This window comes from Formivibrio citricus (assembly GCF_900115065.1).
In the GTDB taxonomy this organism is placed as follows: domain Bacteria; phylum Pseudomonadota; class Gammaproteobacteria; order Burkholderiales; family Chitinibacteraceae; genus Formivibrio; species Formivibrio citricus.
In genome coordinates, this window is the sequence record NZ_FOVE01000017.1 from 1 (window position 1) to 57,671 (window position 57,671).

General features: G+C 58.5%; 44 protein-coding genes, 1 tRNA gene and 2 rRNA genes (1 of these 47 running past the window's edge). 25 read left to right on the forward strand and 22 right to left on the reverse strand.

What is annotated here, in order from left to right:
• Positions 1-95: ribosomal RNA gene (locus BMZ36_RS11110) — 23S ribosomal RNA — on the forward strand; the annotation flags it as partial.
• Positions 96-187: 92 nt separating this feature from the next.
• Positions 188-301 (forward strand): 5S ribosomal RNA (gene rrf, locus BMZ36_RS11115).
• Positions 302-410: 109 nt separating this feature from the next.
• Here the strand turns inward: rrf and mltA are convergent.
• The 5 genes from mltA to BMZ36_RS11140 form a co-directional block, all read right to left on the reverse strand.
• Entirely contained in the window at positions 411-1,535 is a 1,125-nt protein-coding gene (mltA, locus tag BMZ36_RS11120) for a murein transglycosylase A (RefSeq protein WP_091196261.1), read from the reverse strand.
• Positions 1,532-1,789: a PhaM family polyhydroxyalkanoate granule multifunctional regulatory protein gene (locus tag BMZ36_RS11125; RefSeq protein ID WP_091196265.1), complete on the reverse strand. Its 258-nt coding sequence runs from the start codon at positions 1,787-1,789 to the stop codon at positions 1,532-1,534. Before BMZ36_RS11125 ends, mltA begins: the two co-directional genes overlap by 4 nt.
• 210 nt (positions 1,790-1,999) lie before the next feature.
• On the reverse strand, positions 2,000-3,595 hold the full coding sequence (locus BMZ36_RS11130; protein ID WP_091196268.1) for a peptide chain release factor 3: 1,596 nt from the start codon (positions 3,593-3,595) through the stop codon (positions 2,000-2,002).
• A gap of 43 nt (positions 3,596-3,638) precedes the next feature.
• Complete coding sequence (locus BMZ36_RS11135; protein WP_091196272.1) at positions 3,639-6,554, reverse strand: PAS domain S-box protein; 2,916 nt, start codon at positions 6,552-6,554, stop codon at positions 3,639-3,641.
• Complete coding sequence (locus BMZ36_RS11140) at positions 6,551-8,455, reverse strand: ATP-binding cassette domain-containing protein (protein ID WP_091196276.1); 1,905 nt, start codon at positions 8,453-8,455, stop codon at positions 6,551-6,553. Before BMZ36_RS11140 ends, BMZ36_RS11135 begins: the two co-directional genes overlap by 4 nt.
• A gap of 192 nt (positions 8,456-8,647) precedes the next feature.
• Here BMZ36_RS11140 and BMZ36_RS11145 point away from each other — a divergent pair, with 192 nt between their 5' ends.
• Complete coding sequence (locus BMZ36_RS11145; RefSeq protein ID WP_091196279.1) at positions 8,648-10,072, forward strand: MltF family protein; 1,425 nt, start codon at positions 8,648-8,650, stop codon at positions 10,070-10,072.
• A 12-nt stretch (positions 10,073-10,084) separates the two neighbouring features.
• On the opposite strand, the gene BMZ36_RS11150 is transcribed toward BMZ36_RS11145, so the two are convergent.
• The 6 genes from BMZ36_RS11150 to ppsR form a co-directional block, all read right to left on the reverse strand.
• Positions 10,085-12,652 (reverse strand): [protein-PII] uridylyltransferase, encoded by a 2,568-nt coding sequence (locus BMZ36_RS11150; RefSeq protein WP_091196283.1) that lies wholly within the window; start codon positions 12,650-12,652, stop codon positions 10,085-10,087.
• A 13-nt stretch (positions 12,653-12,665) separates the two neighbouring features.
• Complete coding sequence (gene map, locus BMZ36_RS11155; RefSeq protein WP_091196285.1) at positions 12,666-13,475, reverse strand: type I methionyl aminopeptidase; 810 nt, start codon at positions 13,473-13,475, stop codon at positions 12,666-12,668.
• Between the two features lie 62 nt (positions 13,476-13,537).
• A complete protein-coding gene (minE, locus tag BMZ36_RS11160; RefSeq protein ID WP_091196288.1) occupies positions 13,538-13,798 on the reverse strand; it encodes a cell division topological specificity factor MinE in 261 nt (86 codons plus the stop codon).
• Positions 13,799-13,801: 3 nt separating this feature from the next.
• Positions 13,802-14,611, reverse strand: a complete 810-nt coding sequence (minD, locus tag BMZ36_RS11165) for a septum site-determining protein MinD (protein WP_091196293.1) — start codon at positions 14,609-14,611, stop codon at positions 13,802-13,804.
• A 20-nt stretch (positions 14,612-14,631) separates the two neighbouring features.
• Entirely contained in the window at positions 14,632-15,354 is a 723-nt protein-coding gene (gene minC / locus BMZ36_RS11170; RefSeq protein WP_091196297.1) for a septum site-determining protein MinC, read from the reverse strand.
• Between the two features lie 97 nt (positions 15,355-15,451).
• Positions 15,452-16,276, reverse strand: coding sequence for a posphoenolpyruvate synthetase regulatory kinase/phosphorylase PpsR (ppsR, locus tag BMZ36_RS11175; RefSeq protein WP_091196301.1), 825 nt, complete (start codon positions 16,274-16,276; stop codon positions 15,452-15,454).
• A 361-nt stretch (positions 16,277-16,637) separates the two neighbouring features.
• Here ppsR and ppsA point away from each other — a divergent pair, with 361 nt between their 5' ends.
• The 4 genes from ppsA (at position 16,638) to BMZ36_RS11195 (ending at position 21,812) form a co-directional block, all read left to right on the forward strand.
• Positions 16,638-19,013 (forward strand): phosphoenolpyruvate synthase, encoded by a 2,376-nt coding sequence (gene ppsA / locus BMZ36_RS11180; RefSeq protein WP_091196456.1) that lies wholly within the window; start codon positions 16,638-16,640, stop codon positions 19,011-19,013.
• Between the two features lie 178 nt (positions 19,014-19,191).
• Positions 19,192-20,169 (forward strand): cache domain-containing protein, encoded by a 978-nt coding sequence (locus tag BMZ36_RS11185; RefSeq protein WP_091196306.1) that lies wholly within the window; start codon positions 19,192-19,194, stop codon positions 20,167-20,169.
• 75 nt (positions 20,170-20,244) lie between these two features.
• The gene (locus BMZ36_RS11190; RefSeq protein WP_177187866.1) at positions 20,245-21,213 is read left to right on the forward strand and encodes a cache domain-containing protein; all 969 of its coding nucleotides are present in this window, start codon (positions 20,245-20,247) and stop codon (positions 21,211-21,213) included.
• A 71-nt stretch (positions 21,214-21,284) separates the two neighbouring features.
• Positions 21,285-21,812, forward strand: a complete 528-nt coding sequence (locus BMZ36_RS11195) for a hypothetical protein (protein ID WP_091196314.1) — start codon at positions 21,285-21,287, stop codon at positions 21,810-21,812.
• Between the two features lie 235 nt (positions 21,813-22,047).
• Here BMZ36_RS11195 and cadR read toward each other — a convergent pair whose 3' ends face one another.
• Positions 22,048-22,476 (reverse strand): Cd(II)/Pb(II)-responsive transcriptional regulator, encoded by a 429-nt coding sequence (gene cadR, locus BMZ36_RS11200; protein WP_091196460.1) that lies wholly within the window; start codon positions 22,474-22,476, stop codon positions 22,048-22,050.
• Between the two features lie 282 nt (positions 22,477-22,758).
• On the opposite strand from cadR, the gene BMZ36_RS11205 reads away from it, so the two are divergent.
• Positions 22,759-24,618, forward strand: coding sequence for a heavy metal translocating P-type ATPase (locus tag BMZ36_RS11205; RefSeq protein WP_245747908.1), 1,860 nt, complete (start codon positions 22,759-22,761; stop codon positions 24,616-24,618).
• A gap of 50 nt (positions 24,619-24,668) precedes the next feature.
• Here the strand turns inward: BMZ36_RS11205 and acuI are convergent, their stop codons facing one another.
• Together acuI and acuR are read right to left on the reverse strand one after the other, a co-directional pair.
• A complete protein-coding gene (acuI, locus tag BMZ36_RS11210; RefSeq protein WP_091196323.1) occupies positions 24,669-25,652 on the reverse strand; it encodes an acrylyl-CoA reductase (NADPH) in 984 nt (327 codons plus the stop codon).
• 50 nt (positions 25,653-25,702) lie between these two features.
• Entirely contained in the window at positions 25,703-26,344 is a 642-nt protein-coding gene (gene acuR, locus BMZ36_RS11215) for an acrylate utilization transcriptional regulator AcuR (protein WP_091196326.1), read from the reverse strand.
• 138 nt (positions 26,345-26,482) lie between these two features.
• Here acuR and BMZ36_RS11220 point away from each other — a divergent pair, with 138 nt between their 5' ends.
• Complete coding sequence (locus tag BMZ36_RS11220) at positions 26,483-26,947, forward strand: pyridoxamine 5'-phosphate oxidase family protein (RefSeq protein ID WP_091196463.1); 465 nt, start codon at positions 26,483-26,485, stop codon at positions 26,945-26,947.
• 86 nt (positions 26,948-27,033) lie between these two features.
• On the opposite strand, the gene BMZ36_RS11225 is transcribed toward BMZ36_RS11220, so the two are convergent.
• The 4 genes from BMZ36_RS11225 to BMZ36_RS11240 form a co-directional block, all read right to left on the reverse strand.
• Positions 27,034-27,543, reverse strand: coding sequence for a YkgJ family cysteine cluster protein (locus tag BMZ36_RS11225; RefSeq protein WP_091196465.1), 510 nt, complete (start codon positions 27,541-27,543; stop codon positions 27,034-27,036).
• A 174-nt stretch (positions 27,544-27,717) separates the two neighbouring features.
• Positions 27,718-27,807 (reverse strand) — tRNA-Ser (locus tag BMZ36_RS11230).
• A gap of 79 nt (positions 27,808-27,886) precedes the next feature.
• The gene (locus BMZ36_RS11235; RefSeq protein WP_091196330.1) at positions 27,887-29,458 is read right to left on the reverse strand and encodes a cyclic-di-GMP receptor FimW-related protein; all 1,572 of its coding nucleotides are present in this window, start codon (positions 29,456-29,458) and stop codon (positions 27,887-27,889) included.
• Positions 29,459-29,510: 52 nt separating this feature from the next.
• Positions 29,511-30,713 carry a pyridoxal phosphate-dependent aminotransferase gene (locus tag BMZ36_RS11240; protein WP_245747909.1) on the reverse strand — a complete coding sequence of 401 codons (1,203 nt, stop codon included), beginning with the start codon at positions 30,711-30,713 and terminating at the stop codon, positions 29,511-29,513.
• A 63-nt stretch (positions 30,714-30,776) separates the two neighbouring features.
• Here BMZ36_RS11240 and BMZ36_RS11245 point away from each other — a divergent pair, with 63 nt between their 5' ends.
• The 5 genes from BMZ36_RS11245 to BMZ36_RS11265 all read left to right on the forward strand — a co-directional run bounded on the left by BMZ36_RS11245 (position 30,777) and on the right by BMZ36_RS11265 (position 36,392).
• A complete protein-coding gene (locus BMZ36_RS11245) occupies positions 30,777-32,381 on the forward strand; it encodes an ABC-F family ATPase (protein ID WP_091196338.1) in 1,605 nt (534 codons plus the stop codon).
• Between the two features lie 86 nt (positions 32,382-32,467).
• Entirely contained in the window at positions 32,468-33,535 is a 1,068-nt protein-coding gene (locus BMZ36_RS11250; RefSeq protein WP_218142711.1) for a potassium channel family protein, read from the forward strand.
• A 5-nt stretch (positions 33,536-33,540) separates the two neighbouring features.
• Complete coding sequence (locus BMZ36_RS11255) at positions 33,541-34,902, forward strand: phosphomannomutase/phosphoglucomutase (RefSeq protein WP_091196342.1); 1,362 nt, start codon at positions 33,541-33,543, stop codon at positions 34,900-34,902.
• Positions 34,899-35,744, forward strand: coding sequence for a carboxylating nicotinate-nucleotide diphosphorylase (nadC, locus tag BMZ36_RS11260; protein ID WP_091196345.1), 846 nt, complete (start codon positions 34,899-34,901; stop codon positions 35,742-35,744). Before BMZ36_RS11255 ends, nadC begins: the two co-directional genes overlap by 4 nt.
• A gap of 9 nt (positions 35,745-35,753) precedes the next feature.
• Entirely contained in the window at positions 35,754-36,392 is a 639-nt protein-coding gene (locus BMZ36_RS11265) for a hypothetical protein (RefSeq protein ID WP_091196348.1), read from the forward strand.
• A 66-nt stretch (positions 36,393-36,458) separates the two neighbouring features.
• Here the strand turns inward: BMZ36_RS11265 and BMZ36_RS11270 are convergent, their stop codons facing one another.
• Both BMZ36_RS11270 and murJ read right to left on the reverse strand, forming a co-directional pair.
• A complete protein-coding gene (locus BMZ36_RS11270) occupies positions 36,459-37,766 on the reverse strand; it encodes an aminotransferase class I/II-fold pyridoxal phosphate-dependent enzyme (protein WP_091196351.1) in 1,308 nt (435 codons plus the stop codon).
• A gap of 74 nt (positions 37,767-37,840) precedes the next feature.
• Entirely contained in the window at positions 37,841-39,382 is a 1,542-nt protein-coding gene (gene murJ, locus BMZ36_RS11275) for a murein biosynthesis integral membrane protein MurJ (RefSeq protein WP_091196473.1), read from the reverse strand.
• A gap of 153 nt (positions 39,383-39,535) precedes the next feature.
• Here murJ and rpsT point away from each other — a divergent pair, with 153 nt between their 5' ends.
• A complete protein-coding gene (rpsT, locus tag BMZ36_RS11280; protein ID WP_091196355.1) occupies positions 39,536-39,802 on the forward strand; it encodes a 30S ribosomal protein S20 in 267 nt (88 codons plus the stop codon).
• Positions 39,803-39,870: 68 nt separating this feature from the next.
• Here rpsT and BMZ36_RS11285 read toward each other — a convergent pair whose 3' ends face one another.
• Together BMZ36_RS11285 and pbpG are read right to left on the reverse strand one after the other, a co-directional pair.
• Positions 39,871-40,197, reverse strand: coding sequence for an ArsR/SmtB family transcription factor (locus tag BMZ36_RS11285; RefSeq protein ID WP_091196359.1), 327 nt, complete (start codon positions 40,195-40,197; stop codon positions 39,871-39,873).
• A gap of 96 nt (positions 40,198-40,293) precedes the next feature.
• Positions 40,294-41,310 (reverse strand): D-alanyl-D-alanine endopeptidase, encoded by a 1,017-nt coding sequence (gene pbpG, locus BMZ36_RS11290; RefSeq protein WP_091196363.1) that lies wholly within the window; start codon positions 41,308-41,310, stop codon positions 40,294-40,296.
• Positions 41,311-41,555: 245 nt separating this feature from the next.
• Here pbpG and BMZ36_RS11295 point away from each other — a divergent pair, with 245 nt between their 5' ends.
• The 10 genes from BMZ36_RS11295 to hydE form a co-directional block, all read left to right on the forward strand.
• Positions 41,556-43,286 carry a PHA/PHB synthase family protein gene (locus BMZ36_RS11295; RefSeq protein WP_245747910.1) on the forward strand — a complete coding sequence of 577 codons (1,731 nt, stop codon included), beginning with the start codon at positions 41,556-41,558 and terminating at the stop codon, positions 43,284-43,286.
• Between the two features lie 114 nt (positions 43,287-43,400).
• Positions 43,401-44,582: an acetyl-CoA C-acetyltransferase gene (locus tag BMZ36_RS11300; RefSeq protein ID WP_091196366.1), complete on the forward strand. Its 1,182-nt coding sequence runs from the start codon at positions 43,401-43,403 to the stop codon at positions 44,580-44,582.
• Between the two features lie 462 nt (positions 44,583-45,044).
• Positions 45,045-46,412, forward strand: coding sequence for a 2-hydroxycarboxylate transporter family protein (locus tag BMZ36_RS11305; RefSeq protein WP_091196370.1), 1,368 nt, complete (start codon positions 45,045-45,047; stop codon positions 46,410-46,412).
• A 247-nt stretch (positions 46,413-46,659) separates the two neighbouring features.
• Complete coding sequence (locus BMZ36_RS11310; protein ID WP_091196374.1) at positions 46,660-48,378, forward strand: NAD-dependent malic enzyme; 1,719 nt, start codon at positions 46,660-46,662, stop codon at positions 48,376-48,378.
• Positions 48,379-48,497: 119 nt separating this feature from the next.
• Complete coding sequence (locus BMZ36_RS11315) at positions 48,498-50,492, forward strand: FAD-dependent oxidoreductase (RefSeq protein ID WP_091196378.1); 1,995 nt, start codon at positions 48,498-48,500, stop codon at positions 50,490-50,492.
• 6 nt (positions 50,493-50,498) lie between these two features.
• Positions 50,499-52,301: a 2Fe-2S iron-sulfur cluster binding domain-containing protein gene (locus BMZ36_RS11320; protein WP_091196382.1), complete on the forward strand. Its 1,803-nt coding sequence runs from the start codon at positions 50,499-50,501 to the stop codon at positions 52,299-52,301.
• 198 nt (positions 52,302-52,499) lie between these two features.
• Positions 52,500-53,897, forward strand: a complete 1,398-nt coding sequence (gene hydG, locus BMZ36_RS11325) for a [FeFe] hydrogenase H-cluster radical SAM maturase HydG (RefSeq protein WP_091196481.1) — start codon at positions 52,500-52,502, stop codon at positions 53,895-53,897.
• Positions 53,898-54,025: 128 nt separating this feature from the next.
• Positions 54,026-55,444 (forward strand): aspartate ammonia-lyase, encoded by a 1,419-nt coding sequence (locus BMZ36_RS11330; protein ID WP_091196385.1) that lies wholly within the window; start codon positions 54,026-54,028, stop codon positions 55,442-55,444.
• A 2-nt stretch (positions 55,445-55,446) separates the two neighbouring features.
• Entirely contained in the window at positions 55,447-56,688 is a 1,242-nt protein-coding gene (gene hydF / locus BMZ36_RS11335) for a [FeFe] hydrogenase H-cluster maturation GTPase HydF (protein ID WP_091196390.1), read from the forward strand.
• Positions 56,685-57,671, forward strand: the 5' portion of a protein-coding gene (gene hydE / locus BMZ36_RS11340; protein WP_218142713.1) for a [FeFe] hydrogenase H-cluster radical SAM maturase HydE. It continues 186 nt past the right edge of the window; 987 of the gene's 1,173 nt are visible here — the first part of the coding sequence; it begins with the start codon at positions 56,685-56,687; the stop codon falls past the right edge of the window. Before hydF ends, hydE begins: the two co-directional genes overlap by 4 nt.

A 57,671-nucleotide genomic window follows, 5' to 3' on the forward strand; every position in this document is an offset into this window, starting at 1 on the left:
AGGGTCGTTCGAGACCAGGACGTTGATAGGTCGGGTGTGGAAGCGCAGTAATGCGTTAAGCTAACCGATACTAATTGCCCGTGCGGCTTGATCCTATAATCTGAAACGCGTAAGCGAACAATCAAACCTAGTGTTACTTCTTCCAGATTCAGTGTGCTGTTCAAAGAACAGCCCACAACCAGTTATGTCTGGCGACCTTAGCGAGGCGGTCCCACTCCTTCCCATTCCGAACAGGACAGTGAAACGCCTCAGCGCCGATGATAGTGCGGAGCTCCCGTGTGAAAGTAGGTCATCGCCAGACTTCCCCTCAGAAAACCCCCAGCTACAAACGTGGCTGGGGGTTTTGCTTTTAGCGGTGCCAATTTTGTGGCGCAGATTAGATCGGCTCAGAGAGCATCTTGCTGCGCCGATTACTGCGGCAATGCCTTGTGTTTGGGCCACAACAGCCAAAGGTTTCCTGACTGTTTCATCTTCCCAGCCAGTTCTCCGGCGGTTTGTCCGGTGCCCCAGAAAAAATCTGCCCGTACCGAACCCCTGATTGCGCCGCCCGTGTCTTGTGCGGCTACCAGCCGCCGTATCGGCGCGGCATTGTCTGGGCGAGAAGTGGAGAGGTAGACCAGACTCCCAAGCGGTATGGTAGAAGGGTCTACAGCGATGCTGCGTTCAGCGGTCAAGGCTTGCCCCAACGAACCCGGCGGGCCGTCGTTGCCTGCGGGCAGTCTGCGGAAGAATACATAACTGGGATTGCTGTTCAACAGTGCTTCAATGCTCCCTGGGTTGGCTTTTGCCCATGAACGGATCGATTGCATGGAAACTTCGGAGGCGGTCAATTCGCCTTGCTGGACCAGCCAACGGCCGATGGGGCGGTAAGGGTGTCCGTTCTGGTCGGCATAGCCGAGGCGAAGCTCATTGCCGTTATCAAGCTTGATGCGTCCAGATCCCTGGATTTGCAGGAACTGGACATCCAGCGGGTCTTCCAGCCAGGCCAGAACTGGCGCGTCCACGCCATGTCGGGCGATTCCTGCCCGATCCGGGTAGGGGATGAGTCTCTGTCCGACGAGTTTGCCGCGGATTCGTTTGCCCTTAAGTTCGGGGTACAGCGATTCAAGCTCGACCGTGACGAGGTCGCGCGGGCGGGCGTGGAGTGGGTAACGGGCTGTTTCAGTCTGGGTCAGGCTTCCGGAATAGACTGGCTCAAAATAGCCGGTGATGAGACCGTTGCCGGAGCCATCCGGATTGACCAGCCGTACCGGCTGCAAACTGTTCTCAATGAAATGGCGGATCGTCTCGGCCGAGGCATCCTTGGGCGCCGCTGCACATATATCCTGCCATATGACATTGGCCTTGAGCCTTGAGCAGCCGGCGTACCAAGCTTTGTAACTGGCGGCTAGGTCGTCTCCGGGCCAGTCCGGCAAATCGTTCCACCCCACAGCCTGATAGCGCACGTATTGCTGTGTGGGCGGCAAGGCGCATGATGCCAGTACTAAGGCAACCGCGGCGGAAAGCAGTTTTTTGTGCGGGAACGACCCTTTCAAGGCGTGCCGTCCGCCTTGGGCTCAATGCCCTGCTTGAAGGCTTGCAGGCCGGCCTTTTGCAGCTCCAGGGTCTTGGCGGTCATCTGCAGCATGCCGATCTGCATGGTGAGCCACTGCTCGACCGTGCGGCACTCGATGATCTTGCGATCGATTTCTTCTTCCGTCAGTGGAGGCATGAAGGGGTTGGCATTGCTGCCGCCTTTCCAGAACTGATTGAAGAAGGCGAAGGGGTCGTTGGCGTTGAAGTCGCTCATGCTGTTTCCTTGGCTGGGCCGGTATTTGTTTCAATTCTAGCCGGCTGCAAGGAATTACACCATGGATTGAATGGGGACGCTTCCGTGTGGATGCGGAGCGTCCCCGATCTTTAGGGCCTGTTTACGCTCTGTCGCGAGAAGCCGCCAGCGGGGTGAAGAGCAGCGCATGAGCCCCGATCAAAGCCTCGCCGCAAGAGCGTAGGCGGGTTCTTAGAGGCTGACCGCGTGCTCGCGTGTGGAGTGGAAGACAATCTTGGGCCAGCGCTCCTGCGTCAATTCCAGATTGACGCGACTGGTTGCCAAGTAAGCCAAGCTATCTGCCGCGTCGCGAGCGAGGTTGTTGACGAGCTGCTTTTCAAAATCGGCGAGCATCTTTGGATCGTCGCAGGTGACCCAGCGTGCGGTATGCGTGTTGGTCGACTCGAAGATGGCCTCTACGCCGTATTCGTTGGCGAGCCGGCTGGCCACAACTTCGAATTGCAGTACGCCCACCGCACCCAGGATGATGTCGGCGCCGTTGAGCGGGCGGAAGACCTGTACCGCGCCTTCCTCGCCCAATTGCTGCAAGCCTTTTTGCAACTGCTTGATCTTGAGCGGATTGCGGATGCGTACGATACGGAAAAGTTCCGGAGCGAAGTACGGGATGCCGGTAAACGACAGCGCCTCGCCTTCGGTGAACGAATCGCCGATCTGGATGTTGCCGTGGTTGGGCAAGCCAATGATGTCGCCGGCATAGGCTTCCTCGACCTGCTCCCGGCCTTGCGCCATGAAAGTAACGACCGAGTTGGCTGCGATGTCGCGTCCCAGTCTCAGATGCTTGAACTTCATGCCGCGAGTGAATTCGCCGGAGCACACGCGCAGGAAAGCGATGCGGTCGCGGTGCTTCGGGTCCATGTTGGCCTGGATCTTGAACACGAAGGCAGAGAATTTCTCTTCAGTCGGATTGACCATGCGCACGGTGGCATCACGTTCGCCTGGAGACGGAGCCCAATCGACGAGCGCATTGAGAATTTCGCGCACACCGAAGTTGTTGATCGCCGAACCGAAGAATACCGGAGTCAGTTCGCCGGCGAGGAACTCTTCGAGCACGAACGGGTGGCTCGCGCCCTTGACGAGTTCCAGCTCCATGCGGGTCTGCTCGATTTCGAGCGGGAAGAGTTCGTCGAGACGCGGATTGTCGAGCCCCTGGATGACTTCGTCGACCAATTGGCCGGCTTTGTTCTCGCCGGCGCCGAACAACAGGATTTCGTCCTTCAGGATGTGGTAGACGCCACGGAAGGTCTTGCCCATGCCGATTGGCCAGGTGACCGGCGCGCAGCGAATTTTCAGCACCGATTCGACCTCGTCGAGCAACTCCAGGCTGTCTCGGACCTCGCGGTCGTACTTGTTCATGAAGGTCACGATCGGCGTGTTGCGCAGGCGGCATACGTTCAGCAGCTTGATCGTCTGTTCTTCGACGCCTTTGGCCGCATCGATCACCATCAGCGCCGAATCGACTGCGGTCAGCACGCGGTAGGTATCTTCCGAAAAATCTTGGTGGCCGGGGGTGTCGAGCAGGTTGACGACGTGGTCGCGGTAGTCGAACTGCATGACCGACGAGGCCACAGAAATGCCGCGTTGCTTTTCGATTTCCATCCAGTCAGAGGTCGCCGACTTGCCGCCTTTCTTGGCTTTCACCGCGCCGGCGAGCTGGATTGCGCCTGAAAACAGCAGCAGCTTTTCGGTCAGTGTGGTTTTACCTGCGTCAGGGTGGGAAATAATGGCAAAAGTGCGGCGACGGCCCACTTCGCGGACGATGTCTGACATGGTGATCTACAGCTTGAAGGGAAACGCGGAATTTTACGCGAATTCAGGATGTTTTGTTATGGGCTGGCTCTGCACGGAGCGGCGCAGGCAGAAGAACCGTAAAGACGGCGCCGCCATCGGGATGGTTTTCCGCAAAGATCTCGCCGCCGTGGTCGAGCATGATTTGCCGGCAAATGGAGAGCCCCAGCCCGGAGCCTCCGGATGTGGATACCTGCCGGCTTTGCTGGAACTTGTCGAAGATGCACTCCAGATCCTGTTCCGGGATGCCGGGGCCGACATCCCGCACTTTGACGCCGACGGCCGGAGATGTATCCAGCAGCTTTGCATCGCTGATGAAGCTGATGCAGATGCGACCGTTTTCCGGGGAGAACTTGATCGCGTTGGAAAGCAGGTTGACGATGACCTGGATCATTCGGGTCTTGTCATAGACCGCGATGATTTTGGGGGTGGATTCGTCCATTTCCAGTTGGATCTGCTTGTCGGCGAGCAGGGAGGATATTTCCGCAGTGGCATTGCGCACGGTATTTTGCAGGACATGGCGCGATTTTTCGTAAGTCATTTTGCTGGCTTCGAGCCGCGACATGTCGAGCAAGTCATTGAGCAGGACCAAGAGCCGCTTGCCGCTGGCATGAATGCGCTGGAAGTAGCGGATAAGATTGCTCAGATCCGTGAGGTTGGCTTTCTGCATGCCCATTTCGGAGAACGAGAGAATGGCATGCATCGGCGTACGCAATTCGTGCGACATGTTGGCCAGGAATGCGGATTTTGCCTGGTTGGCGAACTCGGCCGCTTCCTTGGCGGCAAGCAGTGAGTGTTCGTTTTCTTTTTGCAGTGAGATGTCGGTGATGAAGGCAAAAACGTATTCGATGTGTCCGTATTCATCCAGAATTGGCCCGGAAGTGGTCAGGAAAGGTCGGTTGATGCCGGCGGCTGCTGGCAGTTCGATTTCCTCAAATCGATGTTCTCCAGGCGGGGGGGCAGTGAGCGGAAAGATGCGTTTGCCAAGCTCTTCTCCCCAGATCTGTTCCGGGGAAAAACCAAGCAGTTTTTCGCTCCGGACTCCGAGCAGATTGCAGAATGCCGGGTTGATGTCGACGATTCGGCGTTCGGCATCGATCAGTGCGAAGCCATCGGCGGTGGTGTCGATGATGGTGCGCTTGAGGCGTTCGGATTGTCGCACAGCCTGGGCTGCAATCCGTTGGGCGGTGACGTCCTCAATGATCAGGATGACTCCCAGTTCGGGGTCATCCGGTTCCAGTGCCTTGGCAAACAGCATCGCCCAGAATGCTCGGCCATCCCTGCATTTCAGCTCGACCTCGCCCCGATAGACGGCGCCAAGATCAATACGCTCCTGGATGGCGTCGATCGTTTTCTGGTAGCGGCCATTTGATTCGTAGATGATATATTCGGGCTTGCCAGTGATGTTGTCGCTGGTGTAACCGAACAGTGTTTCGAAGGCGGGGTTGACGAGGCGGATGTGGCTTTTTACGGTCAGGGCGATGGCGAGCGGGCTGGCATCGAGCACGGCGCGTATTTCGGCGGTTCGTTCCTGAACCATTTCCTGCAGATGGTCGCGGTGGCGGCGAATTTCCCGCTCCGCCTCCTGGCGTTTGCTGATATCCCGCACGGTAACGCAAAGGAATCCCTGCTCGTCCTGCCTGACAGGCGCCAAGGTGATTTCAACGGGAAGTTGCGAGTCCAGTCCGGTGCGCAGATGCGTTTCGCGTACAAACCGTTGGTTGTGCTGCAGATCGTCACGCAGGTGTGTCCACTCGCCTTCTCCGATATGCAGCAGATCGGAGGCATGCATCTGCAGCAATTCCGTACGGGGGAGCGCTGTTACATCCGACAATTGCCTGTTGGCATAATTGATTTGGCCGGTTTCGTCGCACCAGAAAATCATGTCGGGGGATTCGTCGACCGTGAATTGGGTCAGGTGTAGCCTGGCTTCCGTATCCTCAACGCGCCTGATTTGGCGCATCAGCAGATAGAGCATGGCGCTGACAAAGGCCGATACGATGACGGCATAGGCCAGGCGCGCGAGCGTGTCCTGCCAGAAACTGGCCAGCACGCTTTCCTTGCGGGTGGCGATGCGCACGATCAGGGCTGAGTTGCCTTGACCTTTGAGCTGGGTAACAAGCTCTTTGGCGCCATAGGCATCGACAGCATCATAAAAGAGCGCGTCCCTTTGAAGCTGGCTGTCGAACAGCGCGGGGTTTTGCTCGCGAACGTTGCGCCCGAGCATGGCTGGCTCGTGGGGGTGATTGAGAACGGTTATGCCATCCTGGCGCAGTATCTGGATACGGGTGCCTGGCGGCAGGTGCAGCGAATTGTAAAATTGCAGGAAATAACCGGGTTCGACGCCAGCCAGCAGCAGTCCGCCAAAAACACCGTTTTTGAGCGTCAGGCGCATGGTGAGCGGAATCAGCCATTTGTAGTCGGTGCGGCTGATGACTGGTTCGCCGATTCGACCTTGTTTGCTGGGGTTGTCGCGATGGAAAGGGAAATATTCGCGGTCGGAAAGGTCGACTTTCCGTGTGGGATATTCCAAGCCGTGCATGCGCAGGATGCCGTTGGCGTCGATCGCGATGATGCCGCGGATCTGGGGCGTGAGCTGGATTTTTTCCCTGAGTCGTGTGTGCCCCCAGCGTTCATTGACCTTGCCGATGCCGCCTTCGCGTTCCAGATCTTCGCCGATGTTTTCCATGGCCTGTATGACGGAGACCAGGGAGCGTGTCAGGTGTTCGTCCAGCAGGCGGGCCAGCGATAGCGTCATGGCCTGGTTTTCGCGGATCCTGCGCTGATAGTCCTGGTAGGTGGACCAAGCGATGTGGCCCACCATGATGACGAGAGAAACCGCGTAAAGCAGCACCACGCTCTGGCGCAGGGAGCGCAGGAGCGGTTTGTCTCGCTGGCTGGCAGGCCAGTCGGAAAGCTGCTGAATGTTTTCCTCTGTCATCTCGAGGCGGCCAGTTTCTCCTCAAGCGCTTCCCAGCGCTCGAACTTGAGTTGCAACAGGGTTTCTGCTTCGTCAATTCTAGACTGCATTTCCCGCGCTTTCATCGGGGACTCGCGGTAAAGGGCCGGATCGGTCAAAGCCTGCTGCAACTGGCCGATTTCCTGTTCCAGTTCGGCGATTTCGTCGGGCAGCCGTGCGAGCTCTTTTTCCTCGTTCCAACTCAATTTTGGCTTGCGCGTCCGCTCTGCCGGCTTGCGTTCGGGTTGCGGAGCGGACTTTTTTTCCTTTTCGGCGGGTTGGGCCGCGGTCATGCGATTACGAGCTTCGATCCAGTCGGCGTAGCCGCCAGCGTTTTCAAACAGTTTTCCTGTGCCCTCGAAGGCGATCACTTGCGTGACGACGTTATCGAGGAAGGCCCGGTCATGGCTGACCAGAAACACGGTGCCGGGGTAGTCGGCCAGCAGTTGTTCGAGCAATTCCAGCGTGTCGATGTCGAGGTCGTTGGTCGGCTCGTCGAGCACCAGTACGTTGGCCGGGCGGGTGAACAGCCGTGCGAGCAAGAGCCGGTTGCGCTCCCCTCCGGAAAGTGATTTGACCGGGCTTCTGGCTCGCTCGGCGGGGAACAGGAATTCTTCGAGGTAGCCGATGACGTGTTTGCGTGCACCGCCTATTTCCACGTAGTCGTTGCCTTGGCCGACCGTGTCGAACACGGATTCTTCCTCGTCCAGCTCCTCGCGGAACTGGTCGAAGTAGGCGATCTGCAGGTTCGTTCCGCGCTTCACTGTGCCGCTGTCGGGCTCGATCTCGCCGAGGATGAGTTTAAGAAGCGTGGTCTTGCCGGCACCGTTGGGGCCGATCAGGCCGATGCGGTCGCCGCGCAACAGGCGTGTGGTGAAATCCTTGATGAGTACCTTGTCGCCGTAAGCCTTGTTTACATGCTCAAGCTCGGCAACGAGTTTCCCGGAGCGCTCGCCTGCATCGAGCTGGAAGCCCACATTGCCGACGCGCTCGCGCCGTGCCGTCCGGTCGCGGCGCAGTTGTTCCAGCCGGCGCACGCGACCTTCGTTGCGGGTGCGACGTGCTTCGATTCCCTTGCGAATCCAGACTTCTTCCTGGGCGAGGAACTTGTCGAACTTGCGGTTGACCACGTCCTCCTGCGCCAGTTGCTCGGCCTTGCGGGTTTGGTACTCGCTGAAGTTGCCGGGAAAGCTTGTGAGTTTGCCGCGGTCGAGTTCGATGATGCGGGTGGAAACGTTGTCGAGAAAACGCCGGTCATGGGTGATGAACAGTACGCTGCCGGCAAAGTTTTTCAGGAGGCCTTCCAGCCATTCGATGGCCGCGACGTCGAGGTGGTTGGTCGGTTCGTCGAGCAGCAGGAGTTGCGGTTCGGCGACCAGCGCGCGCGCCAGGGCCACGCGTTTTTTCCAGCCGCCTGAGAGTTCTCCTACCTTGGAGTCCGCGGGGAGGTCGAGATGCGAGAGGGTAGTGGAAATCAGCGAGTCCAGCCTCCAACCGTCGCGGTTTTCCAGTTCGTGCTGCAATTCGGTAAGGCGGGCCAGGCTGGCTTCGGAAGCGTCCAGCGCGTGCGTCGCTGCGTGGTACTCAAGCAAAAGTTGGCGGATTTCGCCGAGGCCTTCCGCTACGGCTTCAAAGACTGTGTGTTGCGCATCGAATGCGGGTTCCTGCGGAACGAAGGCAACGCGCGCGTTGTCCTCAATGCGTATCTCTCCGTCGTCCAGCCTGGCGACGCCGGCAATGGCCTTGAGCAAGGACGATTTGCCCGCGCCATTGCGCCCGATCAGGCCGACCCGCTCTCCAGGTTCAAGCGAAAAGGTGGCTGCATCGAGCAGCGGCCAGTGGCCAAAGGCAAGGTGGGCGTTTTCAACGAGCAGGAGCGGCATGGCGGGATCGCAAATGGAAGTCAGCCGGGATTATAAGAGCCTATTCCGACGGGCGGCTATGGCTTTGCGCCAAGCGCGGGCGCGGATTGGCCTGAAGATGGTGCATCCGGGAGTGGATGAAAATGGGGCGTGAATTTGTAACCAGGCGCGATTGCACATAATATTCGGTTTGTCCGATTAGAAAAAACCCTGATGAAACCGCTGGTTACTTCAATTTTGTTGCTGTGCCTGACCGGCCTGGGTCACGCGGCAAAACCGCCCGCCTCTGCCGTGGCCGAGGGAACGGGGGGCTCCGCGCTGCCTGCGCAAATACGGGTTCTCGTAGCGATGGGGCCATCCAGTTATTTTTTCCGGGATGGGCGGGTGCATGGCGTCGAATATGCCTGGCTGCTGGAGTTCGAGAAATTCGTCAACCAGGGGCGCGGCAAATCGCGCACCAGTCTGCAGTTCATCCCCCTGGAGCCCACTGAATTGATCCCGGCGCTTTTCGACGGAAAAGGCGATATGGCGGCAGGATTGTTGCCCGTATCGGAAGGGGCGCGTCATCTGGTGGCGTTTACCGAGCCCTTCATCCAAGATCGCTGGTGCGTGATGCGCAATCGCAGCGGCAAGGCCTTGCCGGACATGGACCAGCTCGCCGAAGCAGGGGTAAAGCTGACTACGGCTGGTTATGCCCGCCGCTTGCTGCTCGACTTGAACGAGGCGCGCCGTCGGGAGGGCAAGGCGGAAGTTGCTCACGACTCCCCGGGCGGAGGCGTGACGCAGGAAAAACTGCTTGCGGATGCCAACAAGGATCCTTCCCGGTATCTTCTGTCCAGCCAGTTCCTGGGGGCGCTCTGGGGCGGAGTGTTCAGCAAGACGACTACCGATTTTTGCCTGGAAAAACCGGTGCCGGTTGCATGGGCCGTGCACAAGGAAAAAACGGCAGTGTTGGCGGCGCTCAACCGTTTTATCGCAGCGAAAAAGAACTCCTTTGTGCGGCAAGGTGTGGACCTTACTCGCCGTTACCTGCATCCCGATGGCGTGGGAAAGGCATCCAGGGTTCTCGACCCGCTCGACAAACTGGCGTTCTTTGCCCCGGTGATGCAGTTCGCAGCCAAGGCCAACGGTCTGGACTGGCTGTTGCTGGCAGCTATCGGGCAGCGTGAATCCGGTTTGACGGAGGTGGTCCGCAAGCGCGGGCCGACAGGCGTGATGCAGGTCGACCCGGTGACCGCTCGCAGCATGGGGGTCAAGAATCCGCACGATACCACGCAGAACGTGACTGCCGCTGCACGTTATCTCAGCTACCTGCGCGAGCAGTTTGCCTCCCCGGAAATTACCGCGGAGGACCAGCTCTATTTCATGCTCGCTGCCTACAACGCGGGAGAGGGGCGCCTCAAGAGCCTGCGCGCCAAAGCAGCGGCGCAGGGACTGGATCCCAATCGCTGGACAGGTAACGTGGAAAAAGTGGCTCGCGAGACTGCGGGCAAACGCATGGTTGATTATGTGCTGGCGGTCAGCCGCTATTACCATGCCTACCAGTCCGCTGGGCAGAAATCCGGCTTGGGCGGCGAGCGAGCGTCTGCTACGGGGGCAAGGGTGCGTGGCCAGACAGCATCGCGCGCTACCGAGTAACTTCAACAGCACCTATTCCTGCAAAGCCTGCAACAGATCCGTTTCCAGCTGGACTACTGCTTTTTCGTCGTCAAGCAGCTTTCCGGAAATCAGAAAAGTGTCTTCGGCCCGTTCACCCAGTGTCATGATTTTTGCCGATTCCAGATTGATGCAATTAGCCGAGAGTACCCGCGCTATCGTGGAAAGCAGACCGGGCCGGTCGCCCGCAACGACTGACAGCACATGGAATTTCCCGTTGCGTTCGTCCGGGCGTATGGCGATGTGCGGAGCGACGGGAAAGTGGCGCAACTGGCGGGAAATTCGCCCCTTGTGCGGTGGTGGCAGCGTGGCTTGGGCAGAGATGCGCTGGGCCAGCTCGTATTCGACATAGCTGATCAGTTCGCGGTAGGACTCGCTGCGCTGGCTGGCGTAAACATAAAAGCTGTCGAGCGCATAGCCGCGCCGGGTGGTGTGAATCTTGGCATCGAAGATGCTGAAGCCGGCGCGCTCAAAGAAAATGCAGATGCGCGCAAAGAGATCGGGCTGGTCCCGGGCGTAGATCAGCACCTGCAGCACTTCGCCCGATTCGGACAGCCGTGCGCGAACGATGGGGTGATCGGACTGGATGCGGGAAAACAGCGTACGGGTATGCCAGGCGATCTCACGTGCATCGTGGCGCAGAAAATATACGGTGTCGAGATCGTTCCAGAACGCTTCGTGCGCATCGGGGCGGAAGCCGTACAGTTGCAGCAGGCGCTTGGCCTCGTCCAGCCGCTCTTCCACCCAGGATTCATGGGTGATGTTCTGGCTGGTCAACAGGCGGCTGGTAGCACCAAAGAGGTCTTCCAGCAGCTTGGCTTTCCAGGCGTTCCAGACCTTGGGGCTGGTGCCGCGGATGTCGGCGACGGTCAGCAGGTAGAGCGCGCACAGGCGGGTCTGGTCGCCGACCAGCCCGGCAAAGCGGGCCACGGTCTCGGGATCGTAGATGTCCTCTTTCTGCGAGATCTGCGACATGGTGAGATGATGTTCGACCAGCCAGGGAATCAGTTCGCGATCCTTGGTTGGCAGCGGCTGTTCTTCGCACCACTTGCGGGCTATTTCCGCGCCGATCCGTGAATGGTCCCCCCCGCGCCCCTTGCCGATGTCGTGGAACAGTGCGGCGAGGTACAGCGCTTCCGGGTGCGGAAATTCGGCGATCAGGCGCGAGCACAGCGGGTATTCGTGCGTGAAGGCCGGGCGGGCGAAGCGGCGCAGATTACGCAGCACCATGAGGGTGTGCTCGTCCACGGTGTAGACGTGGAACAGGTCGTGTTGCATGCGGCCGACGATGTGACCGAATTCCGGGATGTAGCGCCCCAGCACGCCGTACTGGTTCATGCGCCGCAGGGTGCTGGTCAAGCCGCGTGGTTCGCGGAAGAGGTCGATGAACAGTTGGCGGTTTTTCGGATCTTCACGGAAGGTGTCGTCGATCAAGGGGCGGGCGTTCCACAGCGCGCGCAAGGTAGATGGAGCGATGTCGCTGGCTTCCGCCAGCCGTTCCGTCAGCAAAAACGCTTCCAGGATGGCCGAAGGTTCGCGCTCGAACACATCGGGCGCCGTGATTTCCAGCAGGTCGCCGCGCAACTGGAAGCGCTCGTTGATCGGGGAGACGGTGACGCCGAGCGGCGAAAAAATCCGGGTTCTCAAGGCTTGCAGCAACAGCGGCGTGAGCTGCATGACGACGCGGGCTGCCAGATAGTATTCCGCCATCAGCGCTTCGCTGGCGCGCAACGTCAAAGGCCCTTGATCGCTTTCGGAGAAGCCGAAGTCGGCGGCGAGCTGGTTCTGGTAATCGAACAGGATGCGGTCTTCGTGGCGGTTGGCGCGCCAGTGCAACTGGATGCGGCAGCAGCGCAGCACGCGTTCGGCCTGCCGCAGTTTCCGGTGCTCTTCCTGGGTGAGCAGCCCCATGCTGGACAGCGAGCGCCAGCTCCTGCCCAAGCCCAGACTGTTGGTGATCCAGCCGATGAGCTGCAGGTCCCGCAGACCGCCCGGCGCTTCCTTGATGTTGGGTTCCAGTTTGTAGGGCGCATTCTGGAACTTGCCGTAACGCGCCTGTTGCTCAAGCAGCTTGGCTTCGAAGAATTCCTTGGGGTCGAGGTGCCGGTGGACAGTGTCCCGGAAAGCGGCAAAGCGGGTCGGGTCGCCTGCCAGAAGATGGTTTTCCAGTAGCGCGGTCTGGACGGTGACATCCTTGCCGGCCTCGTCGATGCATTCGGCCAGCGTGCGCACGCTGTGCCCGATGTCCATGCCGACGTCCCACAGCCGGCCGATGAAGGCTTCGAGCTTTTCCAGGACGGGCGGCGGCAGCTCGTCGGGGAGCAGGATCAGCAGATCGGTGTCGGAGAAGGGATAGTGCTCGCAGCGTCCATAGCCGCCGACTGCGACCAGCAGCAGGTCTTGCGGAAAATCGTGTTGCGACCAGAGTTCCCGTAGGATCCGGTCGGAAAGCGCAGTCAATTGATGCAGGACCGGAGAGGCGTAACGCGGATCGGGGTAGCGCGATTTCAGCGCATTGCGCGAAGCGGTCCAGTCCTGGCGGATTTCGGCGGTGGAGCGCATGGGAGTAAATGCCTCAATCCAGGAGCCATTTTTCCGGGCGTGCCGGATTGCCGGCGGAGAGCGTTAGCACCTCGACGCCGGTTTCCGTAACGAGGACGGTGTGCTCCCACTGTGCAGACAGGCTGCGATCCTTGGTGACGATGGTCCAGCCGTCGTTGAGTGCCTTGATCTCCTTCTTGCCGGCGTTGATCATCGGCTCGATGGTGAAGATCATGCCGGGCTTGAATTCGGCCCCCGTCCCGGCGCGGCCGTAATGCAGCACCTGCGGGTCTTCGTGGAAACCGCGGCCGATGCCGTGGCCGCAGAATTCCCGCACCACCGAATAACCGGCTTTTTCGGCATAGCGCTGAATCGCGGCGCCGATGTCGCCGAAATGCCCGCCGGGCCTGACTTGGTCGATGCCAACCCACATACACTCGAAAGTGACCTGGTTCAGACGTTTGGCGTGCGACGGAACGTTGTCGCCGACGAGAAACATGCGGCTGGTGTCGCCGTGGTAGCCATCCTTAATGACGGTGATGTCGATGTTGACGATGTCGCCGTTTTTCAGCGGTTTGTCGTTGGGCACACCGTGGCAGATGACCTGGTTGATAGAGGTGCAGATCGACTTCGGGTAAGGGGTATAGCCTGGTGGCGCGTAGTTGAGCGGTGCGGGGATGCTGCCCTGAGCATTGACCATGTAATCGTGGCAAAGACGATCCAGCTCCTCGGTCGCGACGCCCGGTTTGACGAACGGCGCGACGTAGTCGAGCACTTCGGCCGCCAGGCGGCAGGCGATGCGCATTTTTTCAATGTCTTCGGCGGTTTTGATGACGATGCTCATGGGGCTATCCAGGCGGGCTGGTTGTGCCGGCACGACGCAGCATTCGCTGCGCCGGCGACGGGTTAGCGGCGGGTGTGTTCCGGCAGGACGATGTTGACTTCCAGCACTTCCAGTTCGTCCTTGCGGTCGAGCTGGACCTTGATGTCGTCCGGGTTCACGGCGACATATTTGGAAATCACTTCGACCAGCTCTTTCTGCAGTTGCGGCAGATAATCCGGGCCGGTGCGACCGGCGCGCTCATGCGCAAGGATGATCTGCAGGCGTTCGCGGGCGACATTGGCGGTTTTTTTTCGCGTGCCGAACAGGTATTCGATGATCGACATGGCTTAACCCCCGAACAGACGTTTCCAGAACGGCTGCTTGGGAACTTCGATGAAACGCAGCGGTTTCTGTTCGCCGAGCAGGCGGCTGACCACGTCCTTGTAGGCTTCGGAAACGTCGGTGTTGTGCAGGTGGATGGCCGGTGTGCCATCGTTGGAAGCTTGCAGCACGGTTTCGGATTCCGGGATGACGCCGATCAGCGGGATGCGCAGCAAGTGCTGCACGTCGTCGAGCGAGAGCATGTCGCCGCCTTCGACGCGCTTGGGGTTGTAGCGCGTGATCAGAAGATGGGTCTTGACGCTTTCGCCGGCTTCGGCCTTTTTCGACTTGGCATCGAGAATGCCGATGATGCGGTCGGAGTCGCGTACCGAGGAGACTTCCGGGTTGGTGACGACGATCGCTTCGTCGGCGAAGTAGAGCGCCATCAGGGCGCCGGTTTCGATGCCGGCCGGGCTGTCGCAGACGATGTACTCGAAGCCGTCGTGGATCAGCTCGTCGATGACCTTGCTCACGCCTTCGCGCGTCAGGGCATCCTTGTCGCGGGTCTGCGAGGCGGGAAGCACATAGAGGTTGTCGCAGTGCTTGTCCTTGATCAGCGCTTGGCGCAACTGGGCTTCGCCCTGGATGACGTTGACGAAGTCGTACACGACGCGCCGCTCGCAACCCATGATGAGGTCGAGATTGCGCAGACCGACGTCGAAATCGATGACGACGGTCTTGTAGCCGCGCAGGGCGAGCCCGGAGGCGAAACTGGCGCTGGTGGTGGTTTTTCCGACCCCGCCCTTGCCTGAAGTGACAACGATGATCTTGGCCACTTGATTCCTCTATCAGTTGCTTAGTTGATGTCTGAAAGCGCCTCGATTACAAGGCGCTCCTGGTCGAGATAAACCTGTGCCGGCTTGCTTTTGAGCGAGGCGGGCAGCGTTTCGTCGAGTGTGCGATAAACCCCGCCGACCGAAATGATTTCGGCTTCCATGCAGGTGGTGTAGATGCGTGCGCTGGTGTCGCCGCGCGCGCCGGCCAAGGCGCGGCCACGCAGCGGGGCATAGATGTGGATGTCCCCGTCGGCGATGACTTCCGCGCCGGCCGAAACCAGCGCCAGAACGACGAGATCGCCGCCGCGGGCGTAGATCTGCTGGCCGGTGCGCACCGGGCGCGAGATGATCAGCGTGGGCGTGCGTTCGGTGGTGGCCGTTTGCGGTGCCGGTGCTGCGGGGGCCATCCCCTCGTCGGAGAGAACGATCAAGCCGGCTTCGCGAGCTGCGGCGAGTTGATCCTTGTTGCCGCCGCGGGCCGCAACCAGATTCAGGCTGTAGCGGCGCAGCAGTGCTGCCAACGCAGCCACTTCCACCGCATCGGGTGTTTCCGGCAGGCTGCCGAAATCCAGCGCGATTTGTTCGCCGGTCAGAAAGTGCTCCCCTCCACCGAGCTTGTTGCGCAGACCAGCTTCCAGGCGTACAGGATCGAGCGTGGCCGGAGCAAAGGCCACAAGGCGCAACTCGGCGCTGCGAAATTCGAAAGGGCTGGCGCTGTTGTCTGGCGGGGCGATCAAGGCCATGCGGCTGTAACCGGAAAGTGGGGAAAGTGCGAGTTTACCGTTTCGGAGAGGCGGGTGGAAGGCGCGCAAGCCTTCCACCCGTTTTGAAGTGGTGGAGTCAGCCCGCCCCGCCGCCAAAGCGAGTCAATCCGGTCCGGTGGAGGATGGTGGTGGCCAGTTCCTCGATCGAAAGTCGGGTGGTGTTGAGGTAGGGAATGTTGCAGCGGCGCATCAGGGCCTCGGCCTCTTCGACTTCGAAGCGGCAATTGTCGGCCGCCGCATAGCGGCTGTTGGGCGTGCGCTCGCCGCGGATCTCTGCCAGACGTTCCGGGGCGATCGTCAGACCGAACAGCTTTTCCCTCCAGGGTGCCAGAAGTTTGGGCAGTCCTTGCGAGCCGAAGTCCTCGGGGGTGAGCGGGTAATTGGCGACCTTGATGCCGAAGTGCAGAGCGAGATACAGACAGGTGGGGGTTTTCCCCGAGCGGGATACGCCGACCAGAATCAGGTCGGCTTCGGCCAAGTCGCGCGGCAGGACGCCGTCGTCATGTGCCATGGCGAAGTTCACGGCGGCAATGCGGCCCATGTAGACGCGCAGGTCCTCGATGGCGTGGGCAGCGCCGACACGGTGCGAGGACGGCGTGCCCAATTCGCTTTCCATCAGGCTGACGAAGGCATCGCAGGGGTCGAGTATCAGCGCTTCGTTGGTGCGGAAATAGGGTTTGACCGCCGGGTCGACCAGCGTGCAGAACACGATGGGGCGGTTCTTGTCCTTTTCGGCTTGGGCGTGGATGGTTTCCAGCGCGCCGGCCGCTTTTTCCGGTGTGTTGATGAAGGGCAGCGTGACCCGCTTGAATTCGATGCCGGCAAACTGTGCCAGCAGGGAATGCCCCAGCATTTCAGCCGTGAGGCCGGTTCCGTCAGAAACAAAAAAAACTGTACGCATGTGTCAACTCCGCATGTTTGCTGGCCATGAATTCCCGTCCGGCTTTTTGCCGTGCAACATCGCTTGCGAAATGTTGCGGATAACCCCTAGAGTAACGGGGTGGGGCAGGTCCGGGCCTGATTAAATATAAAGCACGGGCGTGCTTGTGTTTTTTTGTAATTGTTGAGCAAGAATGCCTGCGCCGGATACCGGATTCAGGCTAAAGCAAATCTGTTTTTGCTCGCAACCGTTTTCTCTTTTATTGCATGCGCCACAAATTTTCTTCCGGTTTTTGTTGCGGGTGCACAAGTTTTTCCTTGTGGGGCGTGCTGCGCGCACGCTAGAATTAAAACAATTTTGTTCGCAAAAATGGGAGTTGCCCGTGTCTGACCTTCTCGTTATCGATCTGGCTGAACTGCGGATGCAGGATGTGCCGCGCGTCGGGGGTAAAAACGCCTCGCTCGGAGAAATGATTTCTCAGCTTTCCGACAAGGGTGTGCGCGTTCCTGGCGGTTTTGCCACCACTTCCGAGGCATGGCAGTTGTTCCTGTCCCATCTGGGGCTGGCTGACCGGATCGATGCTGTGCTGGCCGAACTGGATGTCTCGGATCTGCAGGCGCTGGCTGCCGCAGGTCGCCAGATTCGGCAATGGATCATGGAAACCCCGCTGCCGGAATCGCTGGAGAAGGTCATCGCACAAAGCTATGCTGCTCTGGGTGACGAAGTGACGGTCGCGGTGCGCTCTTCCGCTACAGCCGAAGATTTGCCCGACGCGTCGTTTGCCGGTCAGCAGGAAACCTATCTCAACATCAAGGGCTTGGCCAACGTGCTGGATGCAATCCGCCGCGTGTTCGCCTCGCTCTACACGGACCGCGCAATTTCCTATCGCGTGCATCAGGGCTACGACCACAAGCTCGTAGCGCTTTCGGCCACCATTCAGCGCATGGTGCGCTCGGATACCGGTGCTGCCGGCGTCATGTTCACGCTGGATACCGAAACCGGTTTCGACCAGGTGGTATTCGTTACTTCTTCGTGGGGCTTGGGCGAATCGGTGGTGCAGGGGCTCGTCAATCCGGATGAGTTCTACGTGCACAAGCCCATGTTGCAGGCTGGCCGCCAAGCCATCGTGCGCCGGCAACTGGGCAGCAAGGCTTCGCGCATGGTTTACGACACGCAAGCCGTGGCCGGCCGTTCGGTGAAAAGCGAAGACACGCCGGCGGCGCTACGCCAGCAATTTTCGCTGACCGATTCCGATGTCATGGAATTGGCGCGCTACGCGCTGATCATCGAGGAGCATTATGCCCGTCCGATGGATATCGAGTGGGGCAAGGACGGCGAAGACGGCCTGCTTTACATTTTGCAGGCGCGCCCCGAGACCGTGAAATCGCAGGAAACACGCTCCGAGCGTCTGGTGCGCTATCGCATCAAGGGCACGGGTGAGCTGCTGGTGGAAGGGCGTTCCATCGGCCAGAAGATCGGAGCAGGGCATGTCCGTCTCGTGCGCAACCACAGCGAAATGGAACGTGTCCAGCCCGGCGACGTGCTGGTGACCGATATCACCGATCCGGATTGGGAGCCGGTCATGAAACGCGCGTCCGCGATCGTGACCAATCGCGGCGGGCGGACCTGCCATGCGGCCATTATTGCCCGCGAGCTGGGCGTGCCGGCCGTGGTGGGCTGCGGCGATGCCACCAAGCGTCTGCGTGACGGCGATATCGTGACCGTTTCCTGTGCCGAGGGCGAAATGGGGCGGGTGTATGCCGGTGAAGTACCGTTCGAACGCATCGACTTGGGGCAGGCCGAACTCCCGGCATTGCCTGTCAAACTGATGATGAACGTGGGCAACCCCGAGCTTGCTTTCGAGTTCTGCCAGTTGCCCAACGAGGGCGTGGGTCTGGCACGGCTTGAGTTCCTGATCAACCGCGTGATCGGTGTTCACCCCAAGGCGATCCTGGCACATCCGCAGGTTCCGGATGAATTGCGCAGCCAGATCGATGCGCGCATCGCCGGCTATCCTTCTGCGGTCGATTTCTACGTCGACAAACTTGCAGAAGGCGTGGCGACGCTTGCTGCCGCTTTCTGGCCGAAAAAGGTGATCGTGCGCCTGTCCGACTTCAAGTCGCACGAGTATGGCAACCTGATGGGCGGGCGCGATTACGAGCCGCACGAGGAAAACCCCATGCTGGGTTTCCGCGGGGCGGCCCGGTATATCGACGAGAATTTCCGCGATTGCTTCGAGCTGGAATGCCGCGCCATCAAGAAGGTGCGTGACGTGATGGGGCTGACCAACGTGGAAGTCATGATCCCGTTCGTCCGTACCCTCAACGAGGCGCGCAAGGTCGTGGAATTGCTGCAGCAGAATGGCCTCAAGCGCGGCGAGAACGGGCTGCGGGTCATCATGATGTGCGAGATACCGTCGAACGCCGTGCTCGCGGAAAGCTTCCTCGAATACTTCGACGGCTTCTCGATTGGCTCCAATGACATGACCCAGCTGACGCTGGGGATCGACCGGGATTCCGGCGGCCCGATTGCAGGCTCGTTTGACGAGCGCAATGAGGCGGTGAAGGCCATGCTGTCGCTCGCCATCAGGGCGTGCCGCAAGCAAGGCAAGTATATCGGCATCTGCGGTCAAGGGCCGTCCGACCATCCGGATTTTGCCCAATGGCTGTTGTCCGAAGGGATCGAAACCATTTCGCTGAATCCGGATACGGTGGTGGAAACCTGGCTGTATCTGGCCGAGCAAGGCAAGCAAGCCTGATTCGGGCGCAGCTCACAAACACCGTCTGTTGATCCGGACGGTGTTTTTTTATCCGTGCGCGGACTGTCGCGCCCGGTTTTATTCCTTGTAAGTTATGTTTATTGTTTTATGGGCGGTCTGCGCTTATTTTGCGTCATTTTTGTAATATGATAATGGGTGCGTGTTCCTGACGGAGTAAATGGCTGTGCGACTTAAAACCCGAGTTTGGATCATCATTATCGCCTCGGTGCTGGGGCTGCTGGTTATGGGGGCTTTCGGGCTATACAGCATGCGGCAAGGCATGCTTGAAGAGCGGAAAGCACAGATTTCCCAATTGCTCGATTTCGCCGATGCGCAGTTGAAGTATTTCCACGGCCTGGAAAAGACCGGGAAACTGAGCCGGGAAGAAGCCCAAGCGCAGGCGCGGGAGGCGCTTTCCGCGCAACGTCGTGGCAATGACTATTTCGTGGTTCGCTCCATTCAGGACAATGTTCTTTTGGTTCATGCCACTGCCGCCCGGGTTGGCAAGGTGGATGCTGGCGGGAAAACGCTCGATGGCCGACCGGTCATGGACGCGTACAAGGAAGCCATTGCCAAAAGCGGAACGGGCAAGGGCTTCGTGACCTTGGGGGCTGTGCGCCCCAATACTCCTGATAAAAAGCTTTACACCAAACTGAGTGGCGCCGCGACGTTCCAGCCGTGGAACTGGATTGTGGTGATCGGTTTCTTTGTGGATGACATTGAGGCGCGTTTTTGGAAACAGGCAAGTTTCTTCATTGTCGTTGCTGCAGCGCTGCTTGTGGTGCTGACCGTACTGGTTCTGCGGATGCGGGGCTCCATCCTGAACCAATTGGGCGGCGAGCCGCAGGAAGCAGCCGACAGCATGAGGAAGATCGCCAATGGTGATCTGGGGATCGAAATCAAGCTGGCGAGTAATGACAACAGCAGCCTGATTGCCTTCCTGAAGGTCATGCAGATGAAACTGAAGAATATCACGTCGACGATTCAGGATAATTCTGCAACTTTGAACGAACAGGTGCGCAGTTTCGATGACGCTGCCAAATCGTATGCCGAAACAAAATCGGAAGAGCAGCTTTCCGATCTGCTTCGTGCGGTGAAGAAACTGAGCCGGACCGTGGAAATACTCGGCAAGTCGGTGTCGCGGTTCAAGTTGTAATGCCTGGGCCTGCCGCGTTGACGGAATTTGGAATGACATTGTCTGTTTCGCATGATTTTGACGGAGAAACCCGCTGTGCGACTTAAAACCCGTGTTTTGATCATCATTGTGGCCTCGTTGCTGGGGCTGGTCGTGATGGGGCTCTTGGGGCTGTACAACATGCGTCAGAGCATGCTGGAAGAGCGCCGGGCGCAGATTGTGCAATTGCTGGATTTTGCAGAGTCGCAGATGCGCCATTTCCATGGACTTGAAGTGAGCGGCAAGCTGAGTGCAGAGGAAGCCCAGGCAAAAGCCAAGGCCGCGATTGCAGCCCAGCGCTCACCTGATGGCAGCATCTATTATTTCGTGCGCTCTGCGGACGACACCATGATCGTGCACCCGCTGGCCAGCCGGATCGGGAAAGTGGACGATGGTGGCAAAATGCCTGATGGCAGAACTTTGGTGCAGCAGTATCGGGATGGATTGACCTCCAGTGGCAATAACCGCTTTGTCAGCCTGGCGCTTTCTCCGCGAGCGGGTCATCAGAAGTTGTTGCCCAAGATGAACGGCGTGGCCAAATTCGACCCGTGGGGCTGGATGTACGGGATCGGCTTCTTCGTGGATGATATCGATACCCGCTTCTGGAAGCAGTCCGTCATGTTCCTCGCCGTAGGTGGTGGCTTGCTGGTGCTGCTGGCTGGCCTTGTTTTGCGGATGCGCAGTGTCATCTTGCAGCAACTGGGCGGCGAGCCGCAGGATGCTGCGGAGTGCATGAAAAAAATTGCCAATGGTGACTTGGGTGTGGAAATCATCCTGGAAAAAGATGACAGCACCAGTCTGATGGCCTCTTTGAAATTGATGCAGATGAAATTGAAGAACATTACGTCTGCCATTCAGGAAAACGCATCGACACTGGATGGCCAAGTCCAGATCTTTGATGCTGCAGCCAAGACCTACGCGGAAACGAAGTCTGAGGATGATTTGGCAGATTTGCTTCGAACCATCAAGAAACTTGGTAAAACAGCGGATATACTTGGGAAGTCCGTATCCCGTTTCAAGTCGTGACGGGGTAGTGCAACATCGCTAAGGTATTTTTTGAAATTGATTCCTTTGTCAATGGATAATTGAGGCTCAAGATGAATTTGTCGGCTGGCTTGCATATCACCCCGAAAGGGGTGGACGAAGTAAAAAATCGGGTTTACAAGCTTAGCATCAGAAAGAGAAGTGTTCTTATCCTTCTCGAAAAACCGCAAACTGTTGAATATGTAATTCAGAAATCGGTTTTTCATAAAGACGAGATTCTGGAAGAAATCAACAGCTTGATTCGGGATGGATTCCTGACTGCCAGCGGCGACGTTCCGGGCGGGGCGCCCGCAGCAAAGCCTTCAGAAGCGCAAGCAGCTGCGGGCGGGGCTTCCGGTGGCGGTAATTTCCAGCTCAGCGACGACATCATCCTGTCCGAAGCCAAGTTCCTGCTCGTGGATTTCTGCGTGGATACTTTTGGCACGCAGTCACAGTCGTATGTGGACGAGATCGGCGAATGCAAGAACGCCAAAAATCTTTATCTCAGTCTCAGAAATATCTACGCAGCCACAGAAAAGCAATATCCCAACCGCGTTGCGGCCTTGCTTGGCGTAATCAAGGAAATCAACGAAACCGCCTGAGAACCAGTTTACGATCTTGCTGCGAAGCCTTGATCGGGGCTCATGTGCTGCTCAAAATCCTCATGTACAACTTGTACACTCCGGTTTTTGCGCTGCTCTTCACCCCGCTGACGGTTTCTCACGACTGATCGTGAACAGGTTCTGAGAGCCGATCCTCGCTTTTGCCTGGATGCCTCGACGGAGCATCCTTACCGGGTGCCTTGGCGCCTTTTGTATGTCCAGCTCCCCCACAGAATCACAAATGAGTGTGACGTTCGTGCCCGACTTGTGTCTGCATGTCGCTCAGCCCCTTGAGGATGCCGCAAGTTTTCACGGATTGCTCCGACTCGCAGCGTTGGCGCAATTCCGTCAGTTGCTCCCTGAGAAGGGAGAGTTCACGAATACGCTCGTCCACATGGGCGATGTGCAGATCAAAAACTGAATTGACCGCCTTGCAGCTTTCCGCCTTCCCGTTTGCCAGGGCGAGCAGGGTGCGTATTTCTTCATGACTCATGTCCAGGGCCCGACAGTTGCGGATAAAGCGCAAACGATCAAAATGCCCGGGCCCATATTCACGGTAATTGCCCGCGCTACGGCCTGCTGCGGGTAGCAGTCCTTCTGCCTCGTAATAACGTACGGTTTCGACCGAGCATTGCGCCAGTCGAGCAAGTTCGCCGATTCGCATGATGCGCTCCGAATTAGTCGTCAGTCACACAGATTCTGCCATGTTCGGCCCGCGTCGTTCTCGCAAACCTGTGCGATTGACTGCCGGTTTGACTCTATAGTTACTTTAGGGTGTGAAATAAGTCTACTACGTATTCCCGCCCGGAGTTTGACCGTGTCTCATCAGCAAAACCAAGTCCCGCGCCAAAGGCAAGCCAGCGATTGCCATGCCGGCGGAGATTCTTGCTGCCATCCGTCATTGGATTCTGCTTGCACTTCGTCCTGTTGTGGCTCTGGAGATGCCGTGTCGCCGGAAACCTGGAGGCCGCTCGTGCTGGCCGCGGGCGCAGCTGCGGGAGCCGAGGCGGCTCATTGGCTGGATGCGCCGGGCTGGCTTTCTGCCATGCTTGCCATCATGGCCGTGCTGGCTTGTGGCACTTCGACGTACAGGAAAGGCTGGCTAGCCCTGCGCCATGGCAATCTCAATATCAACGCATTGATGAGCATCGCAGTCAGCGGTGCAATGGCCATCGGGCAATGGCCCGAGGCGGCGATGGTGATGGTGCTTTTCACGCTGGCCGAACGGATCGAATCCTTTTCGCTGGATCGTGCGCGCCAAGCAATCCGGACGCTGATGAGTCAGTCTCCCGAGACCGCAACCGTACAGCAAGCGGATGGGAGTTGGTGCGACCAGCCTGCGCGGGAGGTCGTTCCAGGCTGCATCGTTCGCGTCAAGCCGGGAGAGCGCATTGCGCTGGACGGTCGCGTAACCGGCGGGCATTCCACGGTTAATCAGGCACCAATCACGGGTGAAAGCTTGCCGGTTGAAAAAGAAGCGGGCGATCCGGTGTATGCCGGAACGATCAACGAATCCGGTTCGATGACGTTCGAAGTTACAGCCAGCGCCCGGAACAGTACCCTTGCACGCATCATCCATGCTGTGGAGGCTGCCCAAGGCTCGCGGGCGCCAATGCAGCGCTTTATCGACCGATTCGCCCGTGTGTATACACCCACGGTATTCATTCTTGCATTGGCTGTTGCCATTGTTCCACCCTTGCTGTGGCAAGGTGAATGGCTGGCCTGGTTGTACAAGGCGTTAGTCCTGCTAGTGATCGCCTGTCCTTGTGCCTTGGTGATTTCAACTCCGGTGACCATCGTCAGCGGTCTGGCGGCCGCAGCGCGTCACGGACTTCTTGTCAAAGGTGGCTCCCATCTGGAAATAGGCCGCAAGCTGGCCCATATCGCGCTCGACAAGACCGGCACGATTACCCATGGCAAGCCGGTATTGACGGATTTCGTCGTGCTGGCTGGCCTATCGGAAGCCAGGGTGCGCACGCTGGTCGCGAGCCTCGCCATTCATTCTGACCACCCCGTATCCCGCGCGCTGAGCGGCCTTGCCGCAATCTATGGCGGTGCACTTGAGGAAGTTTCGCATTTCAGGGCGCTGCCGGGGCTGGGTACGCAGGGGGAAATCGAAAGGACGCGCTATACGCTGGGCAAACATCGCCTGATCCATGATCTCGGGCTGTGTTCCGATGCGCTTGAATCGCAATTGGCGGTACTGGAAACGCAGGGAAAGACAACGATCATCCTTGCCGATACCGAACAGGTGCTTGCCGTGATGGCCGTGGCTGACACGGTCAAGGACAGCAGTCGCCAGGCTGTCGCGGAATTGCATGAGTTGGGCATCCATACCGTCATGTTGACAGGTGACAATATCCATACCGCCAAAGCGATAGCTACTCAGGTCGGCATTGACGAGGTGCGCGGAGAACTGTTGCCTGAAGACAAGTTGCAGGCAGTTGAGAGTCTGCAGGGCGATGGGCAGCTGATCGGGATGGTTGGAGACGGAATCAACGATGCCCCGGCGCTTGCACGGGCTGACATCGGATTTGCCATGGGGGCAGCCGGCTCCGATACGGCTATGGAGACGGCGGATGTGGCGCTGATGGATGACGATTTGCGCAAATTGCCGCGTTTTATCCGGCTTTCTCGCGAAACCCATGCCATCCTCGTGCAAAACATTGTTCTGGCCTTGGGCATCAAGACTGTGTTTCTTGCCCTGACCATGGCAGGGGCAGGAACCATGTGGATGGCGGTTTTCGCTGATGTGGGCGCCAGCCTGCTGGTGATCGCCAACGGGCTGAGGCTGGTCAGGAAATAAGAATCGGGGGCCAGGCAGTGAAGCGCCACGCCCCCGATGCTGCTGGCCGTTTAACGATTCATATCGATGACCACTCGCCCGCGTACCTTGCCGGCCAGCAAATCTGCGGCAACGGCAATTGCCTCGTCAAGGCCGATTTCAGTGGTCAGGGTCTCCAGTTTTGCAGTGTCGATGTCTCTTGCCAGACGATCCCAAGCGGCTTCGCGCACGGCTTTGGGGGCCATGACACTGTCAATGCCATACAGCGTGATGCCGCGCAGGATGAATGGCATGACTGTGGACGGGAAATCCATGCCTTGAGCGAGCCCGCAGGCCGCGACAGCGCCTCCGTAGCGCGTGCCGGCACAGGCGTTGGCGAGTGTGTGGCTCCCCACCGTATCAATCGCACCGGCCCAGCGCTCCCTGGCCAGTGGCTTTCCCGGCGCGGCCAATTCGGTGCGATCGATGATTTCCGAAACCCCTAGCGCCTTGAGGTATTCCGCCTCGCTCGTGCGACCGGTAGACGCCACTACGGTGTATCCCAACTTGGATAGCAGTGCGACGGCGATGCTGCCGACCCCGCCATTTGCGCCTGTAACCAGAATCGGGCCATCGGACGGCTTGATGCCGTGTTTTTCAATGGCCTGCACGCACAGCATGGCGGTGTAGCCGGCGGTGCCAATCGCCATGGCTTGCCGTGCGGTTAATGCGGCAGGCAAGGCGACCAGCCAGTCTCCGTTTACACGGGCGATCTGTGCCAGCCCGCCGCAATGCGTTTCGCCTACGCCCCACCCGTTCAGCAATACCTTTTCGCCCGCTCGCCAGCCTGGATGGCTGCTTTCAAGAACGGTGCCCGCAAAATCGATCCCGGCCACCATCGGGAAACGGCGCACGACCGGAGATTTTCCGGTGATGGCGAGTCCATCTTTGTAATTGAGCGTCGACCATTCGACCCGCACGGTGACGTCCCCTTCCTGCAGAACGCTCTCGTCGATCTCCTGGTAATGGGCATGGTAGCCGGCGTCATCCTTGTTGATCAAAATGCCTTTGAACATGTTGTTTCCTTTCGTAATTAGACTGATTGACTATAAATTGGCGAAAAAAATCAAGCCTTGGGCAAGGCCTGCAGGAACAGATCCAGAAATATGCGCATCGGCTTGGTCGTACGGGATAGACGTGCCCGAAGCACTGCGCCCTCCCAGCCGATCCAGAACGCATGTGCCAGTAGCGAACAGTCTGCTTCCGCAGCAAGCTCTCTTGCTGCGACTGCTTCCCGGAGGCAATCCGCAAGCCGTTGCTCCCAGTCGGCAAAGATCTCTTCCAGGCGAATCCGCATTGCGGGGGAGATGCAACTGACTTCCTGGCCCAGATTGCCGACCAGACAACCGCGTGCGAAGTCGTGGCGCTCGACGCCGTCACGAGCTTCGTCGACGAATGCCTTCAATCGCGCCAGGGGTGACAGGGAGGCGTTGCAGAAATGCTTGGTTAGCTTGCGTGCGAAATACCCGGCATAAGCCTCGATTGCCGCTGTTACAAACGCATCCTTGCTCTCGAAATAGTGATAGAACGAGCCCTTGGGTACCTTCACCTGCTTGAGCACGTCATCGATGACGGTCGCGCTTATTCCCTGCTGCGTGAGAATTTCGACCCCGCAACGGATCAGCAGTGCACGGGTATCGGCATACTCAAGCCCGCTGCGTGCAGGACGGCCGCGCGGACGACGGGGAAGCTCCGGGTTCGGGTTCATTACAATATATTAGACCGATTTGCTATAAATTGTCTGTGTCGCAAATGAGTTTTTCTTTCCCGGGCCATGCTTGCCGGGTGCCGTTTATCGGAGCAAGCTATCCGGCTTTGTAAAACAGTGTGTTCGGAGCTGGGGAAAATGCATAAACCGGTCAGGAGACAGGACAGGGAAACAGGCGCGGAAGAGGCGGAAAGCCTGCTGGCTGGCTGCCTATATGGAGTCCTTGCGACAACTTCCGCAGACGGGCAGCCCTACGCCGTCCCGCTGAGTTATGTATTCCATGCCGGCAACATCTATTTTCATTGCGCCCCTGAAGGGCAAAAACTCGACAACATCCAGGCCAACCCGGCTGTTTCATTTTGTGTCGTCGGGCATGTCAAAACCTTGCCGGGCAAGTTCTCGACAGAATATGAAAGCGCGGTCGTTTTCGGTGCCGCCGAGGAAATTCATGGTGATGAAAAGCAGGAGGCCTTGCTGAAGATTCTTGAGAAGTACTCGCCTGACCATATCCCCCAGGGGCAAAAATACATTGCGGGAATGTTCGAGCGGACCGCAGTGGTCAGAATCGCTATCAGGCATTTGACCGGCAAAGCGAGGCGATGATCCAAAACGTTAGCCGTAGCTATTGCGAAGAGGGGCAACGCAACCGGAATTGGAAGACAGGCGCTACCGATTCAGTGTTTGCGAAGCTATGGCTTCGACGAAGCAAACCATTCGATCAATGTTCGGCGCAGGCCAAGGCCCGACAGCCGTTGATTAATGACATCGTGGTTGCCCCAGATCACGTTGGCCAATTCGCCGGCAGCCACCCGAGATTCGATTTCACGGCAATACAGGCCAAGGTCGCGTTGTACATAAAAGCCATAGGTGCGACAGGCAACCGGGCGCTGCGGATAGACCGGGCAGGCATTGGTGCGCTCATCCAGCATGGGGCAGGTCAAAGGCCGTGCAGTCTGATCTGCAAGCGCCGCAACCCGTAGCGCAATAGCGGTCTGATCTTCACCGGATAGCTGCGCCAGCCCCTCGCGCAGCAATAGCCATTCTGCTTCGGTCAGCAGGGGGACCTCTGCCAAGCGTCGGCAACATCCATCGCAACCTTTGCCGCACAGCCAATCGGAATGGGTGTCCCGGATGGATTGGACGCGCTCATCAATGTTTCTGTGAAGCAGTACAAGCAGATCAGTGCGATTGGTATTCATGGTGACAACAAGTTTTTTGCGGGGCGTGCAGTTGGCTTGCAGGTAGGACAGGAAGGTCAAATTTGTGCAATACGCACCGCCGCGGCGTAAAGATGGAGGTGCTGCCCCGTCCCTTTTCCTGTAAAACAGGGGCAAAAAGCAAAAAGCCCTGATAAATCAGGGTCTTGTCGTTTCTGGCGGAAGCGGTGAGATTCGAACTCACGGGGGACGTAAATCCCCGACGGTTTTCAAGACCGCTGCCTTAAACCACTCAGCCACGCTTCCTGTGCAGGCACGCATATTAGCGTGCCAATGCTTGGGCGTCCAGATTTCGCCTGAAGGAGTTTGTCGCGCCTGTTGGAGTTCAGCTTGCGAGTTTTGCCAGAACGGAGAAGCCGGCCAGCGTCGCGTTGGCTGCATGTTCTCTGGCCGGAGCAAGACGGATGCGGTAGTTTCTGTTTTGTGCCGACATCAGGTATTCGCGGTTTTCTTCAAAGCTGTGCTGCGGTATCAACAGGAAACGGCCCTGGTTTTTTGCAGGATTTTCCGGCGCGAAAATGGCGCGGAAATGATTCATGTCTGCCGATCTCAGTTCGACCAGAATGGGGGCCGTTGAGATCGTTTCGATGCCGGCGCTGACTTTGCCGTCCTTCCTGTTGCAGATGCGTCGGACAATGCCTATCGACAGCGGCTGGCTCTGATCTTCGGCTTGAACGCCTACCACATCTCCTGCGCGCAGTTTCAAATCGCTGGTGCAGTGGAATTGCACGCCAAGGCCGTTGGCGCTTTCGTTTTCCACATTCCACTGCGTTGTCGGGAATTGAGGGCGCGAGCCGGGATCCGGGGCTGGCAAGTCGGGGTTCGCATTTTTCTGCGGATGTTTTTGCAAAAACTTTATGACGGATTCCAGTCCGCGAATGACATGGATCGATTTCTTCGTCGCGCGCCTTTCATGCCTGCGCGAAGGGGCAGGAACGTCGCGTGACCACAGGTTGCCCAGTTTCTGCAAAAGAGCGAGGTTGGCCGGGAGCCGGCTTTCTTCGGGAAGTCCGAGTGTTGCTGGTGGTGTGCCGTTTGCCAGTTGGGTATGTATGTCGCGTATGTGTTGGGTCAGGGCGTCCGTGAACCAGTAGCGCCAGTTTTCGCCAACCATGTCGCGGCGCAAACGTTTTGGGCCGGAAGACCCCGCCAGGTTGATGGAGAAAAGCTGGCGATGCGGGCGGAAGATGGTTTCCAGTTCGATTTGGTCAACCCATTGCTCCAACCAGCGCACGGTCAGCTCTATCTGGTCGGGCTGAATTTTTTCCGGCTGGGTCAGCGACAGCATGAGGATTTTCAGGTATTCGCGCCCGATGGTGGTTGTTGCTGTATCTGCGTAAGGCTGTAGCGGCGTCGAAGCAAAACCTTGTTGCTCGGCAAAAAGGTACATCCGATTGATATGGCGCCAAGCTTTGCTGTCCATCTCCATGTAGCGCGAGTAATTCCACCTGGCGTGCTCAAAGTAGTAAGCCATGCTGCGCAAAGTAAACAGCGCCAGCGGTTTTCCCTTGCCTTGACTTGAGGATTGCATCGCTTGCTTCAGGCAAATCTGGTAAGCGTTACCCATTTCAAGCCAGAAAGAAGTGATGGTCAGCAGTACCTGAGGAAGTGGCGCCCCTTGGTCGAGGATTTTACCGTGGTAAACCCCCACCAAATGCATCTGCAATGCGCGGGCTTTTTCGTCCAGATAGGGGATGGTTTTGAAGCGTTCGTTTGCGCTGGTTTTGTTGTTCTGATTGAGTTGCTGCAGCGCCTTGACGATCTCGACCTGCGCCATGAGCATGTCGCTTTCCGGCAGGGCTTGAAGCATTCGTGTCGCAGAGCGGTAATTGTGCACCCCGTTCTCAGCTGTATCCCTTCCGAACAGCGAGCTGATCAATCCTGCGATATCGAACATGGCGGCTCTGGATGAATTATTTCAAACCCGAAAAGAATAAGGTAAAGCCCATTTAATCGCAATGGGTTTCCAGCAGGGCCGAAATTCGGGTTGATGCTTGCTCCAGAGCAGTCAGATCTTGAGTGTAGGCAAAGCGCAAGAAACGATTGCGGGCATCGCTTACACCGAAATCGAGACCGGGCGTGACGGCGACCGCTTGCTCCCGTAACAGTCTTTCGGCAAGCAGTGGGGCGTTGTCGGTAAGCTTGTGTGTATCAGCCCAAAGATAGAACGCGCCTTCGGCTTGTGCGGGAAGAACGAATCCCTGTTGGATCAGCAATCCGGACAGATATTGCCGGCGCGAATCCAGCGTTTGCCGGCGTTCTTCCAGCAAGGCCAGTGTTTCGGGATGAAATGCGGCCAAGGCGGCGTATTGGGCCGGTGTCGGGGCGGCCAGAAACAGGTTTTGCGCGAGTTTTTCCAAGGCCGGAATGTGTTCCTCCGGAGCAACGAGCCAGCCCAGGCGCCAGCCGGTCATCTGGAAGAATTTGGAAAAACTGTTCACCACGAAAATGTCGTCGGCGACTGAAAGCGCTGTCTCGTGCGCTCGTCCGTATACCAGTCCCTGATAAATCTCGTCAACGATCAAGGCACCACCGCGCTGGCTGCAGGCGGTTGCCAATGCGGAGATTTCTGCCAATTCGAGCACGGTGCCGGTCGGGTTGGCGGGACTGGCGACGAGAGCGGCAACGGTTTTTTCCGACCAGTGTTTTGCGATATCTGCCGGTGTGAGCTGAAAGCGCGTATCCGCTCCGACGGGAATGTTGACCGGCCGACCTTCGAACAGACTGACCAGATGGCGGTTGCAGGGGTAGCCAGGGTCGGTCAGCAGTACTTCGTCGTCGCGCCCGACCAGTAGCGCGAGGATGAGTTGCAAGGCACCCGATGCGCCGGGCGTGACGATGATGCGCGCCGGATCGACCGTAACACCGAAGCGGTCGCGGTAAAAGCCGGCAATGGCTTCGCGCAATTGCGGCAATCCAGCTGCACCGGTGTAGAAAGTGCGCCGCTCCGCAAGCGCCCGCATTCCGGCCTCGATGACCAAGGGGGGCGTCGGGAAGTCGGGCTCGCCCACTTCCAGGTGGATGAGCTCGCGCCCGGCGGCTTCCATTTGCTTGGCTTCCTCAAGGATGCGCATGACGTGGAAGGGTTCAATCTGGGCAATCCGGGCGGCGGGCGTCATCATGGGGCGGGCGTGGTTTGTGATAGAATCCATGAGTTTAGCTGCCCGGTTTCGTTCTTCCAATGTGGCAGCAGTTTCAGGATGAAATGAAGCAATATGATCAGCTCTAACAACATTACCATGCAGTTCGGCGCGAAGCCTTTGTTCGAAAAGGTTTCGGTCAAGTTCGGTGACGGCAACCGCTATGGCCTGATTGGCGCCAACGGCTGCGGTAAATCCACTTTCATGAAGATTCTCGGCGGCGATCTCGAGCCGACCGCAGGCAATGTCAGCCTCGACCCTGGCGTGCGGCTGGGCAAGCTCAAACAGGACCAGTTCGCCTACGAAGAGCTGCGCGTGATCGACGTGGTCATGCAGGGGCATGCCGAGCTGTGGGCTGCGATTCATGAGCGCGATGCGATCTACGCCAACCCGGAGGCGACCGAGGACGACTACATGCACGCGGCCGAGCTCGAAGGCAAGGTCGCGGAATATGACGGTTACACCGCCGAGGCGCGTGCCGGTGCGCTGCTCCTTGGTGTTGGCATTCCGACCGAACAGCACAATGGCCCGATGAGCGAAGTGGCGCCGGGCTGGAAGCTGCGCGTACTGCTGGCTCAGGCGCTGTTCTCCGATCCGGATGTGCTGCTGCTCGATGAACCGACCAACAACCTCGACATCAACACGATCCGCTGGCTGGAGAATTCGCTCAATGAGCGCAATTCCACCATGATCATCATCTCGCACGACCGCCACTTCCTGAACCAGGTTTGTACGCACATCGCCGACGTCGATTACAGCACGATCCAGATCTATCCCGGCAACTACGATGACTACATGCTGGCCTCGACCCAGGCGCGTGAGCGGCTGCTGTCCGACAATGCGCGCGCCAAGGACAAGGTTGCCGAACTGCATGCGTTCGCCCAGCGTTTTGCTGCCAACAAATCAAAGTCGCGCCAGGCTACTTCGCGTCTGAAGCTTGCGGACAAGATCAAGGAAAACATGGTCGAAGTGAAACCGTCTTCGCGCCAGAATCCGTATATCCGTTTCGACTACGACGAGAAGCAGAAGCTGCACCGCCAGGCTTTCGAGCTGACCAATCTTTCCAAGTCTTTCGACAAGCCATTGATCCAGAGTTTGAATCTGATTCTGGAAGCCAACCAGAAGCTGGCCGTGATCGGCGGCAACGGCGTGGGCAAATCGACACTGGTCAAGATGCTGGTGGATGTGCTCAAACCGGACAGCGGTTCGGTGAAGTGGGCGGAAAAGGCGCAGATTGGCTACTTTGCCCAGGACCACGAGGAAGACTTCGAAGAAGACATCACGCTGTTTGACTGGATGAAGCAGTGGGGCCAGCCGGGCGACGACGATCAGGTCATCCGCGGCATCCTCGGGCGCTTGCTCTTCTCCGGGGATGACGTGAAGAAATCGGTGAAGGTGCTTTCCGGTGGCGAGAAGGGCCGCATGCTCTACGGCAAGCTGATCCTGCAGCGCCCGAATGTGCTGGTCATGGACGAGCCGACCAACCACATGGACATGGAATCGATCGAATCCCTGAACCTGGCGCTGGAATTGTTCAAGGGTACGCTGATTTTCGTCTCTCACGACCGCCAGTTCGTCAGCTCGCTGGCAACCCAGGTGCTGGAGCTCAACGGCGACGGAACCTACGAGTACTACACCGGCGGGTACGAGGAATATCTGGAAAGCCGCGGATTGGAATAAATTCGGCTTATCCATACAAAGCACAGGGGCGCACAGACGCCCCTGTTTGTTATGATCAGGGTATCGGCAAAAAGAACATAACTTTCATGAAGAGTGGCCTGAGCGACGTTTTTCACAAAATTGCCAGCTACCGTTTCCAGATGGCGGTGCCGGGGCAGCTTTCGCTGATCCTGCACCGCATCTCGATCGCGGGCTGGGTGTTGCTCGGCGTGCATTTGGTCGGAACGGTCGGGTTCTATTGGCTTGATGACAAGAAAAGCCTTTCCGACGCGCTGTACATGACCATCATCACCATCACCACGGTAGGGTACGGTGAGATCGTGCGGGTGGACAGCATCGGCGCGCGTCTGTTCGTCGGACTTATTGCCATGTGCGGGTTCGGTACCCTGACTTTTCTTTTTACCAGTCTCTCGGTGTTCTTCCTGGAAGCCGATCTGGATCTCAGCCTGCGGAGGCGGCGCATGCAAAAGCAAATTGACAAGCTGAATGGCCATTACATTGTCTGCGGCTTCGGCCGTGTCGGGCGCAACGTGGTCAGCGAACTGGCGGTAACCGGGCGGAAGTTCGTGGTCATCGACACCAACATGCAGGTTATCGAGGAGCATTCCGCTTCGGAGCCTGGCATGCTCTGGCTGCATGGCGATGCGGCGGATGACGACGTATTGATGCTGGCCGGTATCGAGCGTGCCGCCGGCGTATTTGCCGTGATCAGCGACGATGCCAAGAACCTGATGGTTTCCTTGACAGCCAAGCAGCTTAACGCGCAAGTGCGCGTAGTGGCGCGCGGCCACGAAGTCCAGAACTCGGTCAAGATTCGCAAGGCCGGTGCGGATGCCGTGGTTTTGCCGGATTTCACCGGCGGCATGCGGATCGTCTCAATGATGGTGCGTCCCCAGGTCTTGAGCATTCTCGATGACATGATGCGCAGCGAGCGCGGTGTCCGCATGGAAGAGGTTCCTGTTCCGGCCAATTTCCAGCCCAGAAGCCTGCGGAGTCTTGATCTGCAAAGCCCGGATTACATTCTGGTCGGCATCCGCGAAAAATCTGGCTGGCGTTTCAATCCTGACGGGGATTCCATGATTTCCCCGGGTCAAGTCCTGGTACTGATGGCCACCCCGGAGGGGTGCCGCCAGGTTGAAGCCTTGTTGGCTTGAGCGGCATGTCCGGTATCGATCCCTCCATTTTCAAAGCCTACGATGTGCGTTCCACCGTGGACCGGCTGACGCCGGAAGCTGCGCGATTGATCGGTCGGGCCATGGGTAGTCTTGCGCGCGAACGCGGTTTCTCGCGCATCGCCGTGGGGCGCGATGGCCGCCTGTCGAGTCCTGCCTTGGCTGCGGAATTGAGCGCCGGGCTTACCGACTGCGGAATGACCGTGCTGGAAATCGGACTGGCTGCGACGCCGCTGCTGTATTTCGCCGCTTTGCGCCAGGCGGATGGCTGCGGTGCGATGGTGACCGGCAGCCACAATCCGCCCGACTACAACGGCATCAAGCTGATGCTCGGAGGAGATGCCGTCGATGGCATCTCCTTGCAGTCCTTGCGTGCCCGGATCGAAGCCGATGACTTTGTGACCGGGACTGGCGAGATTGTGCCGCTGGAGGTGGCCGCGCAGTATCTTGAGGCCGTACGCGTGGCGCTTCCCGTGCTTCGCCCGCTCAAGGTGGTGATCGATTGCGGCAACGGTGCGCCCGGTGCGGTGGCGCCGGAGCTCTACCGACGTCTTGGTTGCGAAGTCGTGGCGCTGTACTGCGAGGTGGATGGCCGCTTCCCGCATCACCATCCCGATCCGCAGGTGGCGGCCAATCTGGCCGATTTGCAGTATGCCGTGATTGAGCATGGCGCAGACGTCGGCCTGGCTTTCGATGGCGACGGCGATCGTCTGGGTGTGGTGACCCGGCAGGGGCGGATCGTGCCCGGAGACCAGTTGCTGGTGCTGTTCGCCCAAGCCGAACTCGCCCGGCGGCCCGGACTGGTGCTCTACGATGTCAAATCCAGCCGTCTCGTGGCGCGCATGGCGGCGCAATACGGCGGGTGCAGCGCGGCAATTCCGACCGGCCATTCGCACATGAAGCGGGCGCTGAAGGCGCAGAATGCATTGCTGGCCGGCGAGTTGTCCGGGCATTTCGCTTTTGCGGGCTGGGACGTGGACGATGCCTTGTACGCAGGGGCCAAGCTGCTGCAAATCTTGGCAGGCGGAGCCGATCTGGATGCCGAGCTGGCGCGCTACCCGCAAGTTCTTGCTTCACCCGAACTACAGGTTAAACTGTCCGAAGACGGTCGCGCTGTTGTCGGGTACATCGCAGAGAATGCCGACTTTCCGAGCGCAGCGCATGTTTTTACGGTCGACGGCTTACGGGTCGAGTATCCGGACGGGTTCGGCCTGATCCGCGCGTCCAATACCACGCCGGTGCTGACATTGCGCATCGAAGCCGACGACAGGCAGGCGCTTGCGCGCATCCGTAACGAACTCGCGGCCGCGATTGTGCCGCTTCCCTTTCCCGACTGGAATGAAGAATGAGCATGAACCTTCCTCCCTATCACGTCATCGCAGCCAATGTGGCGGCAGCACTGGCCGAAGACATCGGCGAAGCTGACTGGACCGCCATGCTGGTCCCCGAAGCGCGGACGGGCTCGGCCACCGTGATTTCGCGCCAAGCCGCAGTTATCTGTGGCCAGGCGTGGTTCGATGAAGTGTTTCGTCAGGTTGATCCGCAGGTGCAAATCGCCTGGCGGGTTGCCGAAGGTGACGCTGTGGAGCCTGGGGCTGTGTTGTGCGAAATCAGCGGCGCGGCGCGCAGCCTGCTGACCGCAGAGCGCAGTGCGCTGAACTTTCTGCAAACGCTCTCCGCCGTGGCGACGGAAACGCGCCGCTATGTGGACATAGTGCAGGGAACTTCAGCCCGCGTGCTGGATACCCGCAAGACGTTGCCGGGGCTGCGCCGGGCACAGAAATATGCGGTGCTTGTCGGCGGAGGAGACAACCAGCGCATGGGGCTGTATGCCGGAATCCTGATCAAGGAAAACCACATCCTTGCAGCCGGATCAATTCGGGCCGCGCTGGAAGCCGCGCAAGAGCTGGCGCCAAGCCATGTGCCGATTCAGATCGAAGTGGAAAACCTGACCGAGTTGGACGAGGCCTTGGCCGCGGGCGCTACGTCGGTATTGCTCGACAACATGAGCAATGGCGACATGCGCGAGGCTGTGGCGCGTTCGCGCGGTCAAGCGGAGTTGGAGGCTTCCGGCGGCGTGGATCTGATTTCGGTGCGGGCCATTGCCGAGACGGGTGTTGACCGGATATCCATCGGCAAGCTGACCAAGGATGTCGTTGCTGTAGACCTATCAATGCGTTTGAAAGTTTGAGGAGGGGACATGCAGGAAGCGGAGCAACAACAGGATACAACGCGCGCAGAGGAAGCTGCCGGGAGCGGGCGCGCCTTGCTCCTGAAGAAACTTCGCTTGCCGCTCATGATCGTTGGCGGTGTGCTCGCGGCCATCGTGTTTTTGCTGATCGGCATCTGGATCGGTTCGGCCAAGCGGAGTTCGGACATCAAGCAGTACGAGGAGCGGATTGCTACGGCAAAAAAACAGGCGGAAAGCGCAGTGAGCGAGCAGAAGGTGCTGGAAGTCAAGCTTGAAGGCATTTCCGGCAGCATGAAGATGCTCAAGGAAAGTGAAGAAAGCAAGAATCAGCTGATCGCCAGGATGCAGGAAAAACTCGAATGTTTCGAGCAGGCCGCGGCCCAGGCGCTCGCGGCAGAGCAGACCACAACGCAAACAGCCGCCGCGAAGCCCGGCGCACGAACGAAGTCCGAGTCGCCTCCCAAGGGCTATGTCCGCTTCGGCAATTCATCGTGTACCCTGGTCGCTGGCGGAAGCAGCAGCAATTGGAAGGAATGTCTGAAGCAAGGCAAGCCGGTTGGTAGCGCGGAAAAGAAGGCGGCTCCTGCAGCGGAAAGCGGCGAAAAGCCCGGAGAAGCCGCCGTCAAGGGGGCCGTAAAAGGCCATTGAGTGGCTTGGTGCCCAATAAAAAACGGGAGCGGTTACGCTCCCGTTTTTTATTTTCTGGTGTAAATATCAGGCGCCAGCCTGAACTTCCGTCACAGCCTTGTACAGGGTGTCGTACAACTCTTCGAGATGTTCGACTTCCAGACAGGAGAATGCCACGCGCAGATCGGATTCACCCAGCGCAATGACGCCGATCTGGTATTCGTTCAGCAAACGCTGGCGTACGGCTTCCGCACAGGCATTCTTGAGCTTCAGGCACATGAAGTAGCCGGAATTGAACGGGTAGTAATCCCAGGCGCTGTCGTACTTGCCGGAATCCAGCAAGGCTTTGACCCGGGTGGCGCGGGCTTTCATGATTTCATACTTCTCGGCGCACTGGGCGTCGAAGCGTGAATCCTGCAGTGCACGTAGCACGAAGGTCTGGCTCGGGTGCGAGCAATTGGAGATGGTCGCACGGATGATGCCCATGACCTTTTGTTCCAGTGCGGCGAGCACCTTGGCGGACTGATGGGCAAAGGTGATGAAGCCGATGCGGAAGCCCCAGGCGTATTCTTCCTTGGTTGCGCCGTCGACCTTCACGGCCAGGATATTGGGCGAGACATTGGCCAGCTTGCCGAAGATTGATTCGCGCAGACTATCCTCGAAGAAAAGACCGAAATAGGCGTCGTCGGCCACGGCGACGATATTGAGTCCAGCATCGGCGACAGTCTTGAGTGCGGCAACGATTTCGTTGCCTTCGGCTTCGGACGGGGTGTAGCCGGTCGGGTTGTTCGGGAAGTTGAGCAACACGATGGCCTGCCTCTTGCCGGCGGCAAGCTGGGCCAGCAGCGCGGTTTTCAAACCTTCGCTGTTGAACTTGCGGCGCTCGTCGTAGAGCGGGAAATGCACCATTTCTGCCCCGCGACATACGCCGTAGGTGAGTTCGTAGTTTTCCCAGAACTTGTCCGGTGTCAGAACCGGCGTTCCCGCCTCGGCGAAAAGATCGGAAATGATGCTGATGCCGTGAGTCAGGGCATTGGTCACAATGGGGGTGCCAAAGCTCTTGCTGTTCAGGCTGGGGTTGTCCTTGAGCATTTTCTCGCGCCAGGCCGCACGCAATTCCGGTTTGCCTGCCGGCGGCGCATAGGGATACAGATCCTTCGGCGCATAAGACGAGAGGGTTTCCTGAATCAGACTCAGGTGCATCGGCGCGCCCTTTTCCGTTGCGATGCCGATCGAGGCATTGAAGCGCTTGGCTTTCTGTCCGGCTTCGGCGGATTGCGACAGGATGCCTTCCTTGGGGAAGTAAATGGCACGGCCAAGAGCCGAAAGCATGTCCAGGACGGGACGGCCTTCCTGTTCAAGCGTGGCGTTCAATTGTAGGGCGAGTGGATGCATGATGTAGTCGGGTGATTTAATTAATTAAATTCATAAGCACCGCCAATTTTACACGGGTATGGCCTTGCTGAAAATCACGATTTGACAATGCGCTTGGAAAAATGTTTGGGGCGGAAGCCAAAAAGCGCCAAAGTCCCGAAGTAGCTTGTGGCTCCCGCAATAATCAGCAATGCGAGTCGCAAGCATCGTTCGACCATGCCGCCGACGCTCCAGGCAGGCAGCCATTGCATCAGTCCCCACAGCACCGCGACCATGACGATGACGGCTGCGGCCAGTTGCCACACAAATTTTCCCCAGCCGGGCAGTGGACGGAAGATGTCATGCCGGCGCAGCTGGTAGTACAGCAGCAAGGCATTGGTGCAGGCGCCCAGTCCGATGGCCAGCGCCAGACCGGCGTGTTTCAGGTGCCAGATGAAGGTAAGGTTCATCAATTGGGTCGCCGCGAGCGTGAATAGCGCGATCTTGACCGGCGTCTTGATGTTTTGTCTGGCGTAGAAGCCCGGTGCCAGCACTTTCACCAGGATCAGTCCGACCAGCCCCGCAGCATAGGCGATCAGCGCCTGCTGGGTCATCAAGGCGTCGTGTGCGCTGAACTTGCCATATTGGAACAGCGAGACTACCAGCGGCTCGGCCAGCACAGCCAAGGCTGCGGCGGAAGGCAATGCCAGGAGGAGACAGAGGCGCAGCCCCCAGTCCAGTAGCCGGGAGTATTCGTCATGGTCGCTGCTGGCATGGCTGCGCGAGAGGGAGGGCAACAGGATCGTGCCCAGTGCCACACCCAGGACGCCCGTGGGAAATTCCATCAGGCGATCAGCGTAATACATCCACGATACGCTGCCCGAATCCAGATACGAGGCAAAGATCGTGTTGATGATGAGGGAGATCTGGGCAACGGATACGCCGAGAATGGCCGGCCCCATTTGTTTTACCACGCGCCAGACACCCGCGTCTTTCAGGTTGATCCGCGGCCATACCAGCATGCCGATCTTTCTCAGGTGAGGTAACTGGAAAAGAAGTTGTGCTACTCCGCCGGCGGCGACAGCCCATGCCAGTGCCAGTACTGGCGGGTGGAAATAGGGGGCCAAGAATAGGGCGAAGCCAATGAAGGAGATGTTCAGAAGTGTCGGGACGAATGCCGGAATCGAAAACCTGTTCCAGGCATTCAGGATCGACCCCGCCAGCGAGGCAAGCGAGATGAAGAGTATGTAGGGAAAGGTAATGCGCAGGAGCTCGACCGTCAGGGCAAATTTTTCAGTAGTGGCGGCAAAGCCGGGGGCGGAAATCCAGATGATGGCGGGCGCCGCGAGCATGCCCAGTGCACTGACGACCAACAGAATCAGCCCGAGCAAGCCGGCAACATCGGCGACAAAGCCGCGAGTAGCCTCTTCCCCTTGTTGAGAGCGGTATTCCGACAGAATGGGAACGAACGCTTGAGAAAATGCGCCTTCGGCAAATATCCTGCGCAAAAGGTTGGGGAGTTTGAAGGCCACAAAGAATGCGTCGGTGGCAAAGCCCGCGCCGAATACGCGCGCAACGATGGCATCGCGTGCAAAGCCCAGTATGCGGGAGACCAGCGTCATGGAACTGACCTGGGCAAGCGTTTTGAGAAGATTCATGCCGGATAGCCTGATGGTGTGGTTTGCTTGCAGAAGAGCAGGATCATAGTCGAGCTTGCCAAAGGCTGGAAGAGGCGCTATCATCCGCGGTTTCCGAATTTGCGTGACTGGATTTTCCGGTCAGATAACGATCCTCTCAGGAGTTAATGAAAGATGGCTAACAGCGCCCAAGCTCGCAAGCGTGCCCGCCAGGCCGAAGCCGCTCGCCAGCACAATGCCGGCCAGCGTTCCGCATTCCGCACCGCCGTCAAGAAGGTGCTGAAGGCAATTGAAGCTGGTGACAAGGCTGCCGCTCAAGCGGTATACCAGCAATCCGTCAGCGTGATTGACGGCATCGCCGACAAGAAGATTTTCCACAAGAACAAGGCCGCTCGCCACAAGAGCCGCCTGTCTGCTGCTATCAAGGCGCTCGCTGCCTGATTGCAATTGGATTCTGTAAAAAGCCCCGCATTGCGGGGCTTTTTCATTGCTGCAACAAGCTGCTCAATTCATTTTTTCGGTGTTTCTGCCGGGGCGGGGCAATAGAGTCCATACAGGGTTTGCAGGATTTGCAGGGCGGCCGGGCTGGCAAGGCTGTAGTAGATGTGTTTGCCGCTGCGGCGGGTCGAAACCAGTCCTTCGTTGCGCAATACCCCCAGCTGTTGCGAAAGTGTCGGCTGGCGGATATCTAACAAACGCTCAAAATCCGATACGCATTTTTCGCCGTCGACCATTTGGCAAAGCAGCAGGAGTCGGTCTTCGTTTGCGAGGGCTTTCAGCAGGGCTGTGGCGTCGGCGGCTGCCTGACGCATGGCGGGCACGAGCGAATCGGTCATCTTTTATCCGTTGATCTAATCTGGCGCTGTTATTTTCTCAGGAATCCGGAAGATAAAAAAAGCCCGACTGGCGTCGGGCTATTGAAACACGGGAAATTATCCTTCGCGTGTTTTGCTTGTTGAATGGGCTTCCAGCCATTTGCGGATGCGCGATGCATCGCCGACCCGCGTATTTTTGCCGTTGGAGTCCATCAAAACCATCACTACAGGTGCGTTGCCGATGGTTGTCTGCATGACCAGGCAACGGCCAGCTTCGCTGATGTAGCCGGTCTTGGATACGCCGATTTCCCACTTGTCGCTCTTGACCAGCGGGTTGGTATTGTGAAAAACAAGCGGTCTTTTGTTCATGTTGGAAATGAACGAGTATTCCACCGATGTGGAGTATTGCTGAATGGTGGAGTAGCGATGTGCGGCCTGTACCATCAGCGCCAGTTCACGAGGCGTGGATACGTTGCCCGGGTTGAGGCCGGTCGAATCCAGGAAGCGTGTGCTCTTCATTCCAAGCGAGGCGGCTTTTTCGTTCATTTTGGCGATGAAGGCATCGCGCCCGCCCGGATAGTGTCGGGCCAGTGCGGAAGCTGCCCGGTTTTCGGATGACATCAGTGCCAGCAGCAGCATTTCTCCGCGCGTGAGGGTCAAGCCGGGGGTGAGGCGGGAACGTGTCCCTTTGAGTGTGTCGATATCGTCGTGCGAAATGGAAATCAACTCGGAGAGCGGTTGCTGGGCATCCAGCACGACCATGGCGGTCATCAGCTTGGTAATGGATGCAATGGGCGTCAGCGTATCCGGGTGTTTTGCATAAATGATTTCGCCCGTAAGCCCGTTCATGACCAGTGCACTGCCGGATTGCAAGCCGGGGTGCGCCAGCGTCGTCGGGGCTGCCGAAACGCGGGAAACCTGAATGCTGCGGCGCGCGTGGGCTGTGGCGCGTTTGGAGACGGAGCTTTTTGCCCCTTTCTTTTGCGCGACCTTCTTGTGTACGGCTTTTTTCTTGGCCGAGGAGGTTTTTACGGTTTTTTGTTGTTTTGCCGTGGTGGCTGCCGAGGTTGCCGTGCTGGTGAGCAACATGACGGCAGTGGCAATGGAGCATAAATAAATCATGGGGTTGCGCATTCTTTTCTCCGGCGGGAGGGGTATATCTACACCATTGGCATACGGTATTCTACGCGCCGTGCCGCGAAATGTCATGTAAATCAATGGGTACGAAGATATTTCAATAATTGCCATTAAGATTTGCGTCTTTCTTGCAACGCTCTTGCAACAATTTCCGCCAAGAATTACCGTATCGTATGTTAGCGCCTCTGGGCAGAGCATCGGCCAGGTGTGCAGAACCTTGTTTGTTTATCTGGAGCTTGATCGTGTTGCAAAACCCCACCATTGAATCGTTTTTTCAGCAGTTGACCGAAGCCAATCGCCAGTGGGTGCAGGGCTGGGTCAATTCCATGAATCCTGCCGCAGGTCCCGGCGAGCACATGACGGTGCTGCACAAATCGATGCAGGACATGATGCAGAACCATGCTGATTGGCTGGAGCATCACGGCGAGTATTACCGCCAGCATCTGGAACTGTGGATGGGTTTTATCGGCGCCAAAGAAAAAGGGGCCGCAGCGGTAGAAATGGACAGGAGCGACCGGCGTTTCAATGCGCCGGAATGGCAGGAACCAATTTTCGATTACATTCGCAAGAATTATCTGCTCACTTCGCACTGGATGATGAAACTGGTCGACTCGACCAATGCCGATGAAGCCACCAAAGAAAAAGCTGCCTTCTTTACCCGGCAGTTCGTGGATGCGATCAGCCCGGCCAACTTTGCTTTTACCAACCCGGAAGTGCTGAAGCTTGCCATGGAAACCAAGGGTGAGAGTCTGACCGAGGGCATGAAGAAGCTGGCTGAGGACATGCGTCGCGGTACCATCACCATGACCGACGAAACCCAGTTTGAAGTGGGCAAGAACTTGGCTATCACGCCGGGACAGGTCATCTTTGAAAACGATCTGTTCCAGCTGATCCAGTACACGCCTTCGACCGACAAGGTCTACGAAACACCGCTTCTGGTGGTGCCGCCGTGCGTGAACAAGTACTACATCATGGATTTGCAGCCCAACAACTCCATGATGGCTTATATCGTCAGCCAGGGGTTCACGACATTCCTGATTTCCTGGAAGTCCGTAACGCCGGAGATCAGCAAGCTGCAATGGGATGACTATATCGAGCAGGGCGTGCTGGTTGCGGCAGAAGTGGTCCGCAAGATCAGCAAGCGTGAAAAGATGAACGTACTGTCATTCTGCATCGGCGGCGAGATCGTTTCGACCACGATTCCCGTGATGAAAGCACGCGGGCTTGACTGGTTCGAATCCATCACGCTGATGACCGTCATGCTGGATCACTCCGATCCGGGCGATATCAAGCATTTTGTCGATCCCAATGTAGTGAAAAGCCGCGAGGCCCAACTGGAAGAGGGCGGCATCATTTCCGGCAAGGAGCTTGCTCGCGTATTTGCTGCGTTGCGCTCCAATGACCTGATCTGGAACTATGTGGTCAACAATTACCTGAAGGGCAAGACCCCGGCGCCGTTCGATCTGCTGTACTGGAACAACGATCCGGCGAATCTTGCGCTGCCGATGCACACCTTCTTCCTGCGCAACATGTATCTGGAAAACAACCTGATCAAACCCAATTCGTTCTCGCTGTGCGGCGTGCCGATTGATTTGACCAAGGTTGACCTGCCGACATACCTGTTTGCTGCGCGCGAGGATCATATCGTGCCATGGAAGTCCGCATTCCAGACTACCAAAATCCTCCGCGGGCCAGTGCGCTTCGTCCTTGGTGCGTCCGGGCATATCGCCGGCGCAATCAATCCGGTATCCAGCAACAAGCGCAATTACTGGGTGAACGAGGATATTTCGGTGGATGCGGACTCCTGGTTCGAGTCGGCAGAGTCCCGTCCCGGCAGCTGGTGGCAGGACTGGGTTCAATGGTTGGCGCCGCAATCGGGCAAGCAAGTCGCTGCGCCCAAGACGCACGGCAACGCAAGCTTCAAGGCGATAGAGCCGGCGCCGGGGCGTTATGTCAAGGAGCGTTTGGCCTGATCTGCAAGCTTGTCCATAAGCAAAGGCAAGGCATTTCGCCTTGCCTTTTTTATTTTCGTTGCTTACACAGAAAGAGCATGTCACATCATAAAAACCTTAGAGAGGAAACGCACCATGAAGGAAATTGTAATTGTTGCTGCTTGCCGTACTGCTGTCGGTAGTTTTGGTGGTTCCCTGGCCAAGGTGCCTGCTCCCGAGTTGGGGGCGACTGTCATCAAGGCGCTGCTGGAAAAAACAGGCGTGGCGCCAGAAGCTGTGAGTGAAGTGATTATGGGCAATGTGCTGACCGCTGGTCTGGGGCAAAACCCTGCGCGTCAGTCATTGCGCAAGGCCGGCTTGCCGGATGAAACACCGGCGCTGACCATCAATCAGGTCTGTGGTTCCGGCCTGAAGGCCGTGGCGCTGGGTATGCAGGCCATCCTGTCCGGTGAAAGCGAGATTGTCATTGCTGGCGGGCAGGAAAACATGAGCCTGTCCCCGCACGTCCTGAGCGGTAGCCGTGACGGGTTCCGCATGGGCAATGCCACGCTGGTGGACAGCATGGTCTATGACGGACTGACCGATGTGTACAGCAAATATCACATGGGTGTGACGGCAGAGAACATTGCCAAGAAATATGGCATTACCCGCCAGGAACAGGATGATCTGGCGCTGGCTTCCCAGCAAAAGGCGGCGGCAGCCCGCGCTGCTGGCAAGTTCAAAGATGAAATCGTGCCCGTGATGATTCCCCAGAAGAAGGGCGATCCGTTGGCATTTGATACGGATGAGTACATCAAGACGGATGCCTCGGCAGAAGGCTTGGCCAAGCTGCGCCCCGCTTTTGACAAGGAAGGTACGGTTACAGCCGGCAATGCCTCCGGCATCAACGACAGTGCCGCGGCAGTCATGCTGATGACGGCGGAAAAGGCTAAAGCCCTGGGGCTCAAGCCGATGGCGACGGTGAAGGCAGCGGCTTCCGCTGGCGTGGATCCGTCCATCATGGGCATGGGGCCGGTACCTGCTACGCAAAAAGCCCTGGCTCGCGCTGGATGGCAATTGGCAGACGTGGACCTGATCGAGGCCAACGAAGCTTTTGCTGCCCAGGCATTGGGCGTGGCGCGCGAGTTGAAGTGGGACTGGGACAAGGTCAACGTCAATGGCGGTGCTATTGCGATCGGTCACCCGATCGGCGCGTCCGGTTGTCGCGTGCTGGTAACGCTGTTGCATGAAATGGTGCGTCGCGATGCCAAGAAGGGCTTGGCTACACTGTGTATCGGTGGAGGGATGGGGGTGGCGTTGCTGGTGGAGCGCAACTGAGTCCGCGTTGAGTAGTGAACGGCCGGGAAATCCCGGCCGTTTTTTATTGGTTTTATTTACTGAGCTGGAAAGGATTGGTGAAATTTACGTAATTGAACGTTCGGATTTTCGGATGAAAAAGATGCGGCATATCCGGAAGGCTGGATGGTCTGTTGGGTGTTGAATAAGTTAATTACATTTAAATCAATATGATGCGTGTTTTTTATGTTCTGGCACGGGTCGTGCTTAATATGTAGCGCGATGAATCTAACTACATTTTTCCTGTTGCGGCAGAAATCGTGGCAGGAGGTGGATCTGAAAGCTCCCTAACAAGGGGGTGGTTCGGAAGTCGTTGCAGGGGTGCGTATTTCAACGCGCTTGCTGGCTTGGCTTGAATGGCAAGGCTGGCAACCCCGCTGAAATAGTAGTTGCCTGTTCCACTTTAGCCCGGTGCATGTCGGGCGCTTACGAGGAGAAGTTAGTATGGGTCACTCAACGGTTGAAGAAGAAAAGCTGCCAGAGTCGGCGAGTCTGTTTGACAAATTTGTGAACTACAAGATCGGTGCGATGCCGCTGCCGGTATATTTGATTCTTGCCTTTGTTGTCATCGCCTCGGCGTATGTTCAAATCAAGGATCATGGTACTGGCAAGCTGTCTTCCGCTTTGCCGGCAGACATGATTGGTGGCTTTGCCCTGATCATTGTGTTTGGCTGGTTGCTGGGCCACATTGGCGGCAAGATCCCGGTGCTCAAAAATATTGGCGGACCGGCCATCATGGCGCTGTTCGTGCCGTCGGCGCTGCTGGCTTATGGGGTGTTCAACCCGGCGATGAAGAATGCCACGGTCGCCATCATGAAGACCTCCAACTTCCTGTACTTCTACATTTCGTGCCTGGTGGCCGGTAGTTTGCTGGGGATGAACCGCAAGGTGCTGGTGCAGGGCTTTATGCGGATGTTCGTGCCCCTGATGATCGGTACCATTTGCGCAACTGTCGCGGGTATTGGTATGGGGCTGTTGTTCGGCTATAGCCCGTATCACACCTTCTTCTTCATCCTGATTCCGATCATGGGTGGCGGTGTGGGTGAAGGCATTCTGCCCTTGTCCATGGCCTATGCGGAAATGGGTATCCTTGGCAAGACTCAGGGCGAACTGATTGCGCTGATGATCCCGGCCGCCTTGATCGGTAACGTGGTTGCGATTATCTCGGCCGCTTCGCTCAAGCGCCTCGGTGACAAGCATGAGCAGCACAGCGGCAAGGGCTTGCTGGTGCGCTCCGGTGATGACAACGAGCTGCTGAAGGAAATGAGCACTGACAAGCCGATCGATCTGCAGCTTATGGGCTGTGGCATGTTGCTGGCTTGCAGCTTCTGGATCTTGGGCCGCATCCTGTCCCCGTATGTCGGTATCCCTGGTCCGATTCTGATGATTCTGGGCGCAGCAGCAGCCAAGGTTCTGCAGATCGTTCCGGCTCGCATGGAGCAGGGCGCTTATCAGATGTACAAGTTCGTGTCTTCCAACCTGACATTCCCGCTGCTGGCCGGTCTGGGCGTGCTGTATGTGCCTTGGCATGACCTGATCAGTGCCTTTACCTTCGGCTATTTCTGCATCTGTGGCATTGCAGTGCTGACGATGGTGTCTTCGGGTTGGTTCGTCGCCAAGTACCTGAATATGTACCCGGTTGAATCCGCCATTGTGACGGCTTGCCACAGTGGTCTGGGTGGTACCGGCGACGTGGCGATTCTGTCCGCTTGCGATCGTATGGGCCTGATGCCGTTCGCCCAGATCTCCACCCGTATCGGTGGCGCATCGATGATCGTGTTCGCCGTGTTCTCGATCAAGATGTTCAATTGAGGTTGAATCCTTGATTTGATCGAAAACTTTCTGCCACGGATTTCAACGACATCGAGCGGTGAAGTCCTTCTCGGGGTAGGCGAAGTCCGTGGTGGGAAAGTTTTTGAGGGCTGGAATTCAAAAGCATCAGGTAAAGCCCCCGTCGTTTGGTATTGGTAGGGCGGTTCGCTCGACTGGTAGTGGGCGTCGAGGGTAAAAGCAGCAAGAAGGCAACTTTAATCAACCATGGAAAAGAGAGAGGTTTGAAATGACCAAGGCAGTTAATACTGTTGAAATTCCGGCTGGCGTATCCGGTTATGAATTGCTGGAAAACCCGATTCTGAACAAGGGTACCGCTTTCACTCAGGAAGAGCGCGATGCATTCGCCCTGAACGGCCTGCTGCCCCCGAAGATTGAAACCCTGCAAGACCAGGTGGCCCGCTGCGTCGAAACGCTGAAGGCTCTGCCGACCCAGCTCGACCGCTACGTTTACCTGCGCGACCTGCAAGACACCAACGAAACCCTGCACTACGCTGTGATCGCACAAGATCTGTACGGCATCCTGCCGATGATCTACACCCCGACCGTGGGCGCCGGCTGCCAGCAGTTCAGCCACCTGTTCCGTCGTCCGCGCGGCCTGTTCATCACTGCCGAGCAAAAAGACAAGTTCGACGAAATCTTCGCCAACCCGCGCTTCGACAACATCGAATGTATCGTCGTGACCGATGGCGAACGTATCCTGGGTCTGGGCGACCAAGGCGCTGGCGGCATGGGCATTCCTATCGGCAAGCTGGCCATCTACACCGGCTGCGGCGGGATTGCACCGGAAACCACACTGGCCATCACCCTTGACACCGGCACCAACAACGAAGAGCGCCAAGCCGATCCGCTGTATCTGGGCTGGAAGCACGAACGCGTTCGCGGTCAGGAATATGACGACTTTATCGAAGCTTTCGTGGTCGCCGTCATGAAGCGCTGGCCGAATGTGCTGCTGCAGTGGGAAGACTTCCACAAGAACAACGCCAGCCGTCTGCTGGAAAAATATCGCGATCGTCTGTGTACCTTCAACGACGACGTGCAAGGCACTGCCTCCATCGCCGTGGGCGCCCTCATGGCCGCCATCAACCTGACCGGCGTGCCGCTGAAAGATCAACGCGTTGCGATTCTGGGTGGCGGCTCCGCCGGTATCGGTATTGCCGACCTGATCAAGTGCACCATGGTGCAGGAAGGCCTGTCCGAAGAAGAGGCTCGCAGCCGCTTCTACATCGTCGGTCGTCACGGCATGGTGACCGAGCAGACCGGCAACCTGGAAGCCTTCCAGAAGCCGTACTGCCAGGACAGCAAGCGCCCGGAAAAGGAAAACTGGCAACTCGACAAGGCCGGCACCGTCAGCCTGCTCGACGTCATTCGCAATGCCAAGCCGACCGTACTGGTAGGCGTGTCCGGTGTGGCCGGCTCCTTCACGGAAGACATCATCCGTGAAATGGCCAAGCACACTGCCCGCCCGATCATCTTCCCGATGTCCAACCCGACCTCCTGCGTGGAAGCCCAGCCGTCCGACATCATCCAGTGGACCGACGGCAACGCCATCGTCGGTACCGGCAGCCCGTTCGAGCCGTTCGAGTACAAGGGCAAGACCCACTACTTCGCCCAGTGCAACAACTCCTACGTGTTCCCGGGCGTAGGTCTGGCCGCGATTGCTGTACGCGCCCGCCGCATCACCGACACCATGTTCATCGCAGCCTCCAAGGCGGTTGCAGCCATGTCGCCGGCGATCAGCAACCCGAATGGCAAGCTGCTGCCGGAACTTGCCGACATGCGCAAGGTCTCTTATCAGGTGGCAATTGCAACGGCCAAGCAGGCTCGCGCCGAAGGTCTGACCGAGAACCTGACCGATGCCCAGATCGAAGAAAAGATCAAGGCCGCGATTTGGGAACCCGAGTACAAGCAATACGTGCCTGCTGTTGATAAGCCTGACTACGCTTGATAGCTGGCGTTAGATCGGTGTAGCAAGACAGGGCGCAGAGTGGGTTTCCTCTGCGCCCACCTTTTCTTGGGACACCGCTACTGACGAATTGTGTAATACGGGGTTTTAGGGGGAATTAAATGGCAAATTTGATCTATGGGGTCTGGGACGGCAAGGTACACGATTACCGTCAGACCCAAGCTGGTGAACAGGAAGCGCTGGTGGCGGGCCTGGAGGGCTTTGCTCCGGACAACGCGACGAAGGCGTTCATCGCCGACCGCGGTTTCCTGATTTTTGATCGTGACACGAACCTGGTTGAAGCCTTCAGCCAGTACATGGCGCAAGCCGCCAAGGAATCCTGCGGCCGTTGCACGCCGTGCCGCGTGGGCACTCAACGCATGCGCGACCTGCTGGCAGCCTATGCCAATGGTACCGCCAGGGAAGCCTGCCTGAACGATTTGGCCGTACTGGCCGAGCAAACCACCAGCTCCTCGCTGTGCGGTCTGGGGCAATCCTGCGCCAAGAGTCTGGGCGACGCGCTGAAGCACTTCCGCGACGAATTCAAGGCCGGCGCCGGCACCGCCGAACAGCACAGCTTCGTCTACACCACCGCACCGTGCGTTGAAGCCTGCCCGTCCAAGATCGACGTACCCAAGTACATCGACGGCGTCAAGGGTGGCAAGTTCGACTACGCGCTCGGCGTCGTCATGGACAAGTACTCCATGGCTGCGTCCTGCGGTCGTGTCTGCGTGCGTCTGTGCGAAGCTGCATGCCGTCGTACCCAAGCTGAAGGCTCCGCCGTCGGCATCCGCATGCTCAAGCGCTATGCCGCCGACCAGGCGTTGCTCAACAACCGCTTGCACCTCAAGAAGAGCCTGGTGCAACACAAGCAGCGCGTCGCCGTCATCGGCGCCGGCCCGGCCGGCATCACCTGCGCCTACAAGCTGCTGCAAGCCGGCATTCAAGTCGACGTGTACGACATGCACAAAGCCTCCGGCGGCATGGCCTCGGTTGGCATTCCCAGCTATCGCTTGCCCAAGGACGTGCTCAAGGCCGAAACCGAAGACCTGATCCGCGAACAGGGTGGCAACTTCTTCTATGAACAGAAACTTGGCCGTGACTTCACGGTCGATGATCTGTTCGCCAAGGGTTACGATGCCGTCTTCCTCGGCTACGGCGCCCACAAGGGCTCGCTGCTCGGTGTCAAGAACGAAGACCCGAGCCTCGACGGCTACGATTCCGGCGTCGACTTCCTGCTCAAGGTCCACAAGCACGTCGAATACGGCGAGCCGTTCGAAGTCAAGGGCGACGTCGTTGTCGTCGGCGGCGGCAACGTGGCCATGGACTGCGTACGCTCCGCCAAGCGCATGGGCGCCAAGTCCGTGCACCTGATCTATCGTCGCACCATCGACGACATGCCGGCCGACCACGAAGAAATCGTTGCCTCCGAGCACGAAGGCATCATCTTCCACTGTCTGACCAACCCGTCGAGCCTCGTTGTCGAAAACGGCAAGGTGGTCGGTGTGGAATTGCTGGAAATGCGCCAGACCGAAAAGGACGCCAAGGGCCGCCGCAACGTCGAAGCCGTACCGGGCTCCGAGCATGTGCTCAAGTGCGATCTGGTGATTGCCGCCATCGGTCAGGTGGTTGAACAGGACACCCTCAAGGCCGAAGAAGGCATCGAGCGCGACCGCTGGCACTGCATCACCGTCAACCCGGACACGCTGGAAACCTCGCGCAAGGGCGTATTCGCCGGCGGCGACTGCGTACTGGGCCCGTTGACGCTGGTCAACGCCCTGGATCATGGCGAGCGCGCCGCTTATGCGATCCGCGACTACCTGCTGGACGGCTCGGCCCACATCACGCCGCAACGCCGCATGCAGAACCTGCTGGCCAAGAACAAGCTGTTCTCCGGCGAATGCCTGCAGACCCAGCCGGTTCGCAAGGAACGCGCCCGCGTGCCTGAGCTCGATGCCATCGAGCGGATCAAGACGTTTGACGAAGTGGATGGCGTGATTTCGAAGGAAGTCGCTTACGAAGAAGCCACGCGCTGCCTGCGCTGCTACCGCCTCTATTCGGTCGTCACCGAAAAGTCGCTCAAGCCGGGCCAAAAAACATCCACCATTGCAGGGTAAAAGTCCATGAAAGCCTATATCAACGGTAAAGAGCTCGCATTCGAGCCCAATGAAACCATCCTCGATGTGGCCCGGAAAAACGGGGTATACATCCCCACGCTCTGCGAGCTGCACGACATCGACCATGCACCGGGCACCTGCCGTGTATGTCTGGTCGAAGTCCAGCAGGGCGATTCCACCGAGCCGCAGTACGTCACGGCCTGCGACACCCCCATGGCGGATGGCTTGAAAGTACAGACCCGCACCCCGCAAGTGATGGAGATGCGCCGGCTGCAGATGGAAATGACCATGGCGGATCACCATCAGGATTGCGCTTCCTGCCCGCGCGTGGGGAATTGCGAACTGCTGCCGGTCGCCAATTCGGTCGGCCTCAAGCAGGTTCGCTTCCACTACACGCAAGGCTGGGAAGACCTGGAGCCGGATCACGGCAAGCAGCCGATCGTGTATGACCGCAGCCGCTGTATCCGCTGCCAGCGCTGCGTGGCCGTCTGCCGCAAGGTGCAGAACGTCGATGCACTGGAAATGACCGGCTGGGGCAGCACCGCGGGCGTACGCCTCAAGGGCGGTTCAGTCGATGCTTCTCCCTGTATCACTTGCGGCCAATGCGTCATGGTGTGCCCGACAGGTGCGCTGGCAGAACGCGATCAGACTGACGAGGTCTTGAACTTCCTGGCCGATCCGGAAATCACCACGGTATTCCAGATGGCGCCGGCGGTGCGTGTTGGCTTCGGCGAAGAATTCGGCATGCCGACCGGCACCAACGTCGAAGGCCAGATCATTGCCGCGCTGCGCAAGATCGGTGCCGACATCATTCTCGATACCAACTTCGCTGCTGACGTGGTCATCATGGAAGAGGGTACCGAGTTGCTGGGGCACCTGAAGGAGAAGAAGCGTCCGACCTTCACCTCCTGCTGCCCGGCCTGGATCAACTTCGCCGAGAAGCACTACCCGGAAATCCTGCCGATGCTGTCGTCGACCCGTTCGCCGCAAGCCGTGCTGGGATCGCTGGCCAAGACCTACCTGGCGGAAAAGCGCAACATTGATCCGAAGAAGATGCGCGTGGTCTCGATCATGCCGTGTACCGCCAAGAAAGAAGAGGCCGCGCGTCCGGTTCTCGGCAAGAACGGCGTGCCGGATGTCGACGTCGTGCTGACGGTACGTGAATTCGCTCGCCTGCTGCGCCGCGAGGGTATCGACCTCAAGGAAATCCAGCCTTCGGCTTACGACGATCCGCACATGAGCGAGTATACGGGCGCTGGCGCCATCTTCGGCACCACCGGTGGCGTGATGGAAGCGGCTGCCCGTACCCTGTACTACGTGATCAACGGCAAGGAGCTGGAGCACGTCGAAATTTCGCAGTTGCGCGGTTTCGACAATGTGCGCACGGCCAACATCAACCTGGGCGGCGAGTTCGGCGAGATCAAGGTAGCTTTGTGTCATGGTCTCAAGGGCACGCGGGATATCGTCGAAGCCGTGAAGGCCGGCAAGGTGGATTTCGACTTCATCGAAGTCATGGCCTGCCCGGGCGGTTGCGTCGATGGCGGCGGTACGCTGCGTTCCAAGAAGGCCTACATCCCGCTGGCGATGAAGCGTCGTGAAACGCTCTTCAACGTGGACCGTCAGACCAAGGCCCGCCAGTCGCACAACAACACGCAAGTGCAGAAGTTGTACGCCGACTATCTGGAGGCACCGTACTCCCACAAGTCGCACGATCTGCTGCACACCGAGTACTGCTCGCGTCCGTTCGGTGTTCCGGCGGACATGGAGCAGGCCTGGCACGAGTTGCATGAGCAGGGCGGAGACAAGTAGTAGCTTTCTGGACAGCCCGGATTCCGGGCTGTATCCGGATCCCCCTCGCTCATGGGGCGGGGGAAAATGATGCTCCGGGCCGTGTCAAAAGGGTGTGTTATCCTCGCGGCATGGCCCGAAGTGTCTTGATCAGCTTGCGGCAAGTACTCGAATGGGACAGTAAACATGAGAGACATTGCCATGGAATGGAGCACGAAAATGACGGATTACCAAGTAAATGACTGGCTGGTGGCGGCTGAAGTTGAGAATGTGCTTCATTCCGCCTCGGATGATGAAGGCAGGATTCGCGAAATCCTGCAAAAATCACGCGAGCTGAAAGGCTTGAACATGGAGGAAGTGGCGACCCTGTGCCATATCTCCTCGCCAGAATTGACCGAAGCGTTGTTCGATACGGCGCGCTACGTCAAGGAGCAGATCTACGGCCACCGCATGGTGCTGTTTGCTCCGCTGTATATTTCCAATGTCTGCGGCAACGAGTGCAGTTATTGCGCTTTCAGCAGCTCCAACAAGAGCCTGAAGCGGACTGCGCTTGATATGGAAGCCATCAAGCGCGATACCTCCGAATTGATCGAGCAGGGCCATAAACGTCTGCTGATGGTGGCCGGCGAAGGCTATGCCGCTTCGCGCGGCGGCTTCCAGTATGTTCTTGATGCGATTGCTTCGATCTATGAAGTGACTGAAAAGGTCGGCAATATCCGTCGCGTCAACGTCAACCTTGCTCCGTTGCACGTTGACGAATTCCGCCTGCTCAAGGAAGCCGGCATCGGGACGTTCCAGTTGTTCCAGGAAACCTATCATCGCGACACCTATGCGTCTGTCCACCTCAGCGGCAAGAAGCGTGATTTCGACTGGCGCGCCTCGGCATTGGATCGCGCCATGGAAGCTGGCATTGACGATGTCGGCATGGGTATCCTGTTTGGCCTGCACGACTGGCGTTTTGAAATTCTGAGCCTGATGCAGCACATCAGGCATCTGGAAGACAAATTCGGCGTGGGCTGCCACACCATCAGCGTGCCGCGCATGGAGCCTGCCGATGGTTCGGCCTACTCGCTTGCGCCGTCCGCGCCGGTGTCGGACGACGATTTCAAGAAAATCATCGCCATCCTGCGCTTGGCCGTGCCGTATACCGGCATCATCCTCTCGACGCGCGAATCCGCCGCGATCCGCCGCGAATGCTACGCCTTGGGCGTCTCGCAAATTTCCGCGGGCAGCCGTACCAATCCGGGCGGCTACAGCGAAGGCGAAACGGAGGCAGGCCAGTTCCAGTTGGGCGATCACCGCTCGCTGGAAGAAGTCGTCGCCGAACTCGCGAGCATGGGCTTCATTCCCTCGTTCTGCACCGCCTGCTACCGACTGGGCCGTACCGGTCAGGACTTCATGGATCTGGCCAAGCCTGGCCTGATCAAGCTGAAGTGCGACCCGAACGCCGTGACCACGTTCCAGGAATACCTGCTCGATTTTGCGTCCGACACCGCGCGCGCAACCGGCGAACAGGCTATCAACAAGGAACTGGACTGCATGGGCGAGAAGGCGCGCAAGTCTTCGGAGAAGATGCTGATCAAGATTCGCTCCGGCAAGCGGGACGTGTTCTGCTGATTCCACCCCCGGATCATCTGTGACTGTGTCGACTTCGCCTTGCCGTACTACTTGTACTGTCTGCGGCTCGTCTTCGTGTCACAAATGATCCGGACGTGGAATGGCGTGAAGGATGACGGAGCAAAACAATGCGTATCGAATCGGATTCCCTGGGTGAATTCCAGGTGCCGGAGCGCGCGCTGTATGGCATTCATACGGCACGCGCCCTGGCTAATTTCCCGCTCTCCGGCCAGCCCTGTTCGCCCGGATTGATCCGGGGCATGGCACAGGTCAAACTTGCCTGTGCGCGGACCAATGCCGAATTGGGTTTTCTCGATGCGGCGCTGGCCAATGCCATCGCTCAGGCATGCGGTGAACTCGCCAATGGCGCGCTGACAGGCGAGGTTGTCGTCGATGCCCTGCAGGGCGGGGCGGGCACTTCGCTCAACATGAACGTCAACGAGGTGCTGGCAAACCGGGCCGAGGAAATTCTCGGCGGACAGCGTGGCGAGTACCGTCTCGTTCATCCGCTGCACCACGTTAACCTGCACCAGTCGACCAACGATGTTTTCCCGACTGCGCTGAAGATTGCCGCCATCGAAGGACTACGCCGACTGGAAAAGGCCATTGCTGCCTTGCAGACGGCTTTCCAGGCCAAGGAGCAGGCGTTTGCCAACATCGTGAAGGTCGGGCGCACGCAGTTGCAGGACGCCTGCCCGATGACCGTAGGCGCCGAGTTTTCGGCTTGGGCCGAAGCGCTGGGACGCGACCGCTGGCGTGTGTTCAAGTGCGAGGAGCGGCTGCGCGTCGTCAACCTCGGTGGCACCGCAATCGGAACCGGGCTGACTGCGCCGCGCGACTACATTTTCCAGGTGACCGACAAGCTGCGCGAAGTCACTCGCCTCGGGTTGTCGCGCGCGGAAAACCTCGTCGATGCCACGCAGAACGCCGACGTGTTTGTCGAGGTCTCAGGCATCCTCAAGGCGCATGCGGTCAACCTGTTCAAGATTTCCTCCGACTTGCGCCTGCTGGCTTCCGGCCCGCACGCGGGTATTGGCGAACTGCGCTTGCCGGCGATGCAGGTGGGTTCCAGCGTGATGCCGGGCAAGGTCAATCCGGTGATCTGCGAGGCCGTGGGGCAGTCTGCGCTGCAGGTCATGAGTCAGGACATGGCCGTGACGCTCGCCGCGCAGTCCGGCCAGCTTGAGCTCAACGCTTTCCTGCCGCTGGTGGCGCATGCGCTGCTCGGGAATCTCGGCTTGCTGGAACGGGCCTGCGACATTTTCCGCGAGCGCTGCATCGAAGGCATTGAGGCCAACGCGGAGCGCTGCAACGAACTGCTGGAAGGCTCCCATGCCCTGGTGACCGCGCTGGTGCCGGCTCTGGGCTACGAACTGGCAGCCGACGTGGCGAAAGAAGCCCAGCAGACGGGGCAGACGGTCCGCAACGTGGTGCTGGCGCGAGGGTTGCTTGCCGAGCAAGTGCTGGATCGCTTGTTGTCGGCGGATGCCATGACCGCTTTGGGTTACCGCAGGGAATCCCTGCCGAAATTGAATGTGAAGGATTGAACATGCTGGATACGCCCAAGGGCTTGCGGCTGCACATCGGTATCTTCGGGCGCCGCAATAGCGGCAAATCGACGCTGATGAATGCGCTGATCGGCCAATCGGTGTCGATCGTTTCCGACCAGCCCGGAACCACCACCGACCCGGTGGAAAAAACGTTTGAACTCTCGCCGCTCGGCGCGGTGGTGTTTATCGATACGGCGGGCCTCGACGACGAGGGCGTGCTCGGCGAGATGCGCGTAAAGAAGACCCGCGAAGTGCTGGAGCGCGTGGACCTTGGCATCGTGGTCGTCGGAGCGGAGGGGCTGGGATCGTTTGAAACGGACCTGATCGCCACGCTGCGCGAAAAAGGCACGCCGTTTGTCGTCGTGTTCAACAAATCCGATCTCGTCACGCCTGCTCCCGATGCGGTGCAGGCGTTCAAGCGCGACGGGCTGGAGGTGGTCACGATCTCGGCGGCGCAACTGTCGGGCATCGGCGCGGTCAAGGAGGCGCTGTTCCGCCAGGCACCGGAAGGCGGAATCGAAGACGCACGCCTGATCGGCGACCTGATCGGCCCCGGCGACATGGTGGTGCTGGTGGTGCCGATCGACCTCGGCGCGCCCAAGGGCCGACTGATCCTGCCCCAAGTGCAGACCATGCGCGACATCCTCGACAGCGATGCCGTGAGCATGATCGTCAAGGAGCGCGAGCTTTCCAACGCGCTTGAGCAACTGAAAAACAAACCCAAACTCGTGGTCTGCGATTCGCAGGTAGTGCTCAAGGTAGCTGCCGATACGCCGCCCGACGTGCGCATGACGACGTTCTCGATCCTGATGTCGCGTTTCAAGGGCGACATGCTCAAGCTCGCCGAAGGGGCAGGGGCCATTTCGCGTCTGCAACCGGGCGACCGGGTTCTGATCGCCGAAACCTGCTCGCACCATTCGCTGGCCGACGACATCGGGCGCGTGAAGATTCCGCGCTGGTTGCGCCAGTTCGCCGGCGGCAATCTGGAAGTCGACGTGCGCGCCGGCAAGGATTTCCCGGAAGACCTGACGCCGTATGCGCTGGTCGTCCAGTGCGGCGGTTGCACCGCCACGCGCAAGCAGATGCTGGTTCGCCAGTATCGCGCCGAACGCCAGGGCGTGCCGATGACCAATTACGGCATGGCCATTTCCGTTGTCCAGGGCGTGCTCGACCGCACGCTCGAATGTTTCCCCGCAGCGCAGCAAGCCTATCGCCGCGCCGCGGCAGGAGAGAAAGCATGACCACCCAGGCAGTGAAAATCGAGTGGATGAAATCGCCAAAACGGCAGAACGAATCTGTGGCGCTGAGCGCCAACGCGCAGGAACTCGCGGACCGACTGGCGAAGGAAATACCCGACCGCGCCATGCTGCACCGGATTCTGGCCACGACCGAGGCCGAGGAGCTTGAAGTGATCCGCGCCGCTGCTGAGCGGACGCTGCTCGAACATTGCGGCGACACGGTGCGCCTGCGCGGCCTGATCGAGTTCTCCAACCGTTGCGTATCCGATTGCTACTACTGCGGTATCCGCCGCAGCAATCGTGCGGTGGACCGGTACACGCTGGAACTCGACGAGATTGTTGAAACGGCCAAGTGGTGCGGGCAGAAAGGTTACGGTTCGGTGGTGCTGCAATCGGGTGAGCGCCGCGATGCCAAGTTCACCAAGCTGGTGACGGAGGCAATCAAGGCGATCAAGCAGGAAACCCGTACGGCCGAGTTGCCCGATGGCGTGGGCATGACGCTGTGCTTGGGCGAGCAATCGCCCGAAACCTATGCCGAATGGTACGAGGCGGGCGCTCATCGCTATCTGCTGCGCATGGAAAGCTCCTCCCCGGCACTGTTCGCCGCGCTGCATCCCGCCGAGCAGAGCCATGCCGCGCGCGTGGCCTGTCTGAAAAGCCTGAAGGAGCTGGGCTACCAGGTGGGAACCGGGGTCATGATCGGTTTGCCGGGCCAGACGCTCGACGATCTGGTGAATGATGTGCTGTTTTTCCGCGACTTGGGCGTGGACATGATCGGCATGGGGCCGTACATCCCCCACGAGCAAGCCTTGCTGCCGGGCAATCCGGCGTTCCCGGATACCGAAACCCGCATGCAGCTCGCGCTCAAGATGATTGCCGCGACCCGCCTGCTGCTGCGCGATGTCAACATCGCCGCCACCACGGCCTTGCAAGCCTTGCAGGAAGACGGGCGCGAACAGGGTTTGCGTTTCGGTGCCAACGTGATC

Excerpts from the sequence above, each read along its gene's own strand:
- BMZ36_RS11125 (WP_091196265.1), bottom strand. The coding sequence starts at position 1,789 with ATGAGCGACTTCAACGCCAACGACCCCTTCGCCTTCTTCAATCAGTTC.
- BMZ36_RS11130 (WP_091196268.1), bottom strand. The coding sequence starts at position 3,595 with ATGTCAGACATCGTCCGCGAAGTGGGCCGTCGCCGCACTTTTGCCATT.
- BMZ36_RS11135 (WP_091196272.1), bottom strand. The coding sequence starts at position 6,554 with ATGACAGAGGAAAACATTCAGCAGCTTTCCGACTGGCCTGCCAGCCAG.
- BMZ36_RS11140 (WP_091196276.1), bottom strand. The coding sequence starts at position 8,455 with ATGCCGCTCCTGCTCGTTGAAAACGCCCACCTTGCCTTTGGCCACTGG.
- BMZ36_RS11145 (WP_091196279.1), top strand. The coding sequence starts at position 8,648 with ATGAAACCGCTGGTTACTTCAATTTTGTTGCTGTGCCTGACCGGCCTG.
- BMZ36_RS11150 (WP_091196283.1), bottom strand. The coding sequence starts at position 12,652 with ATGCGCTCCACCGCCGAAATCCGCCAGGACTGGACCGCTTCGCGCAAT.
- map (WP_091196285.1), bottom strand. The coding sequence starts at position 13,475 with ATGAGCATCGTCATCAAAACCGCCGAAGACATTGAAAAAATGCGCATC.
- minE (WP_091196288.1), bottom strand. The coding sequence starts at position 13,798 with ATGTCGATCATCGAATACCTGTTCGGCACGCGAAAAAAAACCGCCAAT.
- minC (WP_091196297.1), bottom strand. The coding sequence starts at position 15,354 with ATGGCCTTGATCGCCCCGCCAGACAACAGCGCCAGCCCTTTCGAATTT.
- ppsR (WP_091196301.1), bottom strand. The coding sequence starts at position 16,276 with ATGCGTACAGTTTTTTTTGTTTCTGACGGAACCGGCCTCACGGCTGAA.
- BMZ36_RS11185 (WP_091196306.1), top strand. The coding sequence starts at position 19,192 with ATGGCTGTGCGACTTAAAACCCGAGTTTGGATCATCATTATCGCCTCG.
- BMZ36_RS11195 (WP_091196314.1), top strand. The coding sequence starts at position 21,285 with ATGAATTTGTCGGCTGGCTTGCATATCACCCCGAAAGGGGTGGACGAA.
- cadR (WP_091196460.1), bottom strand. The coding sequence starts at position 22,476 with ATGCGAATCGGCGAACTTGCTCGACTGGCGCAATGCTCGGTCGAAACC.
- acuI (WP_091196323.1), bottom strand. The coding sequence starts at position 25,652 with ATGTTCAAAGGCATTTTGATCAACAAGGATGACGCCGGCTACCATGCC.
- acuR (WP_091196326.1), bottom strand. The coding sequence starts at position 26,344 with ATGAACCCGAACCCGGAGCTTCCCCGTCGTCCGCGCGGCCGTCCTGCA.
- BMZ36_RS11220 (WP_091196463.1), top strand. The coding sequence starts at position 26,483 with ATGCATAAACCGGTCAGGAGACAGGACAGGGAAACAGGCGCGGAAGAG.
- BMZ36_RS11225 (WP_091196465.1), bottom strand. The coding sequence starts at position 27,543 with ATGAATACCAATCGCACTGATCTGCTTGTACTGCTTCACAGAAACATT.
- BMZ36_RS11235 (WP_091196330.1), bottom strand. The coding sequence starts at position 29,458 with ATGTTCGATATCGCAGGATTGATCAGCTCGCTGTTCGGAAGGGATACA.
- BMZ36_RS11240 (WP_245747909.1), bottom strand. The coding sequence starts at position 30,713 with ATGGATTCTATCACAAACCACGCCCGCCCCATGATGACGCCCGCCGCC.
- BMZ36_RS11245 (WP_091196338.1), top strand. The coding sequence starts at position 30,777 with ATGATCAGCTCTAACAACATTACCATGCAGTTCGGCGCGAAGCCTTTG.
- BMZ36_RS11250 (WP_218142711.1), top strand. The coding sequence starts at position 32,468 with ATGAAGAGTGGCCTGAGCGACGTTTTTCACAAAATTGCCAGCTACCGT.
- BMZ36_RS11255 (WP_091196342.1), top strand. The coding sequence starts at position 33,541 with ATGTCCGGTATCGATCCCTCCATTTTCAAAGCCTACGATGTGCGTTCC.
- nadC (WP_091196345.1), top strand. The coding sequence starts at position 34,899 with ATGAGCATGAACCTTCCTCCCTATCACGTCATCGCAGCCAATGTGGCG.
- BMZ36_RS11265 (WP_091196348.1), top strand. The coding sequence starts at position 35,754 with ATGCAGGAAGCGGAGCAACAACAGGATACAACGCGCGCAGAGGAAGCT.
- BMZ36_RS11270 (WP_091196351.1), bottom strand. The coding sequence starts at position 37,766 with ATGCATCCACTCGCCCTACAATTGAACGCCACGCTTGAACAGGAAGGC.
- murJ (WP_091196473.1), bottom strand. The coding sequence starts at position 39,382 with ATGAATCTTCTCAAAACGCTTGCCCAGGTCAGTTCCATGACGCTGGTC.
- rpsT (WP_091196355.1), top strand. The coding sequence starts at position 39,536 with ATGGCTAACAGCGCCCAAGCTCGCAAGCGTGCCCGCCAGGCCGAAGCC.
- BMZ36_RS11285 (WP_091196359.1), bottom strand. The coding sequence starts at position 40,197 with ATGACCGATTCGCTCGTGCCCGCCATGCGTCAGGCAGCCGCCGACGCC.
- pbpG (WP_091196363.1), bottom strand. The coding sequence starts at position 41,310 with ATGCGCAACCCCATGATTTATTTATGCTCCATTGCCACTGCCGTCATG.
- BMZ36_RS11300 (WP_091196366.1), top strand. The coding sequence starts at position 43,401 with ATGAAGGAAATTGTAATTGTTGCTGCTTGCCGTACTGCTGTCGGTAGT.
- BMZ36_RS11305 (WP_091196370.1), top strand. The coding sequence starts at position 45,045 with ATGGGTCACTCAACGGTTGAAGAAGAAAAGCTGCCAGAGTCGGCGAGT.
- BMZ36_RS11310 (WP_091196374.1), top strand. The coding sequence starts at position 46,660 with ATGACCAAGGCAGTTAATACTGTTGAAATTCCGGCTGGCGTATCCGGT.
- BMZ36_RS11315 (WP_091196378.1), top strand. The coding sequence starts at position 48,498 with ATGGCAAATTTGATCTATGGGGTCTGGGACGGCAAGGTACACGATTAC.
- BMZ36_RS11320 (WP_091196382.1), top strand. The coding sequence starts at position 50,499 with ATGAAAGCCTATATCAACGGTAAAGAGCTCGCATTCGAGCCCAATGAA.
- hydG (WP_091196481.1), top strand. The coding sequence starts at position 52,500 with ATGACGGATTACCAAGTAAATGACTGGCTGGTGGCGGCTGAAGTTGAG.
- BMZ36_RS11330 (WP_091196385.1), top strand. The coding sequence starts at position 54,026 with ATGCGTATCGAATCGGATTCCCTGGGTGAATTCCAGGTGCCGGAGCGC.
- hydF (WP_091196390.1), top strand. The coding sequence starts at position 55,447 with ATGCTGGATACGCCCAAGGGCTTGCGGCTGCACATCGGTATCTTCGGG.